This window comes from Bacillus sp. ok061, from assembly GCF_900108285.1.
In the GTDB taxonomy this organism is placed as follows: Bacteria; Bacillota; Bacilli; order Bacillales; family Bacillaceae_G; genus Bacillus_A; species Bacillus_A thuringiensis_S.
Genome location: NZ_FNUW01000038.1, coordinates 1 through 44,223, shown reverse-complemented (window position 1 = coordinate 44,223; position 44,223 = coordinate 1). Strand labels below are relative to the sequence as shown.

Sequence of the window (44,223 nt, the reverse complement as noted above, 5' to 3'; positions counted from 1 at the left end):
TGAGAGTGTTGGATATAAGCAAATTCTTCTTTATATTGCTTGTAATCTTCCCACATCATATGTATTGTTACATTTGGAATGACACCATTAGTAAAACATTTCTTATGTAGATATAAGAACACTTCGAGATCAGCATTTGTAATGCCGTATAATTTATGCTTTCTTCCCGCTTTTTCTGCAAGTGCAGACATCGTGCGACGTGAAAAAGATGGTTTGGCTTTTTCGACAAAGCCTTCTACGTCAGCAATACGTTCTTCGTATGTCATGTGCTGCAGAATATCTTCTAAATATGTATCTTTATAGCTGTAGTATTTCTCCTCAAATGTTTCCACAAATTTTTGCCAAGATTTGATTGTTACTAAAACTGCGTTTGTTGTTTCCCCATTCAAGCTACGTTGATTACGTATCACAAATGATTTTCCCATCTTTTTCACCTCCGTTCTACAAATTCAGAAATATATGCCAAAATACTATAAAATATACCAATTTTGATTATAGCAAATCGAAAAATGATGAAAGGTGCTCCTTTAAGAAGAAAAATAGCAACTTGCAACACCTTATAAAGCTAGTTGTATCAAGGGATAAGAGAATTTCATGAATTTTTTTTGTGTTAAGGATACCGCAAACGTGTTGCAAGTTGTGTGGTATGCATGAAAGTAAGTGAAAAAGCACCTAAACCTTTGGTATATAAAGGATTAGAGTGAAAATGGTAGGGAAGTTAGGGAAAGGATACCGCAAACATGTTGCAAGTTAGTAAACGTAATCATTTAAAATGAATTGTAATAATTACCCTTGATATAAAAGGACTTGTTGACATTTATAGAATGAAAGTAGGGAAAGGATACCGCAAACAGTGTTGCATCTTATGAGAAAAATAAGGGCATGCATACCGCAAACGTGTTGCAAGTTGGATGATATATATAAAAGTAAATGGAAAAGCACTTAAACCCTTGGTATATAAAGGTTTAGAGTGAAGATGATAGGAAAGTTAGGGAAAGGATACCGCAAACATGTTGCATATTATGTATGTAACTTATTAAAAATATGAGAAAAATAGCTTAAAAACTTTAAAATGCCATGATTTTTTTAAAAATTAATTGATTGAGAAATAAATTATACTGTTGCAAGTTGAAAGGAATAGGGAAAGGATACCGCAAACATGTTGCAAGTTGATTAGAAATAAGTAAGAGAAAGAGCAACCGTGTTGCAAGTTGAGAAATATAAGGTAAACAAAGCGCAAAAGGAATGTAAGTAAGGGGAGATAGGTAAAAGAAAGAGCAAACGTGTTGCAAGTTGAGAAATATAAGGCAAACAAAGCGCAAAAGGAATGTAAGTAAGGAGAAATAGGTAAAAGGAAGAACAAACTGTTGCAAGTTAAGGAGTTAAGGAAAGCAAGGCGCAAAAGAAATATAGGAAGAAGAAATAGGGAAAAGAAAGAGCAACCGTGTTGCAAGTTAAGGAGTTAAGGAGTTAAGGAAAGCAAGGCGCAAAAGAAATATAGGAAGAAGAAAAAAGGAAAAGAAAGGGCAGTATGTTGCAAGTTGAGGAGTTAAGGAAAGCAAAGCGCAAAAGGAATATAGGAAGGAGAAATAGGGAAAAGAAAGAGCAACCGTGTTGCAAATTGAGAAATATAAGGCAAACAAAGTGCAAAAGGAATGTAAGTAAGGGGAAATAGGTAAAAGGAAGAACAACCTGTTGCAAATTAAGGAGTTAAGGAAAGCAAGGCGCAAAAGAAATATAGGAAGGAGAAATAGGGAAAAGAAAGAGCAACCGTGTTGCAAGTTCAGGAGTTAAGGAAAGCAAAGCGCAAAGGGAATGTAAGTAAGGGGAAATGGGTAAAAGGAAGAGCAACCTGTTGCAAGTTAAAGAGTTAAGGAAAGCAAAGCGCAAAAAGAATGTCAGTAAAGGAAAATAGGTAAGAGGAAGAACAACCTGTTGCAAGTTAAAGAGTTAAGGAAAGTAAAGCGCAAAAGGAATGTAAGTAAGGAGAAATAGGTAAGAGGAAGAACAACCTGTTGCAAGTTAAAGAGTTAAGAAAAGCAAAGCGCAAAAGGAATGCAAGTAAAGAAGAATAGGGAAAGAAAGAGCAACCTGTTGCAAGTTAAAGAATTAAGGAAAGCAAAGCGCAAAAGAAATGCAAGTAGGTAGAAATAAGGAAGAGAAGGAGCAGTATGTTGCAAGTTAAGGAAAGAAATTTGCAAAAGGAATACAAGAAAAGGAGAATAGAGAAGAAAGAAACAAAAATTTGTAAATATCTGTTACAATAAATTAAATATAATAGTAGTTAAGATTTTTATACTGAGAATTATTTTATTGTGATCCATGGTTTAGGGAGGAAAAGAAAGTGGATAACTTATTACAAATGTTTCGAGATGCATTGTTAATCTCTGAGCCAATTTATAAAACTAACGAGCTAGTATGGAATAAGTGGAATGCATACTTTAAAGATGTTGAAAACAATAATAATAAAGTACTCACATCACCTCATGCTTCCCCATCATTTACTGCATTAGTGTCTTGGCTAGAGAAAAAACAAGAATCCGGTACTACATTAGTACAAATTTATGCCAAAATTGATTCCTATAAGGAAGAAATATATAAAGAAATTGAAGGATTTATAGACAAAGAATTCCAAAATGTAGCATCTTCAAGTTCCATAATAGTAGAAAATGAACAAAATATAGAAGAGACAAGTATAGTAAACCATGAGGATTATTATGAGGTAAATAACTCTGCTGTTTATTATAAGCTAAGAGATGGGATTGCAAAAAATCAATTTGAAGAAGATGAATTAAGTAAGATTTTACAATATCCTATTGAAACAAAATCTTCTAATGGTGTAGCCCAGCTTTCTTCACACAAAGATGAAGATTTAAGACTTACTAATATAGAAGAAGCTGCTCGATGGAATACTCTTGTCGATGATGTAATGAGTAATATGGATGATTTAACGGCAGATTGTTTAGATGCAATTACAATACAATGGATAAACGAAGCAAAATCTCCAGACGAATTCATTGATTTTTCTTATGAGCAAGTTTTAGAGATGTGCAACATTCCCAAAACAGTAGTCAAAAATAAGGAATACTATAGAGCGGAAGATAAAATTAAAATAGCTAAAAGAATTGCGGCTTTAGCAAGTATTTTTATCTATTTAAATGATGAGAATGAAGTCGTAGTATTAAATGACCGTGAAGATGAAGGGGAACGATTAGAATTAAAGCGTGAGGTTGTGAAACGATTATTTGTATTAGATTCAGTTGTATTGTGGAGACATAGTGTTACAAATGAATATATGGGTATTGAATCTTGTCGTATTAAGCCAGGCAGCTTTTTAACCAATTATTTATACGGATCAAATAATACAACAGCATTATTGTCTAAAAAAGCACTTGAATACAATAGTTATAGACATAAATATCATAAAAGGTTAATTCGATACTTAACATGGCAATGGAGAATTAGACAAATGTATTCATCATTGAAAAAGCCATATTCTATAGGTGGGGACAAAGGACTGCTAGCAGTAATGGATATCCCAAAAGATTGGAAGCCTAGTCGTATTAGAGAACAGTTAGAAAATGTTCTAATGGATTTAGAAAATGAAAAAGTAATCTCTCATTGGGAGTATAGTGATCCACTGGATGAACAACAAATTGGGAAACGTAATTGGTTTAAAAATTATTACACTAACTTAGGAATAACGATTTTACCACCTGAAGAAATGCTACAGTCAATGGATAGGGTAATAGGAAAGAAAAGTATAGAGGAACCACAAGAGCAATTACCGGAAGTAACAGTTGTTAAAGAGATAAAGAAGACTGTAGAATCAGTCGAACAAATAGAGAAAAAGATCCGTGACCAAATATTGAAAGTACACAATGAAAAAAAGGTAAGCATTCGTGAAATAGCAGATGAAATTAGTATTTCTCCGTCTACTTTATCTAGGTTTTGTAATTATAAAACAAAACGTTTATCTAAAAAAGCATTAGAAAAGTTAACAAAATGGTGTGAAAGACAAGAAATATTAGAAAAGATGTAACATAGACTAAATATTTCTTTTAATAATAGTCAAATTAAAAATACACATACATTATGTATGTGTATTTTACTTATTACTACTAATAATAGTCTGAATGTTCTTTATTAATGGTGGTTTTGGAGGACTAAGATCCTACTGGAAAGTCATTATAGTTATGCTGATTAATCCACTGCAATTAAATTTCTTGTCTTATCAATATGGTTCAGTAACATACGATACTCTTCTTCATACATAGTGATACGTTGTAGAAGAGATTGATTCTTTGTTTCTAAATCTTCAATTTGATTTTGTAACTTTGTCAATTCATTCACATCTTTATAATTTTGTAGAAAGACAATAATGTCATCTAATGTAATGGACAAAGAGTTTTTTTCCTTTTCTGATAGGGAGAGGGGAATGTTGTTTCCCATTTTTCGGTCTTGTTTTGCTTGTTGTATTTCTTCTTGGTATTGTTTTCTCACATATGAATTCCAACGAAATCCACAAGCTGCGGGTGTTCTAGCTAGTAGTTTTGCTACTTCTTTGAATGCAGCTAACTGTGTTCCACCGTTACGAATATTCTGAAGTACTGTTGATGCGAGAAGTAAATCGTTATCATTAGTCCAAGAATCTTGTCTCGAGATTACCACGTTTTAACCCCCTTATATGTTTTATATTACATATATGCAATTACTCAAAATGATAGAAGTTCAACTTCTCTTGAAATAATTGGGAGTAAGTTGATAGAAGTATGTATGATTTTAAATGCAAAATTGCATTTAAGGTTGACTATTTCATAATGGTGTAACTATAATTGTTACAGTTATGCAGCTGAATGAATAAAATAGTTGGTATGAATTGGTTGTACTAATAATGTATAAACAAATATTAAAGAATGAACGGAGTTGAAAATATAGTCCTACATATAAAACGTTTCTACAAAAAGAAATTAGGTAATATACATTTTTTTATAATTATATATAAATAAAAAGAGGTGCACGTTTTGAAAATTTTTAAGGGAATTCTAGTTTCTTCGATTGCATTAACAGCATTTAATGGAGTAGGCAGTATACTTCCAAGTGAAAAATCAGAAGTTGCCTACGCAGCTACTTATAATTATTCAAATAAGCAATTGAATTCTACTGTACATAAGCAAGTTACTAAACAATTAATTTTAAAATTTAAAAATGAAGCGAATTTACCATATCAGGATGGAATAGAAAAATTCATTAAAGAAGAAAAACAAGATCCTGAATTAATTGGAATTTTAACTGAATATCCAAATGTAACTATAAATCGACTTTTTAATTCTTTAAATCCTAAAGAAATTAAAAATCTTGGTAAAGAAATAAAAGATTCCGATCATATTTCTTCTAATTTGCTAAACTATTATATTGTAGAAACTCAAGCTGATATTGATGTACAAGCATTACTTACAAAAATTGAAAAATCATCTCTTGTTGAAACGGCGTATTTACAGGAAGAAGAGGCGCCACCAGCAGAGCGTTTGCCCAATTTATCTGTTAATCCATATGATGAGCCTAGACTTACAAGACAAGGTTACCTTGAACCAGCACCATTAGGAATTAATGCACCTTATGCCTGGAGCATAAAAGGTGGAGATGGAAAAGGAACTACTTTCGTAGATATGGAGTATGGGTGGTTATTTAATCATGAGGATTTAGTGAATCAAAAGATTGAATTGATATCCGGACAGAATAAAAGCGAGCACCATGATCATGGTACCTCAGTCTTAGGAATTGTTTCGGCAGAGGATAATAACATAGGTGGAATTGGAATCGCACCGAAAGCTAAGGTAAAGGTTGTATCCCAGATTAGGGATAACGGAAATTATAATACAGCTGATGCTATTTTAAGTGCGGTTAACACTATGCAAGCTGGAGATATTCTTTTACTAGAGGCACAAGCAACCTACGATGGATATGGAGATAAGAACTATTTTCCTGTGGAAGTAAAACCAGACATATTTGATGCAATTCGTATGGGAACAAATAAGGGAATTATTATTATTGAAGCAGGTGCAAACGGCGGAAATGATTTGGATCAATTTAGAGACCGTAATGGTAAACAAGTTTTAAATCGTAATAGTCCTGATTTTAAAGATTCAGGGGCAATTATGGTTGGGGCAGCTTCTGCAAGGGTTCCTCATAAGCGTTCATATTTCTCTAATTACGGTAGTAGAGTGGATGTGTATGGATGGGGGAATGCAGTAGATACTACAGATGCTAAACCAAGTGAATTTATAACAAATCTATATACATCTAGTTTTGCTGGAACATCTAGTGCATCACCTATTATTGCTGGTGCTGCAGCATCAATTCAAGGAATTGCAAAAAATAATCAGGGGAGAGTATATACACCAAGACAGCTTAGGGATATTTTAAGTGATTCTAGCACCGGAACGAAATCCAATGATCCAACTTCTGATAAAATTGGTGTTTTACCTGACTTAAAAGCTATTTTATCTAAACTTGGTTTTTCACCAAACTTAGGTAATGATTCTTCTATTGTATTTCCTGAGGAACAAGAAATAAATAAAGGAAATAAGGGAAATGAAGGATCTACTATTACATTCCCGAAAGAAGATACCGCTAATAGTGGAGAGGACTCTAGCTTTATTTTCCCAGAATAATTGTAGGGATAATTTCTATTTAATATAAAGAAATTTTATATAACTAGTTAAGTATAATACTAATGAGGTAGGCTCTTATGTGTAAGATCATAAGGGCCTATTTGTTGTACTTTTAACAATATAGGAGGGGAGTAACTCTTTAGATATTTACCCTGCTTAACAAACCAAGCATTACAATGGACATAGTAAATTCGTACTTGTGGGTATTTTTATTTGTTAAGTTAATGACGGATCGATGTGGTAGAATCCCTTATTTTAAAATAAATTAGATAACAAAGATATGGAGAATTAATTTTAAAATGTTATATTTTCATGGAATCTATTACTTTGTAAACTTCCTCCATTTATGTTTTTTATATTTTAATTTGTTTGATCTGCATTACTTTTTATAGCCATATTAAACTTTGATGAATGGTATATATATATATTCATAGAATGGAATTAGCGTATTGTTTACTGGGAAAATTAAGAATAAATAGGGACGAAACCTTATTACATCCTGTTACGGATGGTAAGTATGTAATGCTTGTTGAATAATCAGTAAATAAAATTTGTTTTTTGGATAGAATTATGAGGAAGCACTCTTTTTTCTTCGAATGGGATTTAGATATGAGGATATTTAGTGAAGAGTATTTAATTTATATTTGTAAGAAAAAAAGTTAATCTATGAAGATTATAGGATAAATCTAACTTTATAAATTCCTTTATGAAAGCGTAAAGTAAGTTTATGTAAAAACTTAAATTATATTAGAATTGCATTTTGTATTGTTTTTCACGAGTTTAAATAGTGTATTCAAAAATAATTTGTAGGCAATAAAGAAGATAGTAAATATAGGAAAGTAGGGTGTAATTATATATATAAATTAGATAGTGTTATTAATTTTTTCAGTAAAATTCATATATAAATATTTCAATTTTTTTAGCTTATATGCATTTTTTTCAAATAAATTCAAAATCTTGACATTTAATGGGTTTCTGGTAAGATAAAAAAGCTAATTATGTGAATAAATTAAGTTTTTACTTATTTAAAAGTTAATATGCCTTAACCTCAAGTTTATGTTGTTTCAACGGTAATACTATATTTAATTAGATTAAATATTTTTTGTATATATTTAATTTTAAATATGTATATTTACATAATAAGTATGAAAAGTATTTTTTTTACATTATCTATTGACAATCCAAAATATGGGTATAAAATGAAATGTAGATAAGGAGGTGAGAAAAAATGGAAAACAATTTGTTTGATTTGGATTTAAAAGTAGAAAAATCATCAAATGGTGTTGAGCCAAGAGTGACAAGTTATGCGTTCTGTACACCAGGGACATGTGCATGTGAAGATGGTCCAACATTTGATTCAGCATGTTGTAGTGTAGAGTTAACTATTTACAACTGCAAGTAAGAAAGAATGTAAAAAGTGTTTATTAGAAAAATAGATACTAGTAATTACATAATATATTTTTGACAAGGGTTCACATTAAATAATTAGAATTTTTGTATAAAAATATATAGTGGAGGTGAGAAAAAATGGAAAACAATTTGTTTGATTTGGATTTAAAAGTAGAAAAATCATCAAATGGTGTTGAGCCAAGGGTGACAAGTTATGCGTTCTGTACACCGGGGACATGTGCATGTGAAGATGGTCCAACATTTGATTCAGCATGTTGTAGTGTAGAGTTAACTATTTACAACTGTAAATAAGAGTAATAAATTGCATTCGTAAATATCTGATAAGTAGTAAAAGTAATAATATTATTAATCTTTAATCTCATTAAATTAATTAAGTGGTTACATTTAATTCGAAAAATCAATTTATAACAATTATATGGAGGTAAGGAAAATGGAAAACAATTTATTTGATTTAGACTTAAAAGTAGAAAAATCATCAAATGGTGTTGAGCCAAGGGTGACAAGTTATGCGTTCTGTACACCGGGGACATGTGCATGTAAAGAGGGTCCAACATTTGATTCAGCATGTTGCAGTGTTGAACTTACAGTTTACTATTGTACAAGATAAATAATAAATACGATTTTCTGTATCCTAATGTTCATTTTAAATGAACATTAGGATACAAAATTAGAAATTAATGTATGTAGTCTACATTTTAAATAATCTCAGAGTAAATGAGATTTAGGGTGTTTTTAAGGTAAGTTTATTTATAATATTATAAGTTTGAAGATGGTAGTAAACGATATGTTTAAAAAATTTGAGGAATGGAAAAACCGTTTCTCAAATTTTTTAAATAAAAGTTTATAGTGCGACAATACATAAATATAGGGGGATTAAGAGAAGAATGAAATATTTATATACACCATTAGATTTTTTTCTGTTACGTACACCCACATATCCAATTGATAATTTTAAAAGTATTATAGATATCGGAAGTGAAGAGGAAATTTTAGATTATATATTAAATAATGTTCTTAGTAATGAAAAAATAATTGAAATGCTTATAGTGGCAAGTCCGAAATTATATGAGGCGCTTCTAAGGTTGGAAAATAATCCCGATACTAAAAAGAAAGAACAAATTATTCTCAACTTAACTAAATATTTAATAAGAATGAGTACTAGATCAACACCGTTTGGTCTATTTTCTGGTGTCTCGATGGGTGATTTCGATGATAAAACGGATATTCAAATAGATGATATAAATCATTTTACTAAAACAGCCCGCCCTGATATGGCATGGTTATTGGGCTATATAAAACAAATTGAGTCGGATATTGAAAATGTTAAATGTTTAAAGGTCATGGTAAATCATCTTACTGTGACTTCTGGATTAAGAGCAAATTTATTATATAGTACGCAGTATGGAGAAAGATCTAAAGCAACCAAAAAGGAAGTAGTATCATCTTCTATTAAATATAATGAAGTTACTCAAAAGGTTTTTGACAGAGCACAGGAACCTATATTATTTTCTACCTTAATAGATAGTATTAAATCAGAATATCCGAATGTTCAGGAGGAAACTATAACACAATTTGTATGGAATTTGTTTAAAAATGAATATTTAATAAGTGAACTTCGACCTATTTTAACAAATGGAAATCCCTTTGAGTATGTCATTAATAAATTATCTGAAAAAGAAGCACTTACCAAATATTATGTACAACTAACTAAGTTAAAAGAAGATATAGATATATATAATGGATTATCTTTGGGAGAAGGAAAGGAATTACTGTTAAATCTATTTGATAAAATGAGGGAAATATATGAAGTAGATACCCCTTTACAAGTAGATCTATCAATAAAAACAAAACATAGTACTATAAGTAAGTCTATTCAAAATGAACTATCAAAAGTAGCAGATTTTCTTTGGGTCCTTACCCCTAAAGAAAATATTAATAATGAGTTAGACCATTATCGAAATGATTTCTTAGAAAAATATGGAGAATATAGGGAGATTTCTATACTAGAGCTCCTTAATCCTGATATTGGACTTGGAGCACCTGGAGGATACCTCAATCCACCTAGTTATAAAAAAGTAGAAAATCCACCTGTAAATCAATTAAACGAATTTGAAAATTATCTTTTAGAGGAAATATCTAAATTATCATGTAGTAATAATGAAGATATTCGAGAGATTAATATAGAAAATAAAATTTATGAAAAATTTAAAAAGAAAGACATGGATTTAAATACAGCTGCTGTTTCAATGGAATTATATTTTAGAATTATTTCAGAAAATTTTTCTAATATAGATAATGAGGAATATCAAATACAGTTAGTACCTAACGCAGGGTCTGATGGAGCAGGTAAAACCTTTGGAAGGTTTAATCAAATGTTTAATGAAGAAAATCAGGAAAAACTAAATAAAATTAATCAATTAGAAAAATCATTTTATGAAGATACAATATTTGCAGAAATGGTTTATTTACCAGATTATGGACGTTCTGCGAATGTTACTATTAGTAACAGTATAAGGGATTATGAGTTGTGTATTGGTACAAATTCTTCAAAAGACAAAAAACACACATTAAGTATGTCTGATTTAGTAGTTGGAGTATATCAGGGGAATTTCTATATACGATCAAAATCTCTTAACAAGCGAGTCATTATTACTACAGGTCACATGCTAAACATCGCAGGATGTCATAATCTTTGTAGACTGCTAAAAGAACTCTCAAACCATGGGATGGTGCATTGGAAGTTACCAATTTTTAGTTGGATGACAAAGATGGCATTTGTTCCAAGAATCAATTTAGGGAAAGTTACAATTATACCTGCAATGTGGAATTTAAATTTAAATATGTTAGACATTAATGTGAAAGAACTAAAAAAGGATTTCGAACTTTTTAACAAGCAGTTCCATAAGTGGTGTGAAGAATATAATGTACCTAGATATATTTATCTGTTTGATATGGATAATAGAATTTTAATAGATACAAAAAATAATCTACACGTAAAAATAATTCAAAAAGAAATGTCTTCCTCAAAAGGCAATAAGGTTCAATTTTATGAGATGGGAAATGAAATTTGTAAAGAATGGATAGAAGGGGACACTGGCACGTATATCTCTGAAGTAGTAGTGCCATTTGTTAAAAACTCAGAAGTAGTAGAAGAAAAAATGAAAGTTCATTTTAATGCGAGTCATAGCATCGAATGCGATCAAGTTAGAACTAAGGCACTAGGTAGTGATTGGCTATATTTTAGAATTTATTGTAATAATAACATGGAAGATGAGTTTATTGGGCGAGAATTACAATTAATTTGTAATAATGCGGTTTCTGAGGGACTCGCAGATAAGTATTTCTTTATGAGATATTCTGATAATAAAAAACATATAAGATTAAGATTTAATATGTTAAACAAAGATAATTTTCCAAAACTTATCTCCTATATTAATACACATTGCAATCAATTAAAAGCAAAGGGAATTGTATCAAACGTAGCTATTGATGTGTATGAAAGAGAAGTAGAAAGATATGGAGGACCAGAGCTTATAGGAGAAGCGGAAGATTTATTCTTCCTTGATAGTCAATTTGTACAGGAGTTAATAAGACTAAAAGAAAATAATTTACTTAATACTAGTTTTGAAAACATTTGTATTTATAGTATATTGGATTATTTGCAAGGATTTGGATTAACTCATGAGGAACAATTAAAGCTCATGGAGGCTGTTGTGGATTATAAGGAATATTTAGAGGATTTCAGAAAAGGAAAAAAAGTATTAGTGAATCTGTGTAATAAAAATAATGTTATTGATTTTGGAATTACAACAGATAATTCAAACTTATATGAGTTGTTAGCGGCTAGGAAAAAACAGATTAAATTATATAAAGAAAAGATAGATGATATAGAAATACAAGGAAAATTATTTAATGTAAGAGAAAATATTATACTTAGTGTAATACACTTACATTGTAATAGATTAATAGGTATAGACAGAGTTTATGAAAAAAAATTAAATACATTAGCAAGACATACCTTAAAGGCTCTAAGTTATTTTTATGAGCAACAAAATAAAATTTTGATAACACACTAATCGAATAATAAATTTAAGGACAGAACTCAATTATTATAATAATTGAGTTCTGTCCTTAAAAACAATTCGGTTTTTAGAAAATATACATAACAGTATTATAAGCTAAGATATATAATCCAAATTCATGATGAGGAAGAATATAGGTGAGAAAATGAAAGAAATGTTTATAGCTACGAAATATTGGCTAAGAACCATAAAGTTACTTTTCGAAGTAAACTGGTTTTATATGATTTGTATAATTGTTTTCGCGATATTACAAGGTATCCTACCTGTTGCCACACTCTTAATAACACAAGAACTTATAAATACAATTTTAGTATCTATAGGAAAAAGTTTTGATCCGGTATTATTTTGGTTTGTATTATTAGCTATAGTTTCATTAGTACTAGTATTAGTTCAAATTATACAAGGTTATTTGCAAAGTGTTTTACAGATATTAATTGTATATAAATTAAATGTAAAACTTATGAAAAAATCATCAGAGTTATCATTAACAGATTTTGAAAATCCGGAAATTTATGATAAATTGCAGCGTGCACAAGGAGAGGTTGGAACTAGACCTTTTCAAGTATTCACTACTCTTTTAAGTATAATTACTGGAATTATTACTTTATTATCCTCCGCTGTTGTACTAATTACTTGGAAATGGTGGGTGTTTTTACTTTTAATTATAACTCCAATAATTTCTACTTATTATTCTTTAAAAATTGGTAAATGGGAATTTGATGTACAAGTACAAAGAACCCCTAAATTTAGAAAGTCATGGTACTATTCCTTTTTATTAACAAAAGATATTAACTATAAAGAAATAAAAGCATTTAACCTTGGAGAATATATTGTTAATAGATATAAAAAAATTTATGACGACTTTATAGTAATGGATAAAAAAATAGCTAGAAGAAAGGCTGTAGTTGGCCTAATATTTAGCTGTCTTGAAGAAATAATAGGTCTGTTTATAACTTTATTTATTATCTTTGTCACATTTACTGGAGAAATTTTAATAGGGAATTTAATGGGGTATATGAAGGCAGTTGGATTATGTGTAACGAGTTTTAAAGGTGTTTTTAATAGTATAGCCTCATTACTACAGAACAATTTATACATAAAACAATTTTTCGAATTTTTAGACTTGGAAACTGATATGTCTGAAGGTAAACAAGACGACTATATTGAATTAGGGGACATTAAAAAAATTGAATTCCAAAATGTTTCCTTTAAATATCCAGGTACTCAAAAATATGCTTTAAAGAATGTTAGTTTTACCATAAAAAAAGGGCAAATTATAGGAATTGTTGGTGAAAATGGTTCAGGGAAATCTACACTTACAAAACTCCTCCTAAGATTATACCGTGTTGAAGAAGGCACAATACTGATTAATGATCAGGATATAAATAAATACAGTGAAGAAGACGTTAGAAAAAGAATGAGTGTTGTATTTCAGGATTATGTAAAGTATGAATTAACGGTTCAAGATAATATTGGATTGGGGAATGTTAAGAGCCTACAAAATAAAGAACGGATATTACAATCAGCAGAAAAGAGTGGGGCTAAGAGTATGATAGAACAATTCCCTGAAGGAATAAATACTCAATTAGGTAGTTGGTTTGCAGAATCTCAACAATTATCTGGAGGACAGTGGCAAAAGATAGCTGTTGCTCGTTCATTTTTTAAGCCAGCAGATATCTATATATTAGATGAACCTAGTGCTGTACTTGATCCAATATCTGAAAAACATATTTTTGATAAATTTTTCAATGTTGTGGAAGATAAAATAGGAATCTTTACGTCACATAGATTTTCTACAATTAAAATTGCAAATGAGATTTTGGTATTTGATAAAGGGAGTTTAGTAGAAAAGGGTAGTCATAATCAGTTGGTTGAACAAAATGGATATTATAGCAAATTATATGGTATACAAGCATCTCCATTTAACGAAGAAAATAAAAAAAGTTATCAAATGAATTAAATTAAATTAAATTTAATCTTGAGAGGGGTAAGGGGATTGATAAACAAAGTAGACGAAAGGGAGTATATTTCTCCATTAGGGGATTCAGAAATTAAATTTGAAATTGAACGCATCATTTTAGAAATAACTAACAGATTAAAAAATCCAGAAAGTGTAAAGGGAATTGTAACAAATAAAAATAATACGATGAAATTTTTAGAAAAGGATATAATTCCGTGGGAAGAAGTAAGTTTAAGTACAGGCTACCCAAGTATATGTTTATTTCTGGGCGAATTATCAGCTAATTACCCGGCGGAAAAATGGGATGTAGTTGCTCATAACTATGTTTTGCAAATTAATGAATACCTATCTAAAAACGGGATGTATTCGTACTCACTTTTTCAAGGGTTTACTGGAGTTGGTTTCGCGGTTACAGCCTTATCAAAAGGTGCTACTCGATATCAGAATTTTATTAGACAGACTAATGATCTAGTTATAGATTATATAAATAGGATTTTACCTACATATTATAAGAAATTAGAGGAAAATAATTTAGGAATGTCAGATTATGATGTGATTTCTGGGATAACAGGGATTGGACGATACTTGCTATTATATAAAGAAAATGAAAGAGAGCAAGTAGCTTTAAAGCATATATTGAAATTTTTAGTGAAAATGACAGAAAATAAACTAATTAATAATTGTTTGGCTCCGGGGTGGTATATTTCTTCTGAAAATCAGTACTTGGATTCAGAAAAGGAATTATATCCGAATGGAAACTTTAATTTAGGACTATCACATGGCATTCCAGGTCCACTGTCATTACTCTCTGTTAGTTTAAAGAATGGAATTGAAGTAGAAGGGCAAAAGGAAGCTATTGTTAAAATTGCTGATTGGCTAATAAAGTTTAAAATTGAATCAGACACGGGTTCCTTTTGGTCATTTAGGGTGGATTGGGATGAATTTATCGCTGGAGAAGGGAAACAGAATAGTGCGTCAAGAGCAGCCTGGTGTTATGGAACTCCAGGAGTGGCAAGGGCCTTATATCTTGCTGGAAAGGTTACAAATAATCAAGAATATATAGATGTTTCTATTCAAACCTTAGATGATCTTTTTAATTATCAGAGACATGAATGGGGGCTATATTCTCCTACATTCTGTCATGGATACGCTGGACTTCTTCATATACTTAATTTGATGTATATTGATACAAAAAAAGAAAAGTTTAAAGGGTATATTTTAGAGTTGCTGCAAATGATTCTAAATACATACGATGCAAATTCGCCTTTTGGTTTTTATAATTATCAATTAGGCAAAGATAAGATGGAGCTTTCAGTAAATATAGGGCTGATTGAGGGAGTTAGCGGTATTCTTTTGGTACTATTAGCATTGATAAAACCAATAAAAACAGATTGGGATACAGCATTTTTACTCAATTAGTTTAGGTGTGGATACGTAATAATTTAGTATGCTAGTTAGATGAATTTATGTAAATGATTAATGTAGTTTGTTCATAGAAGATAATAGTTTAAGTTTAATATTAACCTTAAACTATTATCTTTTAATGTTGGATTAGAATTATTATTTCGTATTATTTGTTTGAATTTTTCAAGTGGGAATTTTTATAAAATAGTTAGGGGTGGTTATTAATGAAAAAAATAATTTTTTTGATTGCTATATTTTTTGTCATAATTGGAAGTTCTTTTGTTCAGGGATCGACTACTTTTGCTCAGGTTGATAATCATATTTATTATACCGTTCTTTTAAAAGAGGGGGATAACACAGACAACTTTATAGATAATTTAAAACAAAATAATAATATAGTAGATATAACGTATACTGTTCCTGAAATTGGACTTATTCAAATCCAGGCTGACAAGAAGCAAATAGAAGAAATCAGGCAAGATCCATTAGTGGAAGAAGTTAATCAATCGATTGGTATTGTTAATTCTAGACAAATTTCAAACGATGTAGCAAAATTGCAAATGGAACCTAACAAACCATCAGTATGGGATTTGCAATGGGATGTAAGGGAAGTGACTCATGATGGGAAAAGCTATGAAGAATTTACAGGCACTCATAATGTAGTAGTTGGCATTATAGATTCAGGTATAGATGTTAATCATCCTGATTTGGCTAAAAATATATTAAGTGGATCAAAAAATTTAGTTCCCAAAGGTGGATATAGGGGAATGGAAGAAAGTGAAACTGGTGATATAAATTATTTAGATGATAAACGTGGTCACGGCACTCATACAGCGGGACTTATTGCTGCAGATGGTTTAATGAAAGGGGTTGCTCCTGGTATAGGAGTACGAGCTTATAGGGTCTTTGGTGGTAAATCTGCTGAACCAATCTGGATTGCAAAGGCAATCATAGAAGCTGCTAAGGATGATGTAGATGTTATTAACTTAAGCCTAGGTTCTTATTTAGTAGATGGTACGATTTATTCAAAAGAAGGGGCATCAAAAAAAGAAGCAGCTGAAATCAAAGCATATAAAAAAGCAATAAAATATGCAAAAAAACAAGGAAGCGTTGTGGTTGCAGCTGCTGGGAATGATGGAATTGATGTTACTAATTATGAAATGATGGATAAATTAATAAAAGAAAGATTATTACAAGATGATTTAACATATAAAGGTATGGGTCTAGATGTACCGGCAAGTTTACCAAATGTTATTACTGTAGGTTCTACGGGTCCTACCCAAGAGTTATCTTTATTTTCAAATTATGGATTGGGTTTTAGTGATTTAACAGCACCAGGTGGAGATTTAAGGTTATTTAACAAATTCGGTAGTGATGCATATATGAAAGAGGGATGGTTTAGGAAAGAGCAAGTTATTAGTACACGTCCAAGAGGAGGATATTACTATGGGGCAGGTACTTCAACCGCAGCTCCCAAAGTTTCTGGCACGTTGGCATTAATTATTGATAAGTATAAATTCAAAAATTCTCCTAATGAGGCAACTAGAGAATTATATAAATATGGAGTTAATAAAACTCCGCTAGATGCTTTATTTTTTGGAAAAGGAAAGCTGGACATCTATAATGCTATAAATCATTGATTCTTAATTAATTATTATAAGACAAAATAAAAGGGGAGGATTGAGAGTGAAAACTCATCCTACTCCTTTTTTATTTGTAAATATAAAAGTCCTTTATTATTAAGTTATCAGTTGGTTCAAATTGAAACTATTTATACCATACTGCCAATTCTTTTATGCCAAATGAATAATGATGTTCCAAAAAATAGGGGTATAATCAAGATAAATATAACAAAGGTATAATCAAAGTTATATGCTCCTCCTAAAATTGAAAAGGCAATATCTGGGGTGTGAAATAGTATATTTTTTATTGAATCGAATAAATAAATGGAGGCTACTATAAATGCAATACTTCCCATAAATGTGAGTAGTGGTTTTCTTAAGATAACACTTATAAATGAAACTACAGAAAGTAATGCAATATGTACTATAAAAATAATAAAATAAAATTTTAAATTATATATACTGGAAGCAAATAAACCCATAGGTTCTTCTATATTATAATAATTTGCCTGTTCTACCTTAGGCATAAAGACATATCCAATCAAAGTGTTTGTTAGATATGTTAACAATAACATGCCTGCATATACAATTATTAATGAAATCCATTTACTTACGAGTGTTTTCCACTTTTTAAAAGGTCGTAGTAAGATCATTTTATATGCACCTGAATCAACTTCTGAACTTAATGATTCAGAATAGAATAAAGGTAAAATAATAATTATTAAAAGAATATGGTATGTAAGAATTTGGCCAACTGGAAAATTTAAATTATTTAAAGGAAGTTTTATTCCATTTACAACATAACTATCAAAATTCCAACGAAGTTGACTTAAATAAAAGAACATAAGTGGATATAAAATAGAAATTAAAAATAAAACTATTGTACTTTTTCTAGCAAAAATCCTTTGAATTTCGGCTGAAATTAATTTTTTCATAGTATACACCCTCTCTATATAGCATTAAATAAAATCAATATTTACTTTTAAAAAATCATACAAATAATGCGTAACATATGTGTCTGTAGAGTTTGTAGGTTTAAAAAATATATTTAATACCCTTACATTTTAATTTGTTAGCGATTTAATCAAGATAATCGTTACGTGTAAAAGTTATATAAGATAAAGTTTTAAAAACTATAAATATAACAATTGGACTATATAAAAATATATTTGTAACCCCAGCAGCAAAATATGCAGCCCCTTTGACTTGAGTTAATATTGGTGATAGAGATTGGTATGTGAATACAACAGGATGATTCTCTGGATATTCTTTAATAATAGGACTTATTACTATAATGTATAAAAGATTAGCAAATATAAATCCTAGACTTAAACCGATAACACCTGTAATTGTTTTAAGTTTCAAGGAAATAAACTCAACGATGCTACCAAAAGCAAGTAAACTCATATACCCTAATAAATAATATTTAAAAGAATATTGTACGATCTCTTCAATTCCATAAAGACCATTCATGAAAAATAAAGGAATTTTAGTTAACTTAGGTAAGAATAACCAACCTATAATTAATGAAACAAGGAGTTGTAAAATTAGGATTAGAAAAATATTTAACATAAAAATTAAAGATTTTGCTAAGTATAATTGTTTTAATGAAATACCCCTTGTAAAAGGGATTCGTAGAGCACCTTTTTTATATTCTTCATGAAAACTTATAGCACAAAAAGTAATGACAATTGCATTAAAAGCAGTAAAGAGCATTTCCTGTAAACTTGTTAAATGAAAATTTAAATTTGAGCTGAATGCTACACTTAATGGTTTGAGTGTAGCATTCGTTTGCACAGCAAATTTGAGAGATAGTAAAACGATAATAGGTATAGCAATAAAACATATTATATTAATTTTTTTAGACCAAAACTTTTCAGATTCATATAAAAGTAGAGATTTAAACATTGAATCCTCCTATTACTCATAGATATATTTTTGATTAGAATGTGTGAGGTTTATTGGATTTTTAAGACATTAATTCCATAAAGACATCTTCCAGTTTCTTTTCATTACCTACTGAACTCATTAGAACATGACTATCACCTGTCCATTTAATTTTGCCCTCTCTAATGAATACATATTTATTGCATATTTTTTGAAGTTCATCTAGAAGGTGACTGGAAATGAAAAATGTAATTCCTAATTTCTTTCTAAGATTAAGAATTAATTCTCTTAAATCTCTCATTCCCATTGGGTCAAGACCATTTGCAGGTTCATCTAATACCACTATTGTTGGATTATTAAGTAACGCTTGTGCAATGCCAAGTCTTTGTTTCATACCCAAAGAGTAACCTTTTACCTTATCATTGCCTCTATCTTTTAAATCAACAATTTCTAAAACTTCTTCAACCTTTGCTAATTGTTCTTTTCTGTTCATATTTGGATTTAATCGTGCAAGGTTTTGGAGATTCTTTCTTCCTGACATATATTCAAAAAATACAGGAATTTCAATAATTGCCCCGATTCCATTTAGGGCTAATTCTCTATTTTGTAATACGTCAATACCATTAGTATATACATTGCCTTCATCTGGTCTTATTAACCCGGTTATTATTTTCATAAGAGTGGTTTTTCCGGCACCATTTGGTCCAATAAATCCGCATATATCTCCTTCTAAAACATCAAAAGTGGCATCATGAATTATTTTTCTTTTATTAAGGGTTTTATTAACGTGCTTCACTTCTATTTTTTTCATTTTTTATTTCCTTTCTTATTAAGAATTATGACGATATCGTTTGATTTGAATGGGGGTAATTGTTCTTACACTTATATCTAAACATATAAAAAACAACTCTTTATCAACTTTGTGTATTTTTCTTATTTTTAGTTTTAAAAATGAATAGTATGAATGAATAATTTAATGCGATTTTGCTCAAAAGAGGTATTTATTGTAAAATCTATGTAGCTATTATATTAAGAATAGTAAAATGATTAATACTTGTATAACAATATTTTTTCATATTTCCATTAATAGATTTCGAATCAGAGTGAGGGTAAGTAGGGTTTGTAAAGAGTTTATATAAAGATATTAAAAAAGGGTGATATAAGAAATGGATAGACGAGTACTTATAGTCGATGACAATATAGAAATAATCTCATTTGTAAAACCAGCACTTGAAGTTGAAGGATATACTGTAGATTATGCTGTATCAGGGGATCAAGCTTTACAAAAAATTAATTCGGATTTTGATATTATCCTATTGGATGTAATGTTGCCTGATACGAGTGGATTTGATATATGTAAAAAAGTTAGAAGTAGAGTTAATTGTCCGATTTTATTTTTAACGGCTAGGGGGCTTGAGCAGGAAAGAATCAAAGGTTTTTTAGTTGGGGGAGATGATTATATTGTAAAACCATTTTCATTAAAAGAACTTATTCTGAGAATGAGCGTACATATAAGAAAAGATAAAAGGGATTCGTCCTTAAAAAAATCTAATGAGTTAGTCTTCGGTGACCTTAGAGTTAATATTTTATCTAAAAGTATTCAAATAAATACACAATTGGTAGAGTTGACAAGAAAAGAATATGAAATTATTGAGTTATTATGTACACACCCTGGGCAAGTATTCTCTAAAGAACAAATTTTTGAAAGTGTGTGGGGGAATATAAGTGACAGTAATATAACTACTGTTACTGAGCATGTAAGAAGAATACGTTTAAAACTTCATGATTGTGGACTTAAGAACGAGTGTATAAAAACAATTTGGGGATTGGGATATAAATGGGAATGCTAAAACGTTTAAATATGCATCTAAAAATAAAAACACAGTTTGTATTGTACTTTCTTTTATGTTTCATAGTATCAGTTATCATGACATTGCTATTTTTAGGTATAGCTTTATTTGTATTTGAAAATAAGAAGGTTGCAAATGCTATTGAGAATTATGCAGTAATTAATAGTGATAAAATTTTAAATGTAAACTTTCAAGATGAATTAAATAAACAAATTCCTAAAGATGATATTGAATATTGGATTGTATCTAATAATAAGAAGGTATTATATACTTCAGCAAAAATAAAAAAGTTACCTGAAGATCTTACAATTAGTTCAAAGGAGTATTATGGTAAAGAATATAATAATGCTACATATGGAATTTCTTTTAAACCTTTTTTTAGCGAAGGCAAATTTCAAGGTGGAATAGTTTTAAGGTATAAAAGTAATATTTTTGTAGAATCCAGTATCATAAATAATCTTTTAAAAAAAATTAACTATAATGTATTCTTTTTCTTTTTTATTCTTTTTCCTATATTTATAATTTGTCCCTTTATTATTATATTAATCTTTTCTGTATTATTTTCAAAGGATATAATACGTCCTTTAAAAGAAATGATTAAATTAAGTAATCATATAAAGAATGGCCGTTTAGATTTTATAATAGACACGTCTTATACTAATGAATTAGGGCAAGTTCTAAAATCATTTGAAGATATGAGGATAACACTACAAAAATCGCTAAAAGCACAATGGATGATGGAAGAGCAAAGAAAAGATATGATTTTGTCACTTACTCATGATATTAAGACACCAATTACTATAATTAATGGACATTTAGAATTACTCGCAGGATCGTATAATCATATTTCAGAGGAAAATAGAAAAACATATATTAATATTATGCTTAGTAATTCTGAAAAAATAAAAAAAATGATTAATGAACTAAATGAAATCTGGGACTTAGAAAGACCAAATTTCACATTAAATATACAAAAGGTGGATTTAAATGATTATATTTTAGAGCTTGAAGGGGATTATATATATATATGTGCAAAAAAGAATGTTAATTTCCGTATAATATCTTCATTATCACCTGGGGGGAAATTTGATTTTGATTCTTTTAGAATAAATGAGGTACTCCAAAATATTATAACCAATTCTTTAAAGCATACAGAGGATAATGGAGAAATTATACTTGAAATATACTTAGAGAATAGTAATTTAATATTTCGAGTGTCAGATAATGGAAAGGGATTTAATGAAGAAGTCGATTTAGTTTTTAATAAATATTATAAGGGAAATGGAGATTTAATATATAAAAATAGTTCTGGGCTAGGACTTTATATTTGTAAGCTAATTATTGAAAAACATGGAGGAGAAATCTCTGCGTATAATAACAAAAGAGAAGGAGCTACTATAGAGTTTTCTTTACCTGGCAAAAATAAGCTAATAGAAGATGATGAATGTAGTGATATTGTATAGAAGTATACGATTAAGAAAAGTAGAATGATTTTGTCCGATTAATATTTAAAGCTAATCAGTGGTAATTAATGCGTTCTAATAATTAGATAGAAGAAAGGGCTTATGTTAAAGATTTCTTAAAGATAAGTTCTTTCTTTTTTATTATTTCATTCTTTAGTTTGACACTTGTGTTAATATTCTCATCATGATGTGTAAGACTAGAAGGACAGTTTCATTTAAGGAGGTTTAGATTTTTAATGTCTTTGTTTTGATATGGACAACAATAACATAATTGGTTTAAAGCAAATGTAGATACGACACTAACTTGTTTGCCGTACCATTTTGCTCTGCTCTGTATTCCAACATGGTCCGAAACTATAATCCTTCATGGAGTAGGTGGGGGAAATGAATTGGCTTCGGGCAAGAGGTGGTAGGAGGTCATTTTAATTGTTTGAAAGGTGATCAGGAGTTAATTAATGAAGAGGGTGTTTTAATTTTCTTAATGTATTATAATACATAGCTTAAAAGGTTATATAATGGTTATGATATAATAAAATTCAAGTACAATAAGGGGGATTAATTAAATGATTTTTCAAAGCATGATAACAGCTATTATAGAAAAATTACAAGAGACGGTGAATCCCTATTGGATAATTGTGTTTGGATCAACGGCTGAGAATAGAGAACGAGAAGATAGCGATATTGATATAGCTTATTTAAGTGACACAACTTTAGGGAATTATGAACGTTTTTTATTAGCACAGGAGTTAGCTAACATTGTTCATAGAGATGTTGATTTGGTTGATTTATCCGAAGCTTCTACAGTTTTTCAAGCTCAGATTATACATACAGGAAAGACAATATTTTGTTCTGATGAAGAACGGAAAATTATTTTTGAAATGAAAACCTTAAAAATGTATTCAAAATTGAATGAGGAACGCAAGATAGTATTCGATGATATAAAGAAAAGAGGTTCAATATATGAAGAATGAGGTTATTTTAAATAAAATTTCCACAATAGAGCGTTGTATAAAAAGAATCCAAGATGTGTATGGAAATGACCCTGAAAATTTAGAGGATTATACAAAGCAAGATTCAATAATATTAAATATACAAAGAGCTTGTGAAGCGAGTATTGATTTAGCAATGCATATTGTTGCAGGGAAAAAATTAGGACTACCTCAATCTAGTCGTGAAGCTTTTGATTTATTGGTTACAGCAGGGTTACTTAGCGCAGAGCTAGCAAATAAGTTAAAGGCGATGGTTGGATTTCGTAATATTGCTGTTCATGATTATCAAAGTGTAAATTTAGATATTGTTCGTCAAATTATTGAAAAACATTTAACTGATTTTAAACTATTTACAAAAGAAGTAATGGGGATATTGGAATTTTAGGCAAAAGAACAGAATAATAGGGCTGAGAAAGAAAGTAATTCTACGATTCCCAAACTAACTATTGAAACAATCACTTAATTTCGTAAGAAGAAACGCGGTCATAAGATGAATTTGTTTATGTTGTAGTGAGGCTTTGCATGAGATGTGTGTAGATAATAGTAGGAACAATATCCATATACAATTTTATCAACAAATAAGTAAATATTTTTAAAACTAATTTTTATACATATAATGTATACCCAAAACAAAAAAGTTTCCATAAGGAAACTTTTTTGTTTTGGGTAAATTTATAACGATTAATTAATATTCAGTTTTTGAAAAAAATGATGAATCATGTCAAATCATCTTCATTTACACGAACATGAACGTAGTATAAAAATGAAGCATATCCAAAATAATTAAAGGGGCTGAAAAAATGATTAAAAAACTTATTATTAGTTCTATTGCTTTAGGTGCAACAATAGGAGTGAGCAAACCTACATTTGCTGCTACAATACATTCTCCATCACAGTTTAAAGAAACTCGAAATGTGCAATCCCTGGGAAGATTCATTTGTTAGTTTGTTGTTATTACTTCTAGCGAATGAAGATGAACAATTAACCCAAACATTGGAAAATTATTTCAAATAAAAAATGCCTATGTATTCAAAATAAGGTCAGCACATTCCATTGGATTTATTTTATCTATATAATATTCTTCTGCTTTCCAATATCGTCTTTCAAATTTTTCTTTATTTTGTTGAGTTTCTTTGGTTTCGCGCATTAATCTTCTTTCCCTAGAACAATTCAAAAATATTACTCTATCAAAGAAATCTCTCCATTCCTTTCTTTGTAGGAATACCCCTTCGATAATTATTACGCCTGAACTAGGTAATTTTACTGTCTTTAACTGACTAGAATCAGTATCCTCATCATAATATGGGAGTGTAATTTCTTGTAATTTAAGAAGGTTTTCAAATAAATGCTTTCTTAACCATTCTACATCCCACTGTAACTCATAATATTCATACCACTCTTCAAACTCAGTATTGTATCTTTTTTTTCTTTCAACTATATGATCATCTAAATGAAAAATCATATAAGGAATTCCTCTATTTCCAAAATCCAATTTAAGATTCTCCACAAAAGTAGTTTTGCCAGAACGACTTAAACCATCAATACCTAAAATAAACCTATTATTACTTTTTATGAATGATTTTATTTCAAAATAATTTATCCCCAACACTTTCACCCTTTACATTTAGATTCTGTTGTAGAGAGAAAATACAAACAGTTGCAATTATAGAGTATTGAAACTTTATATAGAGATGCTATCAACATACTCATTTAGACAAAAAATCAGTAGCTATAGGAACCATCTATGCCGAAAAGGCTAGCATGACCACCACTCCATGTCAAGTTGTATCCTAAATCTATCTTTGCAAGATTAGCATATTTATTTTGCAAAAGACTTTTAATTCGATTCTTTAAATTTAGAGATTAGAGAACTTATATTTTTTATTACGTTGAACATATCGATTTAATATGTTCATTCAACTGTAAATAATATGTTTCGAATGTAAATTCTTTGTAAATTTTTGGTTAAAATTTAGTTGACTTTTACAATTTTCAGAATTATCATACTCTTATATTCAAAGAAAAGGGGATGAAAATATTGGGAGTTATTGATATTGATGGAAATATTGCAACAAAAAAGAATGATGCAAACGCTGTATATTATCCAGTATCTGACATTAAAATGATTAAGGGTGAGGGTGTTTATCTGTATGATTCTGAAGGGAATTCTTATATAGATTGTGCTTCAGCAACCTTTAACTTAAGTCTAGGATATGGACACCCAGCTATAATTAAAGCTATAAAAGATCAAGCAGAGGATTTAATTCATGTTACTTCCTCTTTTCAAACTGAACCTATAAATAAACTTGCACAAAAATTAGTAGATCTTTCACCCAACAGAATAACTAAAGCACATCTAAAAGTATGTGGGGGGTCAGTGGCGAATGAAGGCGCAATAAAAATGGCACAAAGAGCTACTGGTAAAAGAGATACAATGTCACTTTTTAGAAGTCATTTAGGTCAAACAATGTTCACTGCAAACTTATCTGGAAACGCATTTAGAAAAGAGAATTTTCCTTTAGCGATTCCAGGGGGAATGCAAGTACCAGATCCATACTGTTATAGATGCTTCTATGGGCAGGACCCTTCTTCATGTAACTTTATGTGTGTTGATAGATTAGACGATTTCTTAGAGTTTGGAAGTAGTGGTAGCGTAGCAGCATTTCTTGTAGAACCTATATCAGGGAATGGGGGTAACATCATTCCTCCAAAAGGTTATTTTAAACGCTTACGAGATTTCTGTGATAGAAATAATATCAAACTTATTTTTGATGAAATACAAACAGGTATCGGAAGAACAGGATATATGTTTGCAGCTGAGTATTATGATGTCGAACCAGATGCAATTACTGTTGCAAAAGGATTGGGAGGTTCTGGAGCACAAGTTGCAGGTATTTTAGCGAGCGATGAGTTAAGTGGGCTAACAACAAATGAACATTCGTTTACTTATGGTTCAAATGTTCTTGCTGCAGCCGCAGCAGTTACAACACTTGATATTATTTCTCAGCCTCATTTCTTACAAAATGTAAGAAATACTGGAGCATACATTTTAGCTAGATTAAAAGAAATTGAAAAGAAGCATGCGTTTGTAGGTGATATTCGGGGGTTAGGATTAATGATAGGTATTGAAATCATTGATATGAATGGAAAACCTGATTCAATATTAACAAACTGGTTAGCTGAGAAAGCAATGGAATTCGGTCTAATTCTTAGAACATCCCGTTATGGTTTTGGAAATGTACTTAAAATCAGACCACCATTAACACTTACATTAGAAGAAGCTGAAATAATATGCGATAGATTTGAATTACTTTTAAAGGAAGTAACCGTATGAGCAATACATTAACAATAGTTAAAAGTAAACAAGATCCTGTGAATACTAAACTTTATGACCTAGTAATAGTTGGTGGTGGTTTCAGAACAACTACATTTCTATCATCTGCCCCTGAACTTCTTGAAAGAGATATCCTTATAATTGAAAAAGGTAATTCTATAGGTCCTGGTTCTTTTGAAGACTATGATATTATAACCTCTTCAAACGGTGCTAGTATGTTAAAAAACACCAGTTATAAAGGGGATTTCAATCAAATTAGAAACAATGAAAAAATTAATAGAATAATAAATAGCAATCACCCTGTAGAAGCTAGAGATCTATCTAGTGCACTAATTGAAATTGGTAACATTATAAACAACAAGTTAAGTAAAGAATCGATTTTATATAATACGAATGTAGTAAAAGTTGAAATTAATTCTTCAACAGGTCCCAATAATATCATCACTTCCGAAGGTAATGTTATTAGAGCAAATCATATACTTTTAGCAACCGGAAGAACTGAGAGATTACACCCGTCTTTGAATAAGTGGAAAGAAAAAGTGATGTTTTCTGGAAACGCAATTAGTCTGAATAAACAAAAATACTTAAAAAACAAACTAATTGAATTAAATGGAAAATCTATAGTTATTCCTGGATGTTCACATAGCACAATGTCTGTACTAAAGGTAATATTGAAGTTAATCAAACAACTTCAACTTGAATCAGATAATTTTATAGTACCCAAGATATATGTATTACAAAGAAGCTTAGCAAAGTTAATGTATACATCTGAGGAAGAAGCAACTAAAAATCAAGTAGAGGGACGAGAACAACTCTATGATCCGAAATCCGACATTTGCCCTGATACAGGAATCATTTTTAGAGATTCAGGATTACGACATATTTCTAAGGAAATCTATTGTGATTTGTGGAGTAACAAAATTTCTAATGCTGAAATTATTAGAATCCAAGAGATACTGGATGCTTCAAAGTTATTTGATGAAGCTGGGCTAATTATTCAAGCATTAGGATACTACGGAAATCCACCTGAAGTGTCAATATATGGTGAGATAATTTACGGAAAAGAATCTGAAAATAGAATTTATTCTAAAGATGATGGAGCGATAGAATTTAATGGAATGACTCTCCGAAACTTCTCCGCGCTTAGATTGGAACCAACGCCATTAAATCGAAAAGACAATACAGTTTATGGAAAGAATTTATATAACGCTCTATATCGAAGAATTGAACATCATATCAGTTCAATTCAAAAAATTAATACAAGTGAGGATTGAAAGAAATAATGGAGATTTCACAAAATAGAAAGCAAATGATAGATAAATTAACATCAACCATTCTTAATAGTAGAAATAACCCTCAACCATATATCGTTGGAATTTCAGGAGTTGATACATCCGGGAAAAGTCGCCTGACTGACGAACTTGAATCTAAATTATTAGAATTAAATTATGACGTACAAGTAATACATATTGATGACTTTCATAATCCAAAAAGAATAAGATATAATACGGCATTACCTGAACCTGAGCAGTATTATAATTTGAGTATCAACTTCCAACAATTAATAGATGAAATTTTAATTCCTATTAAAAATAACAATGAACTTTCCATAGTGTTAAGCCATCTTGATTTATCTAAGGACGAATTTACTAAAAGTAAAGAATATAAAGTACGTAAGGATACTATCGTATTATTAGAAGGCGTCTTTTTATATAGAAAAGAACTTAGTCAATTTCTGGACTTCTTTATCTATCTAGAAATTGATGAATCAACAATGTTAGATAGGGCAAAAATGAGAGATGTACCAACTCAAGGAGAAGAAGTTATTAGAAAGTACTATGAAAAATATATCCCTGCTCAAAAGAAATATATACACACTTATCAACCCAAACAAAATGCAAATATTGTAATTGATAATAATTGCATTTCTAACCCAATCATTATATACAAAACTATTAGCAAAAAGGAGTATTAACATGGAGATAAGTGGAATTAAAGCGATTGTATTTGATTTATGGGAAACTTTAATACCCTTTCCAAAATCATTAAAAACAAAAGCGTTTTTGGAGACAGCAAAAACATTAAACTACGAACCCAGTCAACTTAAGCCTCATTGGGAAGCTACGAGAAGAATCAGAGAAACAATTAATTTAGAAGATTATTTCTATTACTTAAGAAATGAAATAAATGCTAATTGGTCAGATCACACAATTAAGCAAGCAATGGAAGTTAGAAAAAGTATTCATGGTAGTGCCTTTGAAAATCCAGATGTTTACGCATTATATGTTTTTTATACTCTTCAGAAAAAAGGTATAAAAACGGCAGTTATATCTAATTGCAGTAGTGATGTAAGAGAGATGTTAATGTCCTCGCAAATAGGTCCTCTTATTGATGAAGTTATTTTGTCTTCTGAAGTAGGAATTATGAAGCCGGATGTCTCTATTTACAAAATCGCATCAGATAGACTGAACGTTCCAGCTAATCAATGTATTTTCCTGGGAGATGGAAATGATAATGAACTTGATGGAGCTAAAAAGGCTGGTATGAATTCAATATTGATGAACAGAGGCTATGATCGAGGGTGGAATGGAAGTGGGATTAATCAATTATCTGACATTTTAATGGAGGTAGAAATCCATTGAATTATATAGTAGATCCAAAAGAAGATATCTCGTTTGAAATAGATTTTGTGTACTCAATAGAAGATATTGATGAAATTCAATTGCTCCAACTCTCAAAAAATAGAACTTATTATGTAAGTAAACCTTGGCTTCTTGCAATAGAGAGATTAAGAAATGGTAACACAGGTTACATAATAGCTCATAGATGTGATGGAAAACTAGCAGGTGTGCTACCTATATATTGGGGGAAACCAAGCCAAAGGGGGTATTATGAGCCATATAATAGATTTTTATTAAGATCTGGAGGGGATTTTGGAATTTCTGACTGGTCGCCAAGTTTAATTGTAGGTTCTAGAGCTGCATACGCATGTGAATTTTTAATTGATGAAAATTTACAAATGGATGAACAGAATTATCTACTATACCGTCTATTTAGTGAAGCTTATTGCTACTTAGAAAAATTAAATACTGTCTCAATCTCGGCTCTCTACATAAACCCAGCTGGAGTTGATCAACTAGAAAAAATTGTTGGAAAGGACTCCTTCTTTGTTGCAGGTGCTAATACAGTTATAGATATTAAGTGGGAATCATTTGAAGAATACATGAGTAGTGTGAATACAAAAATTAGACGAGAGCGTAAAGTATTTAATTCTAAAGGATATAGCGTTGTAAAAAGCGATTTATTAGAGTCAAAAGAAATTCTTTCTGAATTATTCTCAAGTCATGAAAGAAAATATGGACATGTGGCCTCTGCTGAGAGTGAATTGAAAGAGTTAACTGTAATGACTAATACCTCAAATGAGTATAGTTTAGTGTTATTACTTAAAACTGAAAATGATACTGATACTGTGGGTGGAGCATTGTTCTATCTATGGGGAGACACTATATTCGCTAGAAGTGTGGGTATACATAAAGATTACTCAGCAAAATCATTTGAATATTTTAACTTAGTATATTATGAAGCTATAAAGTTTGCGATTGAAAAGGGCTATAAACATATAGATTATGGAATGGCTACATACCGAGCAAAATTAATAAGAGGGGCTCGAATTGAACCTTTAATGGGATTTATAACATCAAGTAATCAAATGAATCCTCTAAATGAGAGTACATTCTACCAATGGACTAAGGAAAGGGAAGCAGCTATAGAATCAGGAGATGCTTCTCAAATAGAAAGGAGTCAAATACCATGAAATCTGTTTTAGTAGTAAATACAGGAGATAGAGTACATTCAACTGCTCTTGCTGCAAGACCGGATTTAAAAGTTACTTTTGTTATTGAAGAACGTTTTATTGATATGTATCCAAAAGGATCTGATTTAATTATTGTAAAAAACTTAAACAATCCTTCAGAATCTACTCAAACTGTAGTTGAGTCTAGAAATTGTAATGAGTATTCTGCAGTAATTTCCCTTTCTGAAAGAGCCGCACTAACTGCTGCATATATAAGAAGTTTCTTAGGATTAGAGGGGCCTTCAGTTTATACAGTTTTAAACACAACTAATAAATTTGCAATGAAACGTAAATTAGAAACGGCTGGAGTTACAGTTGCTCAATATAAGATTGCTACTACCCAAGAAGAAGCAATCGAATTAAGTAAAGAGGTAGGATTTCCTGTAATAATTAAACCAATCATGGGTGCAGGATCAGACGCTACAAAAATTTTTTACTCGGTGGAAGATATAAAAAATGAAGCTGGAGTTAAATTTTTCAATCAATTAAAAAATCCAATAACCACTTCTGAAAAGGAGTTTCCAGTTATCATAGAACAATTTTTAGATGTTCAGCAAGAATTACATTGTGATGCTTTGGTAATAGATGGAGAAGTAAAATTTATTAAAGTCTCAAAATATATTAAACCTGTCATAGAATATAATAGTGGTATTTTTGGTTCCATAACCTTACCGAACTCTAACGAAATTAGTAAAGAAGTAATAAAAATTCATGAAAAAGCAATCGAAGCTGTCGGTATCAATAATGGAGTAACTCATTTGGAAGTTTTTGTAACATCAAAAGGGCTAATAGCAGGTGAAATAGCTTCAAGACCTGGTGGGGGCGGAATTAGAAAAATGTTAAATTATCAAAACGGATTTGATTCATGGGAAGCACATATCGCATTATCATTACAAGAAAAATATATTTATGAACAGTCCACGGATTGGAACATAAATGACGAAATAGGACAATTTATGCTTCCTGTAAAAAGAGGGAAAATAAAATTGATGAGTATTGAAGAAGATTTCATGGACATACCTGGATACATTAGTTCAGATATAAAAGTTAAATCTGGAGATGTTATAGATGGGCTATTAGATTCCTCAGCAGTAAGCGGTATAATTTATGTTAAAATTCCTAATTCGGCATGTTTGGATGAATTAATTTCACTTATAGAAGAAAGATTTCAATTAGAAATAGAAGAGAGAGTATATAATTAATAATGGGATGTGAAAATGTGAAGAAAAAATATCTTATAGTACCAATGCAGCCAACGCCTAATGGAAGAATGCATATAGGACATGGAACGGGTACATATCTGAGAGCTGACATACTTAGTCGTTCTTTACGTCTATTAGGTAACGATGTAAGCGTAATAACTGGAAGTGATGCATATGAGAACTGGATCTTAGCTGCATCAATTTCGACTGGAATGACTCCAGAGGAAACATGCCAACATTTCCATAATGGGATCATAGAAGATTTATCTAACTTAGACATCTGCATTGATGAGTGGATAAATCCACTTTCTGTAAAACATAAAGATTCATATTCTAAGATTCATGAAACTATTCTTAAAAAGTTAGTAGATAACAACGGAGCAAATCTAGAAGAAGAAAATGTTCCATATTCAAAAGAAACAAAGAACCCTTTAATGGGGACATGGATTTCAGGTTTATGTCCATATTGTCAAACACCTTCTGGTGGAAGTTCTTGTGTAAATTGTGGTGCACACTTTCAACCCGAAGAACTTTTAGAACCTAAATCAAGACTAGATAATAGTACTCTAGAATGGAGAAGAGTTAAAAGCTGGTTTACTAGACCATTAGATAAAAATAATATCGTAACATCTTTAAAAGAATCTGGTGTTAATGAGAAATGGATGGGAGCGGTAAATAAGTATCTTAATCAAAGTGAAGGTCGTATTCGTTTGAGTGGACCTGGAACTTGGGGGATAAATAGTGAATTAGTGGAAGATGGATTTGTCTTATCCAATCCTTATTACATATACAGCGTATATTGTGGAGAAGTTTATAAAGAGAAGAAAAAAGAAGAATTAAATCCATTTGATCCTAAAAGTTCTGTTATTACAGTTGGGGTCTTCGGAAACGACAATTCTACTCCAGGACTCATTGCACCTCATGTCATAGCACAACAATCTAATGACTATGTGGGTCCATTTGACAACACTATCGTCAATGGGATGTTATTTTTAGAAGGACAAAAATGTTCTACTAGTAAAAAACATGGAATATGGCTAAAGGATATTACAGAAGAAAACACTGGTTTAAGTTCTGATGAACTAAGATATTTTCTATCACAAATTGAGCTGGATGATGGGGTAGCAGATATTACTTTAAGTAAAATGGTAAATGAGATTAACCAATTGAGATCTTGGATTAAAACTAAACTAGAACCAGCGATAGAGAATAATATAAATTCCATAAAAGTAGATATTACTAAAAATATTTCTAAAGCTGTTTCAGAACAATCTAAGTTTCTTCAACCAAATAATTTTAATTCTCCCTCAGCAGTAAATATACTTAAGGAATGGATGGATAACATTACATTAGATAATGAAGAGTGGCTACTAGGACTTGCTATTTTAGCCTCTCCAATAATGACTAAATTATCAAAAGGCATCTGGAATCATTTAGGCTTAGAGGGCGAACCTTCTTTTTCTTATAATGAAACGTTTGTGAATATTAAAACTAATTCCCGAACTGTAAAGTTTAATTGGAATAAGTCTGATATCACCATTAACGATTTGGATAAATTTGTCCACTTAGCTGAGTCACTAGTATGAGAAAAATGTCACTAAAAAACAAACTTAATCCTTTGAAATCTAGGCAAATTCGTCACCTCTTTATTGCAAGAAGTATTTCAACTTTAGGGGATATGGTAACTCCAATAGCTTTAGTATTTGCCATTTTAGAGTTCTCTGACTCTGCTTCTGCTTTAGGAATTATACTGGCAGCTAGAGCAATACCAAGTGTTGTATTACTGTTATTCGGTGGCGTAATAGGAGACAAATATAACAGAAAAATGATATTAGTTATATCCAGTTTAGTTGGTTTTATATCACAAGGATTAATAGGAATTCTTTTACTGACCGGAGAGGCTACAGTACTAAACATTGCTATGTTGACTGCAGTTAGAGGGGGCATTAGTAGCTTTTTTAATCCCGCCTTTACAGGAGCAGTTTCAGCAGTTGCTCCTAACGAAAAAAAACAAGAAGTATTTTCATTGTTTGCTATAACCAATAATATATCAGAAATTGCTGGACCTGCTTTAGCCGGAGTTTCATTACTGTATATAAATCCAAGCTGGTTGTTGATTGGTGACTCTCTCACTTTTTTAATTAGTGCGATTCTAATATTTACATGTGGTAAAATCGGTACTCCTAAGAATTCAGGCTTCAAAACGAATTTACTGTTTAAGGAAATGAATGAGGGACTGAAATATGTGTTAACACAAAAATGGTTAACAGCATTAATAATAAGTGCTAGTGTATTTCAACTATTCCTATTGTCTAGTATGCAAGTTCTCGGGCCTGTTGTAGCGGAAAGACATTTGGGAGGTGCACCGGATTGGGCATTAATATCGATTTCACTAGGAATAGGAAGTTTGGTTGGAAGTCTTTTAGCGATGTATTATAAGCCCAATAAACCGTTATTAGTAGCTTATTCCTTGTTAATACTAGGAGCTGGTCCAACATTACTACTGTTAGCAATACCAGCACCTCTTTATCTATTAGTAATTTCAGAGTTTGTAGCTGGGATAGTAATTTCCTTCTTTTCAACCTTGGAAGCAACTACAATTACTAAAATTGTTCCAAACCATCTTTTATCCCGAGTAGATTCTATTAATAGGTTTGGCTCAATTTCCCTTAAGCCTGTTGGATTAGCATTAATAGGACCGCTATCATTGATGATTGGAATTAAATTCACACTTATAATTGCAACAATAATAACTTTACTCGCAATTTTATGGCCATTAACGATAGTCAGTGTTAGACAGTTAACTACAAATGAAATTAAAATCGAAAATGAAGAGCAAACAGTCTAAACATTTATGTGTTATAAAAAATAACCTCTTAAGATAATATATCTGTAAGAGGTTATTTTTATATAGGGGGTCCTGACGCATCGCTATCAAGCTAAGAAAAGCAAATACCCCAAATAGAAAGTCCTTCATACCAAGATTTTAATTAAAACACCCTGATTAGAATTTAAGATCTTGATGCAATGTACGGACCGTGCACAACCATATTTAATAAAAATGGCCCCTTTTTTGGACTAGCTTTAGATACTAAGTTATGGCCCCTACTTATTGATGATGGAAGTTATATAAATATCTTTGCTCTAATTATCCTTATTCTGGGAGATGGGCAAAGATATCCAAAATAAGAATACGCTTGAAAACAGAAGTATATGGAGAGGAAATTGATATAGATGAGATCAATTTTTAATTTAGTAGCTCAACTAATATGTGTTGTAAAAATTGGGCAGCGCTTTATTAAAGTGTTGACTTAATCCCTCAGAACTGATGAGCATTTCTGTTGATACTTCTAAACAGCTAGATAACTGAGTTAAAGAAGTTGTAACGACATTTTGGCTCATCCATACACAGAAAGCGATTAAATCTTTTGTTTAGTACTTACTAGTTCGTTGCACAACCCAACATAGATAAGTTAGTGGAGGATTCAAATCCAGAAGATCACACTGTGGGATCGGAATATAGTAATGTAACTTTGTTTGAAGTCGATGAAAATGGTAAATACATAATTACTACTCCTAAATACAATGACTTAATGGACACTTACTTTTATGGTGATTACGCAGCTAAAAAAATAAAGAATAGAATTTTAGGTTGAATTATCACAAGGTTCAATAATTTATTTGATTATACAGATGAAACAATTATTTTCCCTAAAAATATTTGGGACTTAAGGGGGATAGAATGAATGTTCTTCCACAATTGGCCGCTATTTTTGAATAAATCTTAGATTTTCAAACTACTTCATTGTTATATTTTTGAGTACAGTTAAGTATCTTATATCGAAAATTAAACAACTATATTTTAACCCCGTCCTAAAATTAAAACGGGGTTATGCTTGTTTTAGGTTTTAAAAATTTAATAGCTTTATTGTCTTTTTACAACAATTTAGAAACATTTCATTCGATTTCCTGTAAGTTAAGAAATTAGTTCATTTAGTTATTATAATATTTATAGTGTTAGATCCCTTTAGATGAAAAGGGGCCTTTTGTATATTTTAAATTACATGGATCTTGATTAAACAGCCAGTGCCTTAACATGCGAAGAATTGGTTAATTTGTGTCCGAAATGATATGGTGCCCCCATGCCCATCAACTTAAGATTTTGAAACTTGGAAATCTCTATTTCAAATTCATCATTGGCAAAATATTAAACAAGAGCGCTTAGAATGCCATGTGTATGGAAAGCTCATTTCTATTTTTATATGTTCTTCTATTATGTTTAAGATGCGACAATTAATTTTACAAAAAAAGAAACAAGAATTAAGTGAATATAAGGCAATTGGAATGATTCAAGATCATTTACACATTTTATATCAAACCATACAGCAAAACACCCAAGAAATAACAAAGATTCTAATCCGCCTGTTCCACTTAATTCAGAAGAATGGCCGGAAATCTCATCGATACGAGAAGAAAACAGTCTTTGATATTTTGGGTATTGTTGATGAGCACAATGGATTGAGAAAACAAAAGAAAGCTGCATAATTTTTGAAATTTAGCCAGTCTAGGTTTATTTGGTATGCTTATTTTTAAGGACACAAAATATTTTAAGAGTTTTTTCGTTCATATGAACGAAAGTTCATTTTGTTTCCATTCTTAAGTTGATGGGTATGTATGGTGCCCCCTATATGAATATTTAAGTGTATATATTTTTGCATTTTTTTTATACAAAAGTTTTTTATTAAAACTTTACTTACTGCGCTACCTCATATGAATCTAAGACAATTGAAGAATAAAGGCAAAAAGAGTCTAAGATAAATTTGTACAGGTAGATATTATAAATTTATAGAAAAATAAGGGAAAAAGTTATAAAATAGGAGATTGGATTAAACTTTCCAATTTTATTGTTGTGCAAGATAAAGACAACTAAAGATGAGGCTCTTAAAAATTCTAGTCTTTATAAAACTAACGATATTATAAAAAATCCTCACTGAAGGAACTGCAACAAATCTAATTTGAAAATCTTTAGGAGATAAATATGAAATTTTAAATATTCTTAGTAGTCCATTAAACATTATAGTAATTATTATAGGCAAAGCCTTTAACACCATCGATTTAGAAGAAATCAGTACAAATAGAAAAGATGAAGTAGTAGAAGTATTAAGTCTTCCTTTTAATAGACTTCCAGAAGCAGTTGGACATATAAAAGGTGCGATTGCAAATGTAAAAACTGATATTTGTACAATAGATCAGAATGGGCTTCAAAAAGAAGAAAATAAACTTTAGCATTATTAATCATAGGTGTCATAACTATTAATTTTTAAGTGGTGCTATATAAGAGAGAGTTTTAAATTAGCTGCATTTTGATGCTCATTACAATGGCATCATGCATTTGAATTTAAATACATAAATGCTTAGATTCGTTAAATTATTACTTTAAATATAGTGAAACTATCAGTATATAAGGAAAGAAACCCTATCAAACGAAAAAAATTGGAACGTTTGGTTGAGTGACTAGTATGCTATTTTAAAGTTTAAATTAATAACAGAAAGAGAACCTCTTAATATGTTACTACTTTGTTTTTGTATTGTTGAAAATAAGAAAGGAGAAATCAATGAAAAAATATTGGCATAAGCTATCGTTGCTTCAAAAAAATGTATTACTAACGGTATTAGTAATTCTGACCCTTGTTGGAAGTATGGGAGCGTTAAGTTTTAATATGTTTCAAAATAGTATGATGTCTATATTTGAGAGGCAGTCTTTTGAAACAGGTGATGTGGTATTAAATCAATTAGATCTAGAAATAGTAAGAGATGTAGCAAAAGACCCCACAGCTCAAAGAGTGAAGAAAGAAAAATTGACAGAGCAATTAGATAAATCTATAAAAGATATGAAAAGTGTTGGGCAAACATATGTTACAGGAGCCAAGCTAAATGATAAAGCTGAATTACAAATAGTAGCTTTGGATACACAATTAGCAAATACTGTTTCTGTAAAACCAGGTGAATACTATGAGCAGCCTACTTATTGGATGAAAACATATGATAAAGTAATACAAACAAAACAGGCACAAATGACAGAAGTGTATGAAGATGAATTAGGATTCTGGGTAACAATTTTAGAGCCAGTTACAGATGAAAATAAAAATATAATTGCAATTGTTGCAGCGGATTTGGAAGCTTCTATTATTCCTCTTACAAAGAAAAACTTTATGGTACAAGGTTTACTATTTATTATAATTTCATTAACTATCGCAATTACAATTCAAATATTTATCTCACGAAACTCTCTATCGCCTTTAAAGGATTTACAAGAAGGGTTACGTAAAGTTGGTGAAGGGGATTTAAGTATTAAATTGAATGAAAGATCTGATGATATAGGGATAACCAATATCTATTTTAATAACACTATTAAAAAGCTTAATAGGATTATAGATAAAGTAAGGCAGACTGCTGAACAGGTTTCGACATCTTCACAGGAATTGTCGGTAAGTACAAAAGAGAATAGCATAGCCTTTAAAGAAATTGCAAGTGCTATTACAGGATTAAATTTAGGAGCACATTCTCATGAATATGTAGTGCAAAAATGTTTAGAGATTGTTCAAGAAATGGAAAGTAAGATGAAAGAAATTAAAGGAGCTGCAAAACAAGTTGGAAATGCTTTGGAAGACATGGAACAGCATTCTGTAGAGGGAAAAGATTTGATTAAGCAAATCGTGAATCAAATGAAAAGAATCCAAGATACAGTTCAGGATGTACCTTCTAGTATTTATGCATTCGAAGCACGATCTAAGGAAATTCATGAAATTCTTACTGTAATTACAACCATTTCAAATCAAACAAATTCATTAGCTTTAAATGCTTCTACTGAATCCTCATGTGCTGGAGAGATGGGGGAAGAATTTTCAGGTGTTGCGGACGAGGTACGTATATTAGCGGAAAGAACCGAGGCATCTGCAAGGGATATAGCTAAATTAATTGGTGAAACCCAGGCTGAAGCAGAGAGAGCTGTAAGATCCATACAGAAGAGCTCAAAGGAAGTAGAATTAGGAATAACATTTGTTCAAAGTAGTGGTGCTTTCTTTGAAAAAATTTCAGAATCTGCACAATCTGTTACAAATCAAATTAAAGCGACTTCGAATCATTCAAGTGACATTCTAAAAGATAATCAAACTATTGTTCAGTTTATAAATGAATTATCACACATTGCAAATACATATGTGAATAGCAGTAGTAATGTGGAGACAAGTATGAAAGAGCAAGAACTATATGTACAAGATATTGCAGAGTTAGCAAATTCTTTAAATTGGCTCTCGCAAGAGTTACAGGGGTTAATAAGGGAATTCAAAAGTAAGTAAGATAGAAGAAGGTAAAGGTATAGGGTATGACCTATACCTTTATTTATTCCCACATAAGGGATGAAAGCTTAGGTATATATGTAAAATAGCTAAACGAATAATTTTTTTGCATATTTTGTTGGAAATAGAGCATGATATTACCAAATTCAATGGAGGTGTTTAAAAAATGCAAATTCGCGAAAATAATAATTCAAACGAAATCTTAATAGCAGCTGCAGCAAGTGCAATTGAACAAATGAAATATGAAATTGCTCAGGAGTTTGGTGTTACACTTGGACCGGATTCAACTGCACGAGCAAATGGTTCAGTAGGTGGAGAAATTACAAAACGTTTAGTTCGTATGGCGCAAGAGCAGCTATCTGGTCAATATAAAATTCACTAAAACTAAAGGTATATCCCATTGAAGGGATATACCTTTTTAATTTGTTTGTAAAGAGGATCGTTACATTTTTTATTATTGGTTAAGTTTAGAAACAGCAAATTTAGCTGTAAAATTCATCTTCTTCATGTACGTAGAATTTACACCTGCTTGAAATTGTACTGAAATATTACCGTCTTTTTGCGCTTTAAATACGCGACCATATGGGGAATTAGCATTGAATGTGCCAATTACTTGATTATCCGCATCAAAGACCGTATAAGAAATTGGGAACCCTGAATTTTGTACAAAGACTGTAAGTTCTTCCCCTTTTTTTAGATTAAATGATTCTTTTTGAGACACTTCATAGGAACTCATAGAGTAGTATTTTGTGACTTCTTGAATTTCTAAATTCGTAGTAGCTGCACTCGCTTTTGATGCCTCAGCCCCTGGTAAGTTCATACCTGAAAATACTGCCACTCCTAGTGCCCCTGCTAAAATCAATTTTTTCATAATAGTATTTCCTCCTTTAATATATTGTGAGATTTGAAACGAAAGTGAAAATTTCAATCCCTGAAACCATTATAGTTACAATGAGAATTATTTTCAATGAGGGTTAGTATGTAATTTTGCATATATAAAGTATTAACGTAAGGTAATCAGTCAAGTTTTGAAGTATTCTTAACAGAAGGGAAGGAAAAAATTAAAAAATCATGAATGATATTGTAACCGAACTATATATCTTTTGAGCATATTCCGTCTGCATCAAGTGAATATATTATTAATTTTATTTGTATTTGTTTTTTATTATAAAGCATTTTAAGGTTGATAAAGTTTTATTTTGTGGAATTATTAAACAAAAATTACAAATTATATGTTATTATAAAAAGGCAATAAAGTACATCATCCTGACTTTATTGTGTATGTTTAGCCTATGTATGTCGTTTGTATTAGAAATAAGAAGTCTCCTAAAAAAGAGACTTCTTATTTTTTGTATGGAGGGGTTATTACAGATGATGGATTATTATCAATTTTTTTATTACCATGGCAGGCATTGCCTTATTCTTTTATATACAACATGCTGGAAAACCAACGAAAAGAAACAAATGGAAGTTTTTAATTATAGTATTTTTATTTTATCTTTTGAACTATTTATTTCTTAAATTCTTATAGATGTAGAGGGGATACGTTTATCATTCTAAAATATAAAAAAGGAAGGTGTAATCCTTCCTTTCATTATCCAGTATGTCCATGCGAATATTTAATAATATTTACAGTACTTTGAGTGCCTGTTGAAGAACTTGATCCAAAAGTTACTGTAACGACAATTAAGATACCAAGTAAGCTAACCGCTAATTTTTTCATTTTAATGCTCCTTTTTTAAAGTTTTTTTCATTGGCTTTACTAGCTTCATAAAAGTAATAGCTAGCTTTTAGATGATTATCTTCTTTGTAAAATTGGACTGCCAATTTTTCGGTATATTCATTTATATACTCATATAGTTCTTCTCGTTCAAAATAAGAAATTCCTTCTAAAACAGCTTTTTCTAAATCATTAGCACAGCTATGTAGATTTATTTTTTCTAAAATATTAAAGTGATGAATATAACCTTCAATTCCCAATTGAGTAGAGAGTTGGAGGCCCTTTTTTATTAATTCTTGAGCAATTTCATGTTCTCCTAATTTATAATGCTCTCTAGCTTCAATAAATACAGCTTTATAATCGCTAGGTAGTTTCTGATTAACTTCAGATAAATATCGTAATGCTACTTCAGATAGATTCTGAGTAGCGTACATAAACCCTAGATTGTGACGGACAATTAAAATATTGTATTCTAAATTTTCTTTTTGGAATGTATCCATAGCAGAGATAAAGTGTTCCTCAGCTAATTCCCATTCTTTTAAATGAGTGCATGCTAATCCATATAAGTTATTACAGAAGGCAACTTTTAATTCATATCCAGGATGCTTTGAAAATATATCTTTAGCCTTCATTACATGATTAATACATAAAATTGATCTATGTGTATGACAATAGAAAATGGCTAACTCATAATGGAATTCAGCATGTTCAATCTCATCAGGTATTGTTTCTAACAGGTATTCTGCTTTATCGTAATGTATTTTTGCAAGGCTATGATTGCCGGTAACATTGGAATGAATGGCTTTAAAGAAGTGATAATAGTATGAAAGGAAATCGTCTGTAGGAGTTTTGTAAGCATCACTTTGTTTAAAGCTATCTTTAGAAATACTTAAGCTATCAATTAAATATTGATGTCTAAAATCTAGTAGTGAGTAGTATAATAATATCGTTTGATTTTCTTCTATATTATGAATTCTGTTTTCAATTTCTTGTTTAAGTAATTGAGCGGCGTCTACATGCCTAGCCCTAATTTCTTGATACCATTCATTTAATAAATGAGTTATTTGCTCATTCCCCTGTATATGAACATTCATTGTTCAATTTCATCCTCTCCAAAGATATTATTCAGCAATTAGTATCATATCAGAAATTTCCTCTATCAAAATCTATTTAATAGCATTTATCAATATAAGACGGAATATTCTATTAATTTACATTTATTGAGATTCAAGTAGTATGTATTATTGTAATTTCTGTAAAAATAATCTTTTTTGATTTGAAGATTTGATCAAAATATACTTTTTTAACAGGCGAAAAGGGAAACATACCTAAGTAATTATGTATAGTAATAATAGGAAAAAAGAAATAAATAATAAAGGGGAATTTGAAATGTTAGAGTTAAAAGAAAAGAAATCTTGGAAGAAGATGTATTAAAGGAAATGACACATCCAGTACGGTTAAAAATAGTAAATGAGTTAATGTACCATAAGACATGTAATGTTAAACAGTTAATAGAGATTTTAGAGCTTCCACAATCTACGGTTTCACAAAATTTATCAAAATTGAGAGGAACCGTACTTCGTGCAGAAAGAAAAGGATTAGAAGTGCATTATTATATTGAGAATTCCAAAGCCCGTCAAATCGCTAGAGTTTTAAATATATAGATTGGAAATAACATCAAAATCTTCTGTATTAAAGCAGGGGATTTTTTTGTTTTTATTAAGCGTAAATATTTATATTAGAGTAAAAAACTATTTTCTTATTATAGGAATGAGATAGGAATATCAAATGGTTTTTAAATAGTAAAAATATAGAAAAATATGTTAATGTGATAATCGAAATATAAATTTATTCGAAAAGGAGTGAAGAGAGTATATGTTAAAAAGGGGTGTAATGTTATTATTCTTTATTCTATCTATCTCGACATTTAGTATGGTAACTCACGCTGCTAATAGTTCTGAGTACGTGAATCAATCATTCTATGGGTATAAAGAACCGTCATTTACTTCAGCTAAAACAAATGGTGGATCAGAGTACGGTGCCCAAAATGTAGGAGTCGTGGAAAAAAGAGATAATGGCTGGTGGAAGATTGAAACATGGGAAGGTCCAGTTTGGATTAACTTGAATGGGGAAGAACGTGTCATGGGAGATTTCTATGCATATGATGAACCTTCTTTCTCATCAAAGGTTGCGAATGCTGGAGCGAAGTATGGGCGACAAACATTTAGAATAGTAGATGGAAAAACAGATGGTTGGCTAAAATTTAAGACGTGGGAAGGCGACAAGTGGATGAATCCGCATGAAACAGATTCAGGTTCTTCTAAATATCAAATGCCTATCAAAAATCCAAATGTTAGCTCATGGTATGGAAGTCGTTGGGGGACAGTACATAAAGGTATTGATTTCTCAGCGGCAAAGGGTACACCAATAATGGCATCTAAATCAGGAACTGTAGAATTTGCTGGTTTTGGTGTAAGAGGTCAAGGATTTGGTGGATATGGAAATGCGGTGGTTATTAGGCATGAAGACGGACTTTGGACATTATACGGTCATATGGACTCAATTTTAACTACTGTAGGGGCACATGTACAACAAGGTCAAGTAATAGGGAAAGTAGGTAGTACAGGCGATTCTACTGGGAACCATTTGCACTTCGAAATTAAGAATCAGTATATAGGTGGACAAGTAGATCCAAAACCATATTTACCATTTTAATAAACATTAAGTTTGAATAATTAATATACGATAACAATAATATATTTATTGCATATTTAATAAAAGGACAGTTATCTAAGGATAGCTGTCCTTTTATAATTTATCATTTTAGCCAAGAAGACTCCTTCCTCAAGGAACGTGAAGGGTCACAGTCCAGTGAGTAGGTGAGAGATGAATTGGCTTCGAACAAGGGATGGAAGGAAGCCATCTTAATTGTTCGACATATAGAAAGTATTACTCCACTACCTATCGAATGTACGTTTGGTGTATAATAGTCATATACCAAAATAGAGGTGAATCAAATAATGATGAATAAAGCCTATAAGTTTCGTATCTATCCAAATCAAGCACAAGCAATTCTAATCAACAAAACGATTGGGTGTTCTCGCTTTGTATTTAATTATTTCCTATCCTTATGGGATCATGCATACAAAGAGACAGGAAAAGGCTTGACCTATGGTACATGCTCTGCCAAACTACCTGCCATGAAGAAAGAGCTTGTTTGGCTAAAAGAAGTGGATAGTATTGCGATTCAGTCGTCTGTTCGCAATCTTGCGGATGCTTATACGCGCTTTTTCAAAAAACAAAACAGCGCACCGCGCTTTAAATCTAAGAAGAACAACGTACAATCTTATACCACAAAACAAACAAATGAAAACATTGCCGTTGTAGGGAACAAAATAAAGTTGCCGAAACTAGG

The 44,223-nt window shown here is 30.7% G+C and carries 35 protein-coding genes and 7 pseudogenes; 31 read left to right on the top strand and 11 right to left on the bottom strand.

Annotated elements, in window-relative coordinates:
- Window positions 1–425 (bottom strand): annotated as a pseudogene (locus C4S65_RS30170) (hypothetical protein); the annotation flags it as partial.
- Between the two features lie 1,919 nt (window positions 426–2,344).
- Between C4S65_RS30170 and C4S65_RS30160 the strand changes: the two are divergent.
- On the top strand, window positions 2,345–4,042 hold the full coding sequence (locus C4S65_RS30160) for a hypothetical protein (protein ID WP_103945760.1): 1,698 nt from the start codon (window positions 2,345–2,347) through the stop codon (window positions 4,040–4,042).
- Between the two features lie 161 nt (window positions 4,043–4,203).
- On the opposite strand, the gene C4S65_RS30155 is transcribed toward C4S65_RS30160, so the two are convergent.
- Entirely contained in the window at window positions 4,204–4,671 is a 468-nt protein-coding gene (locus C4S65_RS30155; protein WP_103945759.1) for an RsfA family transcriptional regulator, read from the bottom strand.
- Between the two features lie 353 nt (window positions 4,672–5,024).
- Here C4S65_RS30155 and C4S65_RS30150 point away from each other — a divergent pair, with 353 nt between their 5' ends.
- The 8 genes from C4S65_RS30150 (at window position 5,025) to C4S65_RS30115 (ending at window position 17,170) form a co-directional block, all read left to right on the top strand.
- The gene (locus C4S65_RS30150) at window positions 5,025–6,674 is read left to right on the top strand and encodes a S8 family peptidase (protein WP_103945758.1); all 1,650 of its coding nucleotides are present in this window, start codon (window positions 5,025–5,027) and stop codon (window positions 6,672–6,674) included.
- Between the two features lie 1,228 nt (window positions 6,675–7,902).
- On the top strand, window positions 7,903–8,076 hold the full coding sequence (locus tag C4S65_RS30145; protein ID WP_000429839.1) for a gallidermin/nisin family lantibiotic: 174 nt from the start codon (window positions 7,903–7,905) through the stop codon (window positions 8,074–8,076).
- 125 nt (window positions 8,077–8,201) lie between these two features.
- The gene (locus C4S65_RS30140) at window positions 8,202–8,375 is read left to right on the top strand and encodes a gallidermin/nisin family lantibiotic (protein ID WP_000429839.1); all 174 of its coding nucleotides are present in this window, start codon (window positions 8,202–8,204) and stop codon (window positions 8,373–8,375) included.
- A 124-nt stretch (window positions 8,376–8,499) separates the two neighbouring features.
- Entirely contained in the window at window positions 8,500–8,691 is a 192-nt protein-coding gene (locus C4S65_RS30135; RefSeq protein ID WP_257131502.1) for a gallidermin/nisin family lantibiotic, read from the top strand.
- 277 nt (window positions 8,692–8,968) lie between these two features.
- A complete protein-coding gene (locus tag C4S65_RS30130; RefSeq protein WP_103945757.1) occupies window positions 8,969–12,160 on the top strand; it encodes a lantibiotic dehydratase in 3,192 nt (1,063 codons plus the stop codon).
- Window positions 12,161–12,311: 151 nt separating this feature from the next.
- Entirely contained in the window at window positions 12,312–14,126 is a 1,815-nt protein-coding gene (locus tag C4S65_RS30125) for an ABC transporter ATP-binding protein (protein WP_179891713.1), read from the top strand.
- Window positions 14,127–14,162: 36 nt separating this feature from the next.
- Entirely contained in the window at window positions 14,163–15,545 is a 1,383-nt protein-coding gene (locus tag C4S65_RS30120; protein ID WP_103945756.1) for a lanthionine synthetase C family protein, read from the top strand.
- A gap of 209 nt (window positions 15,546–15,754) precedes the next feature.
- Entirely contained in the window at window positions 15,755–17,170 is a 1,416-nt protein-coding gene (locus C4S65_RS30115) for a S8 family serine peptidase (RefSeq protein WP_103945755.1), read from the top strand.
- Window positions 17,171–17,301: 131 nt separating this feature from the next.
- Here C4S65_RS30115 and C4S65_RS30110 read toward each other — a convergent pair whose 3' ends face one another.
- The 3 genes from C4S65_RS30110 to C4S65_RS30100 all read right to left on the bottom strand — a co-directional run bounded on the left by C4S65_RS30110 (window position 17,302) and on the right by C4S65_RS30100 (window position 19,850).
- Window positions 17,302–18,087: a hypothetical protein gene (locus C4S65_RS30110; protein ID WP_103945754.1), complete on the bottom strand. Its 786-nt coding sequence runs from the start codon at window positions 18,085–18,087 to the stop codon at window positions 17,302–17,304.
- Window positions 18,088–18,232: 145 nt separating this feature from the next.
- Complete coding sequence (locus C4S65_RS30105; protein WP_000477082.1) at window positions 18,233–19,060, bottom strand: hypothetical protein; 828 nt, start codon at window positions 19,058–19,060, stop codon at window positions 18,233–18,235.
- Window positions 19,061–19,121: 61 nt separating this feature from the next.
- Complete coding sequence (locus C4S65_RS30100) at window positions 19,122–19,850, bottom strand: ATP-binding cassette domain-containing protein (RefSeq protein WP_000717865.1); 729 nt, start codon at window positions 19,848–19,850, stop codon at window positions 19,122–19,124.
- Window positions 19,851–20,205: 355 nt separating this feature from the next.
- Here C4S65_RS30100 and C4S65_RS30095 point away from each other — a divergent pair, with 355 nt between their 5' ends.
- Both C4S65_RS30095 and C4S65_RS30090 read left to right on the top strand, forming a co-directional pair.
- Window positions 20,206–20,889 (top strand): response regulator transcription factor, encoded by a 684-nt coding sequence (locus C4S65_RS30095; protein ID WP_088363775.1) that lies wholly within the window; start codon window positions 20,206–20,208, stop codon window positions 20,887–20,889.
- Complete coding sequence (locus C4S65_RS30090) at window positions 20,877–22,352, top strand: HAMP domain-containing sensor histidine kinase (protein ID WP_103945753.1); 1,476 nt, start codon at window positions 20,877–20,879, stop codon at window positions 22,350–22,352. The genes C4S65_RS30095 and C4S65_RS30090 overlap by 13 nt, the downstream gene beginning before the upstream one ends.
- A gap of 100 nt (window positions 22,353–22,452) precedes the next feature.
- Here C4S65_RS30090 and C4S65_RS35480 read toward each other — a convergent pair.
- A pseudogene (locus C4S65_RS35480) lies at window positions 22,453–22,689 on the bottom strand (hypothetical protein); the annotation flags it as partial.
- A 226-nt stretch (window positions 22,690–22,915) separates the two neighbouring features.
- On the opposite strand from C4S65_RS35480, the gene C4S65_RS30080 reads away from it, so the two are divergent.
- The 4 genes and pseudogenes from C4S65_RS30080 to C4S65_RS35475 all read left to right on the top strand — a co-directional run.
- Window positions 22,916–23,323 carry a nucleotidyltransferase domain-containing protein gene (locus C4S65_RS30080; RefSeq protein ID WP_000577221.1) on the top strand — a complete coding sequence of 136 codons (408 nt, stop codon included), beginning with the start codon at window positions 22,916–22,918 and terminating at the stop codon, window positions 23,321–23,323.
- On the top strand, window positions 23,313–23,726 hold the full coding sequence (locus tag C4S65_RS30075; RefSeq protein ID WP_000787545.1) for a DUF86 domain-containing protein: 414 nt from the start codon (window positions 23,313–23,315) through the stop codon (window positions 23,724–23,726). Before C4S65_RS30080 ends, C4S65_RS30075 begins: the two co-directional genes overlap by 11 nt.
- 415 nt (window positions 23,727–24,141) lie before the next feature.
- Window positions 24,142–24,285: a hypothetical protein gene (locus tag C4S65_RS34725; RefSeq protein ID WP_181032162.1), complete on the top strand. Its 144-nt coding sequence runs from the start codon at window positions 24,142–24,144 to the stop codon at window positions 24,283–24,285.
- Window positions 24,260–24,343: pseudogene (locus tag C4S65_RS35475) on the top strand (Signal transduction histidine kinase); the annotation flags it as partial. The gene C4S65_RS34725 and the pseudogene C4S65_RS35475, both read left to right, overlap by 26 nt.
- A gap of 19 nt (window positions 24,344–24,362) precedes the next feature.
- Here C4S65_RS35475 and C4S65_RS30065 read toward each other — a convergent pair.
- A complete protein-coding gene (locus C4S65_RS30065) occupies window positions 24,363–24,941 on the bottom strand; it encodes a kinase (RefSeq protein ID WP_103945764.1) in 579 nt (192 codons plus the stop codon).
- A gap of 465 nt (window positions 24,942–25,406) precedes the next feature.
- Between C4S65_RS30065 and C4S65_RS30060 the strand changes: the two genes are divergently transcribed.
- The 8 genes from C4S65_RS30060 to C4S65_RS30025 are packed head-to-tail and all read left to right on the top strand — an operon-like array spanning window position 25,407 to window position 34,578.
- A complete protein-coding gene (locus C4S65_RS30060; protein WP_103945763.1) occupies window positions 25,407–26,675 on the top strand; it encodes an aminotransferase class III-fold pyridoxal phosphate-dependent enzyme in 1,269 nt (422 codons plus the stop codon).
- A complete protein-coding gene (locus tag C4S65_RS30055) occupies window positions 26,672–27,949 on the top strand; it encodes a hypothetical protein (RefSeq protein WP_103945752.1) in 1,278 nt (425 codons plus the stop codon). Before C4S65_RS30060 ends, C4S65_RS30055 begins: the two co-directional genes overlap by 4 nt.
- 8 nt (window positions 27,950–27,957) lie before the next feature.
- On the top strand, window positions 27,958–28,650 hold the full coding sequence (locus tag C4S65_RS30050) for a hypothetical protein (RefSeq protein WP_142391600.1): 693 nt from the start codon (window positions 27,958–27,960) through the stop codon (window positions 28,648–28,650).
- Between the two features lies 1 nt (window position 28,651).
- Window positions 28,652–29,317 (top strand): HAD family hydrolase, encoded by a 666-nt coding sequence (locus C4S65_RS30045; RefSeq protein ID WP_103945750.1) that lies wholly within the window; start codon window positions 28,652–28,654, stop codon window positions 29,315–29,317.
- On the top strand, window positions 29,314–30,489 hold the full coding sequence (locus C4S65_RS30040; RefSeq protein ID WP_103945749.1) for a GNAT family N-acetyltransferase: 1,176 nt from the start codon (window positions 29,314–29,316) through the stop codon (window positions 30,487–30,489). Before C4S65_RS30045 ends, C4S65_RS30040 begins: the two co-directional genes overlap by 4 nt.
- Complete coding sequence (locus C4S65_RS30035; RefSeq protein ID WP_103945748.1) at window positions 30,486–31,730, top strand: ATP-grasp domain-containing protein; 1,245 nt, start codon at window positions 30,486–30,488, stop codon at window positions 31,728–31,730. The genes C4S65_RS30040 and C4S65_RS30035 overlap by 4 nt, the downstream gene beginning before the upstream one ends.
- Window positions 31,731–31,747: 17 nt before the next feature.
- Window positions 31,748–33,316, top strand: a complete 1,569-nt coding sequence (locus C4S65_RS30030) for a class I tRNA ligase family protein (RefSeq protein ID WP_181032160.1) — start codon at window positions 31,748–31,750, stop codon at window positions 33,314–33,316.
- Entirely contained in the window at window positions 33,313–34,578 is a 1,266-nt protein-coding gene (locus tag C4S65_RS30025) for an MFS transporter (protein ID WP_103945746.1), read from the top strand. Before C4S65_RS30030 ends, C4S65_RS30025 begins: the two co-directional genes overlap by 4 nt.
- 309 nt (window positions 34,579–34,887) lie before the next feature.
- On the opposite strand, the pseudogene C4S65_RS30020 reads toward C4S65_RS30025, so the two are convergent.
- Window positions 34,888–35,186: pseudogene (locus C4S65_RS30020) on the bottom strand (IS4 family transposase); the annotation flags it as partial.
- 5 nt (window positions 35,187–35,191) lie between these two features.
- Here C4S65_RS30020 and C4S65_RS35470 point away from each other — a divergent pair.
- From C4S65_RS35470 to C4S65_RS29995, 4 genes and pseudogenes are all read left to right on the top strand, one after another.
- A pseudogene (locus C4S65_RS35470) lies at window positions 35,192–35,386 on the top strand (hypothetical protein); the annotation flags it as partial.
- A 505-nt stretch (window positions 35,387–35,891) separates the two neighbouring features.
- Window positions 35,892–36,275: pseudogene (locus C4S65_RS30010) on the top strand (IS4 family transposase); the annotation flags it as partial.
- Window positions 36,276–37,345: 1,070 nt separating this feature from the next.
- Window positions 37,346–39,088, top strand: a complete 1,743-nt coding sequence (locus tag C4S65_RS30000) for a methyl-accepting chemotaxis protein (RefSeq protein ID WP_103945743.1) — start codon at window positions 37,346–37,348, stop codon at window positions 39,086–39,088.
- 166 nt (window positions 39,089–39,254) lie between these two features.
- Window positions 39,255–39,470: an alpha/beta-type small acid-soluble spore protein gene (locus tag C4S65_RS29995; protein ID WP_001167047.1), complete on the top strand. Its 216-nt coding sequence runs from the start codon at window positions 39,255–39,257 to the stop codon at window positions 39,468–39,470.
- Window positions 39,471–39,542: 72 nt separating this feature from the next.
- On the opposite strand, the gene C4S65_RS29990 is transcribed toward C4S65_RS29995, so the two are convergent.
- From C4S65_RS29990 to C4S65_RS29980, 3 genes are all read right to left on the bottom strand, one after another.
- Entirely contained in the window at window positions 39,543–39,959 is a 417-nt protein-coding gene (locus C4S65_RS29990; RefSeq protein ID WP_000733527.1) for a hypothetical protein, read from the bottom strand.
- 723 nt (window positions 39,960–40,682) lie between these two features.
- Complete coding sequence (locus C4S65_RS35465; RefSeq protein ID WP_000732005.1) at window positions 40,683–40,811, bottom strand: hypothetical protein; 129 nt, start codon at window positions 40,809–40,811, stop codon at window positions 40,683–40,685.
- Window positions 40,808–41,902 carry a Rap family tetratricopeptide repeat protein gene (locus C4S65_RS29980; protein ID WP_001100605.1) on the bottom strand — a complete coding sequence of 365 codons (1,095 nt, stop codon included), beginning with the start codon at window positions 41,900–41,902 and terminating at the stop codon, window positions 40,808–40,810. The genes C4S65_RS35465 and C4S65_RS29980 overlap by 4 nt, the downstream gene beginning before the upstream one ends.
- A 345-nt stretch (window positions 41,903–42,247) precedes the next feature.
- Here C4S65_RS29980 and C4S65_RS29975 point away from each other — a divergent pair, with 345 nt between their 5' ends.
- From C4S65_RS29975 to C4S65_RS29965, 4 genes and pseudogenes are all read left to right on the top strand, one after another.
- The gene (locus C4S65_RS29975; protein ID WP_258043899.1) at window positions 42,248–42,472 is read left to right on the top strand and encodes a metalloregulator ArsR/SmtB family transcription factor; all 225 of its coding nucleotides are present in this window, start codon (window positions 42,248–42,250) and stop codon (window positions 42,470–42,472) included.
- A 211-nt stretch (window positions 42,473–42,683) separates the two neighbouring features.
- Window positions 42,684–43,106, top strand: a pseudogene (locus C4S65_RS35725) (hypothetical protein); the annotation flags it as partial.
- Window positions 43,098–43,523, top strand: coding sequence for a peptidoglycan DD-metalloendopeptidase family protein (locus C4S65_RS35720; protein ID WP_001068074.1), 426 nt, complete (start codon window positions 43,098–43,100; stop codon window positions 43,521–43,523). The pseudogene C4S65_RS35725 and the gene C4S65_RS35720, both read left to right, overlap by 9 nt.
- 305 nt (window positions 43,524–43,828) lie before the next feature.
- Window positions 43,829–44,223: RNA-guided endonuclease TnpB family protein (locus tag C4S65_RS29965; RefSeq protein WP_142391599.1), on the top strand; the 395-nt coding region annotated here is incomplete at its 3' end.

What these genes read in the sequence shown, in the direction of transcription:
- C4S65_RS30145 (WP_000429839.1), top strand. Translation starts at nt 7,903, where the DNA reads ATGGAAAACAATTTGTTTGATTTGGATTTAAAAGTAGAAAAATCATCA.
- C4S65_RS30140 (WP_000429839.1), top strand. Translation starts at nt 8,202, where the DNA reads ATGGAAAACAATTTGTTTGATTTGGATTTAAAAGTAGAAAAATCATCA.
- C4S65_RS30135 (WP_257131502.1), top strand. Translation starts at nt 8,500, where the DNA reads ATGGAGGTAAGGAAAATGGAAAACAATTTATTTGATTTAGACTTAAAA.
- C4S65_RS30130 (WP_103945757.1), top strand. Translation starts at nt 8,969, where the DNA reads ATGAAATATTTATATACACCATTAGATTTTTTTCTGTTACGTACACCC.
- C4S65_RS30125 (WP_179891713.1), top strand. Translation starts at nt 12,312, where the DNA reads ATGAAAGAAATGTTTATAGCTACGAAATATTGGCTAAGAACCATAAAG.
- C4S65_RS30115 (WP_103945755.1), top strand. Translation starts at nt 15,755, where the DNA reads ATGAAAAAAATAATTTTTTTGATTGCTATATTTTTTGTCATAATTGGA.
- C4S65_RS30110 (WP_103945754.1), bottom strand. Translation starts at nt 18,087, where the DNA reads ATGAAAAAATTAATTTCAGCCGAAATTCAAAGGATTTTTGCTAGAAAA.
- C4S65_RS30105 (WP_000477082.1), bottom strand. Translation starts at nt 19,060, where the DNA reads ATGTTTAAATCTCTACTTTTATATGAATCTGAAAAGTTTTGGTCTAAA.
- C4S65_RS30100 (WP_000717865.1), bottom strand. Translation starts at nt 19,850, where the DNA reads ATGAAAAAAATAGAAGTGAAGCACGTTAATAAAACCCTTAATAAAAGA.
- C4S65_RS30095 (WP_088363775.1), top strand. Translation starts at nt 20,206, where the DNA reads ATGGATAGACGAGTACTTATAGTCGATGACAATATAGAAATAATCTCA.
- C4S65_RS30090 (WP_103945753.1), top strand. Translation starts at nt 20,877, where the DNA reads ATGGGAATGCTAAAACGTTTAAATATGCATCTAAAAATAAAAACACAG.
- C4S65_RS30080 (WP_000577221.1), top strand. Translation starts at nt 22,916, where the DNA reads ATGATTTTTCAAAGCATGATAACAGCTATTATAGAAAAATTACAAGAG.
- C4S65_RS30075 (WP_000787545.1), top strand. Translation starts at nt 23,313, where the DNA reads ATGAAGAATGAGGTTATTTTAAATAAAATTTCCACAATAGAGCGTTGT.
- C4S65_RS34725 (WP_181032162.1), top strand. Translation starts at nt 24,142, where the DNA reads ATGATTAAAAAACTTATTATTAGTTCTATTGCTTTAGGTGCAACAATA.
- C4S65_RS30055 (WP_103945752.1), top strand. Translation starts at nt 26,672, where the DNA reads ATGAGCAATACATTAACAATAGTTAAAAGTAAACAAGATCCTGTGAAT.
- C4S65_RS30050 (WP_142391600.1), top strand. Translation starts at nt 27,958, where the DNA reads ATGGAGATTTCACAAAATAGAAAGCAAATGATAGATAAATTAACATCA.
- C4S65_RS30045 (WP_103945750.1), top strand. Translation starts at nt 28,652, where the DNA reads ATGGAGATAAGTGGAATTAAAGCGATTGTATTTGATTTATGGGAAACT.
- C4S65_RS30035 (WP_103945748.1), top strand. Translation starts at nt 30,486, where the DNA reads ATGAAATCTGTTTTAGTAGTAAATACAGGAGATAGAGTACATTCAACT.
- C4S65_RS30025 (WP_103945746.1), top strand. Translation starts at nt 33,313, where the DNA reads ATGAGAAAAATGTCACTAAAAAACAAACTTAATCCTTTGAAATCTAGG.
- C4S65_RS30000 (WP_103945743.1), top strand. Translation starts at nt 37,346, where the DNA reads ATGAAAAAATATTGGCATAAGCTATCGTTGCTTCAAAAAAATGTATTA.
- C4S65_RS29995 (WP_001167047.1), top strand. Translation starts at nt 39,255, where the DNA reads ATGCAAATTCGCGAAAATAATAATTCAAACGAAATCTTAATAGCAGCT.
- C4S65_RS29990 (WP_000733527.1), bottom strand. Translation starts at nt 39,959, where the DNA reads ATGAAAAAATTGATTTTAGCAGGGGCACTAGGAGTGGCAGTATTTTCA.
- C4S65_RS35465 (WP_000732005.1), bottom strand. Translation starts at nt 40,811, where the DNA reads ATGAAAAAATTAGCGGTTAGCTTACTTGGTATCTTAATTGTCGTTACA.
- C4S65_RS29980 (WP_001100605.1), bottom strand. Translation starts at nt 41,902, where the DNA reads ATGAATGTTCATATACAGGGGAATGAGCAAATAACTCATTTATTAAAT.
- C4S65_RS29975 (WP_258043899.1), top strand. Translation starts at nt 42,248, where the DNA reads ATGACACATCCAGTACGGTTAAAAATAGTAAATGAGTTAATGTACCAT.
- C4S65_RS35720 (WP_001068074.1), top strand. Translation starts at nt 43,098, where the DNA reads ATGAATCCGCATGAAACAGATTCAGGTTCTTCTAAATATCAAATGCCT.